Raw genomic sequence first — 55,467 nt, 5'->3', positions numbered from 1 at the left:
GCTTTCTTTATACATTAGAAACATGCAGCCAATCTGCATGTTTGTTCTGTTTGACTTATGCATTTTTGCGTCCCTATATGAATGCGCATTCATAAACGACTCACGTGGCCGCGCCTGATCTGGTGGCTGGCCCGAGAAAGGGCAGCGCGCCAATGGCGATGACACCAAGAGAGAACTTCAAAGCGGCGATGACCCGGAACAATCCGGAATGGGTGCCGCTGGACATGGGCAAGCACATCGGCTCGATCCACAAGACGCATTATGCAGAGCTAGCGCCGCATCTGAACGGCGTGGCGATGGAGAACGGCGGCGTGATCCTGGACCGGATGGCGCAGACCGTGGTGCCGGATGAGGCGCTGCTGGAGCATTTTAACGTCGATTTCCGCTGGCTGGTGCCGAATTGGGTGCAGGTCAGGGAACGTGACGACATGGCGGATGGCTATATCGACATGTGGGGCGTGCTTTATAAAGGGGCGGACGGCGACCACTATGCGGTGGACAGTCTGGCCAAGGCGCCTCTGGCGGATTGCGAGACAGCCGAGGATGTGCTGAACGCCGATTGCTGGCCGGATCCGGAAGACCCGGCGCAATTTGCCGGGCTGCGGGAGCGCGCCAAAGAGCTTTATGAGACCACGGGTTATGTGCTGGGGGCCGATGCGATCAAGGCGGGGCCGTTGATGTCGGCGCTGCAGATGCGCGGCTATCAGCAGTTTTTCATGGACCTTGTCATCAACCCCGAGCTGTCGGATGCGTTGATGGGCAAGATCACCGACACTCTGTGCCGCATGTGGACGCGGTTCATGGAGGAGGTGGGCGACTATGTGGATATTGCCTATGTCACGGACGATCTGGGCAGCCAGACCTCGTTGCTGATCTCGCCCAAGGTCTATCGCAAGCGGATCAAACCGTTTCACACGCAGTTGCATCAGCACATCAAGGAGGCGGGCAACTGCTATCTGATGATGCACACCGATGGCGCGGTTCTGCCGTTGATCGAAGACCTGATCGAGACGGGGGCGGATATTCTGAACCCGGTGCAGACCTCGACCTCGGGGATGGAGGATACCAGCGTCATCAAGGAAAAGTTCGGCGATCGGCTGGCCTTTCACGGCGCGATGGACGTGCAGCAGATGATGCCCGGCGCGACCCATGAGGAGCTGCGCTGGGAAGTGGCGCGGCGGATGAAGGATCTGGGGAGCGACGGTGGCTATATCATCGCACCCTGTCACAACATCGGCCATGACATCCCGGTGGAAAACACGCTGAAGTTCTTTGAGCTGGTGCGTGAAATGGGGCGCTATCCGTTGGATGTGAATGAGGCGCTGGAGCACAAAGCCTCGTATTTCGAACGGCTGGCGCGGGAGAGCGGGGAATGAGCCCGAATGCCCGGTTTCGCAAGGCGCTGACCCAGCGGGAACAGTTGGTGGGGTGTTTCATCAAGACGCCCCATCCGACGGTGATCGAGGTACTGGGAGATACCGATCTGGATTTCCTTGTGCTGGATGGTGAGCATTCGCCCTTTGACAAGGTGTCAATCAACCTGTGCCTGCTGGCGGCCAAGGCGGTGGGCATACCGGTTTTGATCCGCGTGCCGGATGACAATCCCGCCTTCATTCTGAACGTGCTGGATTGCGGGGCGGCGGGGGTCGTGGTGCCGCATGTGGTCAGCGTGGAACAGGCCGAGCGGTTGGCGCGGTCGATGCGCTATGTGCCCGGTGGGCGCGGAATTGCCGGGACCACGCGGGCCGGGGGGTATGGCGCGAAACCCCTGCCGCAGCATCGCGCGGAAGCAGATGCCGAGGTTTCGCTGATTTGCCAGATTGAGGACCGCGAAGGCGTCGAAAACGCCGACGCCATTGCCGCCGTGGATGGCGTTGATGCGCTGTTCGTGGGGCGGGCTGATCTGACGGTGTCCTATGGGCTGAGCGATTTCAACGACGCGGGCATTGCCGCCAAGGCTGCTGATGTTCTGGGCGCCAAGGGGGCCGCAACGGGCCTGTTCGTGGCCCCGTGCGAAGACATGGGACCATGGCGCGACAAGGGCGCGAGTTTCTACCTGAGCGGCTCTGACCATTCTTTTTTATTCGCGGGCGCCAAAGTGCTGGCCGCGCGCAAACCTGACTGAGGAGACAGCAAAATGTCCGATCTTCTGACCCCCGATTATGCCAAGAACATCCGCCTGATTGGGCATTCCGATCAGGGGGGCCGCGCCGACGGGATCCAGATCATGGTGTCCGGCGGCTATGCCTATGTCGGCCACGTGTTCAACAACGGCTTTTCCATCATCGACGTGCGGGACCCGAAGAACCCGCGCTTTGTGAAACACATGCCGCAACCCGAGGGCACATGGAGCCAGCATATCCAGACCCATGGCGATATCATGATCGTCAACAACATGTGCGACATGCTCAAGGTCGAAACCTCGGGCGCATTTGATCCGGGTGAGTATTACAAGGGGTCCGTGGCCGACAAGGTCGACTTTGCCGGGGAAAAGCCGTGGTCAGCGGGGATGCGGGTCTATGACATCTCGGACCGCGAGAACCCGCGCGAGATTGCGTTTCTGGATGTGCCGGGGCTGGGCGTGCACCGGACATTCTGGGATGGCGGCGATTGGGTTTACATCTCGGCGCTGCCTCCGGGGTTTTCAGACGACATTTTCATGATCGTGGACTTCAGGAATCCGGAAAAGCCGGAAGTGGTCTCGAAACTGTGGAAAGAGGGCATGAACACCGCTGCCGGTGAAAAACCGTGGTGGGATCCGAAGTATCGCTATGCGCTGCACCATGCGATCATCAAGGGTGATCTGGGCGCGGCAGCCTGGCGCGATGGGGGCATGTCGCTGATCGACGTGTCGGATCGCTACAATCCCAAATTCATCAGCCATGACAACCCGTGCCCGCCTTTTGCCGGGCATACACACAATACGCTGCCCTTGCTGGATCGCGGGTTGCTGTTCGTGGTCGAGGAATCACAAGCCGACAATTGCGAAGACGGGATCAAGCGCAACTGGGTCTATGACATCTCGGTGCCGGAGAACCCCGTGACGATTGCCACGACCCTGCCGCCGAACGAGGTGGATTACAAAAACAAGGGTGGCCAGTTCGGGCCGCATAACGTGCATGAGAACCGGTCCGAAGGGTTCCAGAGCGAAGAGTTGATGTTCGTGAGTTATCAGAATGCCGGTTTGCGGGTGTACGATATCTCGAACCCGTTCCGACCCGAAGAGGTCGCCGCCTGCGTGCCGCCTGCTCCGAAAAAGCTGATGGATTATCGCCCGAACCGGCCAGTGGTGGTGGATACAACGGACGTTTATGTCGACAAGCAGGGGCTGATTTACACCACCGACATGAACGCTGGTCTCTACATCATGGAAATGGACGGTCTGTGATGACGAGGCTGGTGATCGCGGGGAAAATTCACGCCGACGGCATGGCCCTGTTGCGGGCTGAGCCGGGGCTGGAGATCGAGGTTTTCGAAGATCCGGGCGCGGCGCTGCCGATGGAGAGCCTGTCGGCGGCGGATGCCTTGCTGATCCGCTATGGGGTCATCACGCCCGAGATGGCCGAAGAGATGCCCAAGCTGCGCGTTGTCTCGCGGCACGGGGTGGGCTGTGACAACCTGCCAACGGCGGACCTCGGCGCGCGGGGCGTGCCGGTGACGATCGTGGGGCCGGTGAATGCCGTCAGCGTGGCCGAACAGGTGCTGGCGATGATGATGGCGCTGACCAAGAAGATCATTCCGGCGGATGCGGCGGTGCGCGCAGGCAATTGGAATTATCGCAGCACTGTTGCCATGAGTGAATTAAAGGACAAAGCCCTGCTGTTGCTGGGGTTTGGCCGGATTGGCCGCGAGGTGGCGCAACGGGCCGCCGCCTTTGGCATGGCTGTGCAGGTGTTTGACCCCTTTGTGAGTGCTGATGCCGTGCGCGACGCTGGATACGAGCCGGTTGCGGATTGGCGGGCGGCGCTGGGTGCGGTGGATGCCCTGAGCCTGCATTTGCCTGCGACGCCTGACACCATGGGGCTGATCGGGGCCAATGAGCTGGCCGCGATGAAGCCGACGGCGATCCTGATCAATGCCGCGCGGGGTGGATTAGTGGACGAGGACGCTCTGGCCGGGGCGCTGCAAGGGCATCTGGCCCGAGGGGGGGCAGGGTTGGACTGTCTGCTGGCCGAGCCGCCGGATGTCAGCCATCCGCTGTTTTCCCTGCCAAATGTCGTGTTCAGCCCGCATTCCGCGGCGCTGAGTGCCGAGTCGACGCGCGCCATGGGGGTGGTGGCAGCACAGAACATTTTGGCGGGTCTGAAGGGTGAACTGGACCCGGGGCTGATCTTTAACGCCACGGCACTGACTGAGGCCGGGTATGCGTTATGAGATCCCCACCGAGGGGCGCATCCCGTTCCTCGACATGACGATCCCGATCCACTGGGAGAACCACGCAATACTGATGTTCGCGATCTGGTTTGTGCTGGTGCCCGCGGCGGTGGCTTTTTTGCGGTTTGGCAAGATCGCACCGCGGCTGTATGGCATCCCGCGCGGGACACCAAAACTGGGTTGGGCTGAATTGCCCTGGACCTTGCACAAATGGTCGCTTTATGGCGCGATTGGCCTGTCGCTTGCGGGCGCGGGCTTTGCCATGATCCTGAGCGGCGGGTTCTCTGGCACGCTGCATTCGTACTTTGGGGCGGCGACGATCACGTTGGGTGTCTTGCAAGGGGTTTCGGCGTGGTTTCGCGGTTCTCACGGGGGCCGCAAGGCGATGGACCGAGACCCCGAGGATCGCAGCACCTGGGGCGGGGACCACTTTGACATGGCGCCGCAGCGCTGGTGGTTTGAGGCCTGGCACAAGACGTCTGGATACTTTGCGCTGTTCTGTGCAGGTGGCGCAGTGGCCACCGGGCTGTCACACTTCTGGATGCCGGGAATAGCCGTTGCATTTGGGCTGATCATCCTAGGGGGGCTGATCGGCGCCGTTATTTTGCAGGGGCGGGGGCATCATCATGACACCTATGCCTCGGTCTACGGGTATCACCCCGAGAATCCTTTCAACAAACGCCGCTACAATAAGATGATCGAGGCGCAGGCCGAGAAGCCCTAGAGGCGCACGGTAAGGCCAAGCAACGTGTTGAGGGGCTGAAAACACCCGGTGTCGGTGACCTGAACGCCGGGGTTGTCGCGGTCGAAAACCCCAAGCAGGGCCTGCACCTTGGCGGGGTCCCAGATCTTTTGCTGACCGCAAAGGTCGCTGGCCTGAACCGAGATGCGTTTCAGGCGCGCGCCGGGGGCGGCCTGTCGTTGCAGGCGGTGGGCGTGGCGCCCAAGAGCAAAGAGTGTCTCGTTGCCCAGATCGCTTTGGATGTGGTGCGCGCCGTAGTCGCGATCCAGCCAGTCAAAAGCGTCTGTCTGAGCGTAGCCGAGGGTGACAAGATAGAGCGTGACCGTGCCGCCCTGATGCACCAATTGCACTAGCTCAGGGTCTGTGAGGTCAACGCGGCCCGCAATGCGCACGCAATCCTGAAGAGGCTCGGCGTGGGCCGGTTTCAGGACAATGACAGGGGCAGAGAGCGCGGAAATGCACGCCCGCGCCTGGGTCAGCCAGTCGCGCAGGCCCGCCGCGCGATTGCCGCCACGCGCCAGCAGTTTGGCGTATTGTTTCTGCCGTTCCAATCGCGGCAGAGCCGTCTCAAGCAGCCCTGCGGCCGGTACGTCATACCGGCGCGCCAATGGCTGAGAGAGATCAAGGCTCATGCGCGTGGCACCGGTCAGTTGGCCAGGCCAAGGGCCCGTTTGACGGCGCCAACCGCGCCGGGGGCGTCCTCGCCAAAGGCATCGGCACCAATCGCATCTGCGTAAGACTGCGTGATGACGGCCCCGCCAATGACCACTTTGACGTTTTTGCCGGCTTCTTTCAGGTGCTCTACAACCTTGACCATCTGCGGTTTTGTCGTGGTCAAAAGCGCGCTGAGGCAGATCACGGAGTTGCCGCGGTCGGCGGCGGCGGCAAAGTCTTCGTTGGCAACGTCGACGCCAAGGTCTTCGACCTCAAAGCCAGCGCCCTTGAGCATCATCACGACAAGGTTCTTGCCGATATCGTGCAAGTCACCTTTGACGCTGCCGATGCAGACCTTGGCGACGGGTTCGTGGTCGGTCTGGGCCAGAATGGGTTCGATGATGTCGATGCCGCCCTGCATGGCGCGCGCGGCGACCAGCATTTCGGGGACAAAGACTTCGCCCGCCGAGAATTGCTCGCCCACGTCCGCCATTGCGGGGATCATCGCGTCATTCAGGAGCTTGCCAAGGTCTTCGCCAGCGTCACGCGCCTTGGTCACAAGCTCAACAACGGTTTCACGGTCGCCATCACAGATGGCTTCGAACAGGTCGTCCTTTTCCTCTTCAGTCAGCATAGATGGGTTCCTTGTTGCCGATTCTATCATTAGTGAATGCGCATGCAATATTCATGAATGAAGCACCCAGGTCAAGCAAAGAGTCCGTGCTGTACACCTATTTCAGCGGCACCTGACCAGGATGAGCTTCTTTGAACGTGGCCGGGCGCCAAGTTGCACATCTTCTTTTCAAGGGACATCGGTTCCACTAGATTGCGCGAAATCAGTGCGATGAACGAGCAGGGCAGGAATGGCGAAACGGTCAATCACATCTTATGACGTGGCCAAGGCTGCGGGGGTGTCCCAATCTGCCGTCAGCCGTGCGTTTTCGCCCGGCGCTCCGATTTCAAAAAAGAAACGGCAGCTTATTCTGAACGTCGCCAAGGACCTTGGGTATCAACCCAATGCCATCGCGCGCAGCATGTCGACTGCCCGCAAGGATACGCATCAAAGATCCGGCATGGTCGGGGTCATTGTAACCCGGCTTCAAGATCCGTTTTTTGCTCAGACCATTGCCGATTTCAGTCGTCTAATTCAGGCGCAAGGCTGGCAAATGCTGCTGTTTACCGTAGACGGCGAAGGCGACGTGAACACGGCACTGAACACTTTGATGCAATACAAAATCGACGGAGTTGTGATCCTATCAGCGATCCTGAGTGAGCAGATGGCCAAGGTTTGCCGGGCGCAGGGTATTCCGGTAATGTTGTATAACCGCAGTGTTGAGGGGTTGGATGTCAACCATGTCCAAATCCACAACCACGATGGTGGCAGATTGGCTGCGGATTTCTTGGTTGAGGCCGGGCATCGACGTATTGCCTTCATTGGCGGTGAAGATGGTGATGCAACTTCAGCAGCGCGTGAAGCAGGATTCGTGGAGCGATTGGCCGAGGCCGGGTTATCGTTGTTTTCTCGTGAAAGTGGAAACTATACGTTCGAAGGCGGTGCAGAGGCAGCCCTGAGGCTATTTTCACGCTCCGAGCGCCCGGACGCCGTATTCTGTGCAAGCGACGTTATGGCATTGGGGGTAATGCATGCGGCGCGCACTGAAATGGGATTAGAAATCCCAGACGACTTTTCCCTGATTGGCTTTGATGACATTCCCGCAGCGGGATGGCCGGGGCATGGTTTGACGACTATTCGCCAACCGGTGGGACGTATGATTAGCGAAGCGGTGGAATGTCTGGTCAGCAACATGAGGGATACTTCGCTTGCACCGTCAAAGCAGAGGTTTGAGGGTCAATTAATATTACGAAAGACAGTAAAACGGGCACAGCCGGGCTGAAACACGACCGCTGCATTAATAGGCTCTATGCGCAGACGACCGGATGGGTTTAGACAGGCTGTAGTTGCGAACAGTGCCGCCACATGGCCGCTTTCGAACCTGTTGCGCCGCTTCTGGACGAGATGGGTGATACAGACAAAATGCGGATCATCGCGCCGATTGATACAACCGATTCAACAGAGGCTCAGGATCAAAAAGGTGTTTGAACATGATCCCCTCCTTTCATCGCAGTTCAATGAGAGGAGGACACGCGGGAGGAAGCAAAAAACGTGCCCCCCTCGCAATTGATGTCGGCATCACCGGTGACGTTTACAAAACACGATCCTTCACATCACCGTCGGCAGCACGCGATCCCGCAATGCGATCAGGATACCCGGGAAATGTGGCAAAATCTGGGCAGGGCTCATGCCCATACAGGTGTCGCCTCTGCAACAACTTGCGCCCGCGACCTTTCCAACCCTGTGGGATTGTGCTGAATTGCCAGCGGCACATGACATCCGAGGCAGCAGATGAGCGCAGCACATAACCCCCAAAAGGCCCTGGTCTATTGCGCTGACCTAAACGTACTGCCCTTTGCGCTGTTTTCTGCCCAAAACGCCGCGTTGCATGCGCCGGATCGGAACTATGATATCCTGATCTGCTCACTTGATCCCCTGGACATCCCCAAGGCCTTTCTGACGCTGGGCATCCGCAACCACGTGCTGGATTTACGAGATCAGATTGCGAGCCTCAACCTTGCCGAAAAATGGCTTCCGGAAACCGCCTTTCTGCGCATGTTCCTGTCACAGGAACTGGGGGACACCTACGATCGAATTCTGTACCTCGATTGCGACACCAATGTGGTGAATGAGGGCATTTTCCGCCTATTTAGTCTCGATTTTGCCCCGCATCCCGTGGCCGCAGTACGCGACGTGGCGCAATGGTACCGCCTCTCTCGCAGAGTAATGGATTTCAAGGCGCGCGGCATTTCGGGCCAGACCTGTTTCAACTCCGGCATGCAGCTGGTGGACACCGCGCGCTATCGCGAAATGGGATGCCTGGAAAAGATGCTTGCCGTGCACAAGGACCCACGCCCAACCGAACAAAATGACCAGTCGCTCTTCAACCTTGGCCTGATGGGTCACATTGCAGAGCTGCACCCGAACTGGAACTGGCAATGGACCCACAAAGAGCCCTATCTCTCGGCTCTGGCTTCACCCAATATTGTGCATTATGTCGGCTGGATCAAACCGTGGAGCGACCAGGTGTTTACCCGTACAAACTATTCCTATGAACTCTACAACCGCTATCGCCGCTTCATCGCGCGTCACTTCCCCGACCGGCTCGCGGACTTCTCCGCGCTCGACAAACCGCGCCGCAATTGGCTACGATCCGTCGGTCACATGAGCGTGCAAGTTGGCCCCGCACTGTCGCTCTATCGCAACCTCCGCCGCTTCAAATCGGAACTGGACGTGCTCAGATGACCCGCGCCTGGCAACGCATGCTCTCGGGGCGTCGGCTCGACCTCCTCGACCCGACCCCGATGGACATCGAGATCGAAGACATCGCGCATGGCCTGGCCTTCGTGGCGCGCTGGAACGGACAAACCCACGGAGATTTCGCCTATTCCGTCGCCGAACACTCGCTGCTGGTCGAAGACCTCTTCACGCGCCTCAATCCCGGTGTCGCTGCCAAATGGCGGCTGGCCGCCCTGTTGCACGATGCCCCGGAATACGTGATTGGCGACATGATCTCTCCCGTCAAATCCTCGGTCGGGCCGGGTTACGAGGCCCTGGACGAACGCCTTGCCGCCGCGATCCACATACGTTTTGGCCTGCCCGCCACCACACCCGCACCGATCAAGAAGCAGATCAAAAAGGCCGACCGCATCAGCGCCTGGATGGAGGCCGTGGAAATCGCCGGCTTTTCCGAGGCCGAGGCCAACAAGTTCTTCGGCAAACCCGACCGCGCCACGATCCGCGACCTGCACATCCGCCTGCGCCCGCCAGTCGAGGTCCGAAACGATTTCACCGCGCGACACGATGCGCTGCTGAAAGAGATCGAATGAGCCTGAGCATTCATTCTGGCGCTACGATGCATCTTGGCCCAGCCACCGACCTTTTGAACAAGATCATCGAAATCGGCGGCACCACGGCCCTCACCAGCCCCCTATCTCGCGGAGCCCTCGGTGACTGGCTGAATGCCAACCCAGAAAAATCGGCCTGGCATGTGGCTATTGCGGATGATGGCATGCTTCTCGGCTTCCAATGGATCGGCCCCTATCAACCCGGCCTCCCGCCCGAGGCCTGCGACATCGCCACCTTTGTCAAAGCCGGCCAAACCGGTCTTGGCGTCGGCTCGCGCCTGTTCGAGGCCACGAAGCAGGCCGCGCTTGATCTCGGGTACGACTGGATCAACGCCAACATCCGCGCCGACAACACCGGGGGGCTGATCTACTACCAAAGCCGCGGCTTTCGCGATTGGGACAGGATAGACGCCGCGATGCTTTCTGACGGCACCACCGTCAGCAAAATTCTGAAGCGCTATGATCTCAAGGACTGACCACACCCTTCGTATTGCCAAAAATACTCCCGCCGGAGGCACCGGCACTCTCAACCGGAGACTCCGGCTAAGGTTTTGTCAACACAGGTAAATCAATCGGGCACCGACAAAATACCGACGTTAAACCGACACGATACTGACGTGGGTTTTTGAGGGTTGCGGCCAGACCTTAACGCGGCGAGCGCTTGGCCAAAATCCGCTGCAAAGTCCGGCGATGCATGTTCAACCGCCGCGCCGTTTCCGACACGTTGCGATCACACAACTCATAGACTCGCTGGATGTGCTCCCAACGCACCCGATCCGCGCTCATCGGGTTTTCCGGTGGCGGTGGAAGTTCATCATCGGCGCTGAGCAGGGCATTCATGATGTCCTGCGCATCCGCAGGTTTTGACAGATAGTCCGTGGCCCCGATCTTGACCGCGGCAACCGCGGTGGCAATCGCACCGTACCCGGTCAGAACCACCACCCGGCAATCCTCGCGCTTTTCGCGCAGCACTTCGACAACATCCAATCCGTTGCCATCTTCGAGCCGCAGATCAACAACGGCATAGGCGGGTGTGCGTGCGGTTGCGATGGCTCTGCCAGCGGCGACGGATCCGGCGGTTTCAACCTCGAAACCGCGCTTTTCCATGGCCTTGGCCAGGCGTCGCAAAAAGGGCTCGTCGTCGTCCACCAAAAGCAGCGTCTTGTCCGGCCCTATTTCCTGCAAGTTGCTGTCTGCCATGGTTGTCCCTTTCGCGATTTCTTCAAGTTTTAGCTTGCGATGGCGGTAGGGTCAAACATCGTCAGGGCTTTATGTGTTTTCCATGAAACACTGAATGCGATCAGCCATTTGTTCTGGTGTTTCATCGCGCTTGAAGAAGTCGACAAATCCGGTCTCGGGGAACACCAGGTAGGAATAGGTCGAGTGATCCACCAGATAGTACTCGGGATCGCCGTCTTCCTGTTTCTTATAGTAGGTGCGGTAGGCTTGGCTCGCCGCTTTGACCTGCTCCGGCGTGCCGGTCAGACCCACCATGCGGGGGTGCATGACGTCGGTCCAGTCCTTGAGCACCTCCGGGGTGTCGCGGGCGGGGTCGATCGAGATAAAGACCGGCTGCACGGACAGGCCGCGCTCTTTCAGAACATCCACTGCCTCGGCATTGCGCGACGTGTCCATCGGGCAGACATCGGGACAGAAAGTATAGCCGAAATAGACAATCGACGGCTCGGTGAAGATGTCCTTGTCTGTCACTGCCTTGCCGTCTTCATCGACCAGCTCGAACGGTCCGCCAATAGCCGAAGCACCGCCGGCCACAGCCCCGGCACGACATTGCGCCAGCGGGTCATCTCCGCCGCGCGACATGTACCACATCCCGCCCAGCGCCCCGAAAGCGATGACTATAGCAATGATTGCGAAATTCCGGACCATATCGGCATCCACCCAAGGCTGTTGTTGCGTGATCTCTGTCCGACACCTAACAATTGTCAGCGGCAGGACAAGGGACAAAGACGCGCAGATGTCGGATTTTTCAGCAGAATTGATTTCAGGCCGGGGGCGCAGCAATTGGATTCGTCTGCGCACGATAATTCTTGTCCGTTGGATTGCAATTGTGGGCCAGGTCATTGCCCTGATCGTGGCACAGCAGGTCTTTCAGCTCGAGCTGGAGTACGGGCTTTGTTACCTCGCGGTCGGAATCTCGGTGATCGGCAACCTGATTTCGATGTTCGTTTTCCCCGAAAACAAGCTGCTTTCCGAAAGCGAGAACGCTTTCATGATTCTGTTCGACCTGTTGCAGCTGTCTTTCCTCCTGTTCCTGACAGGCGGGCTGCACAACCCGTTTTCGATCCTCGTTGTCGGACCGGTGACCATTTCGGCCTCGGTGCTTTCTGTGCGCTCGACTGCAATCCTTGCGGCAACAGCCATTGTTTTGGTCACGTTGATGCTGGAGTTTCACATGCCGCTGCGTATGGAGCAGCGGTTCATCCTGCGTATGCCCGACGTGTTCCTATACGGATCATGGGTCGCCATCGTCATCGCAATCCTGTTTTCGTCGGTGTACTCACGTCGAGTGGTTTCCGAGATGTCGTCCATGTCCGAAGCCCTGGCCGCCACGCAGATGGCACTGGCGCGGGAACAGAAACTGACGGATCTCGGCGGCGTTGTCGCGGCGGCAGCGCATGAACTGGGAACACCGCTGGCGACGATAAAGCTGACCAGTGCGGAACTGATGGACGAACTTGAAGATCGCAAGGATCTTTATGAAGACGCCGCGTTGATACGGGCACAAGCGGATCGCTGTCGCGAAATCCTTCGATCTATGGGGCGAGCAGGCAAGGATGATCTGCACCTGCGCACGGCGCCCTTGACGGCCGTGGTTGCCGAGGCTGCAGAGCCGCATTTGGATCGTGGCAAAGAGGTGCTGTTTGAAATTGCTGCCGGGCAGGATGCGGCGGATCGCCCGCCAACCATCATGCGACGCCCCGAAGTGATTCACGGACTTCGAAACCTGATCCAGAATGCTGTCGATTTTTCGCGGAGCAGCGTTTGGATAGAATCCTCGTGGTCAGATGAGGCCATTGTTTTGCGGATCATGGATGACGGGCGGGGATACCCCTCTCATTTGATTGGCCGCATTGGGGACCCTTTTGTGCGCAAGCGTCGCAGTGAACGCGATCGCAAACAACGGCCGGGATACGAAGGCATGGGGCTGGGGCTGTTCATCGCCAAGACTCTTTTGGAACGCAGTGGCGCCGAGCTGAGTTTTGCCAATGGCTCGGACGGCAGTCCGCAAAGCACTGATGGGCCCAGACCATCGGGCGCCATCGTGGAAGTTTCCTGGCCCAGAGAAGAAATAGCGCTTGCTCCGGATACGGCACTTGGGCCTCTGGGTTTAAATCCTCAATTTCCGACCTGAACCGAAAGGACCGCAAAGATCGTTAACGGACCGTTAACACTCTCGCCCAAGAATAGCGGGGGTCAAGAATTGAAGGATGCCGTTTCATGGTCATTGCACAGTATGTGCTCATCGCATGTCTAAGCCTTGTTTTGGCAGGTGGATTGATCTGGGTTACAGATCGGATATCAAGAAAACCCGCACAGCAATCTGAGATTTGGCTTTCTGAGCCCGCGTCGGTTCTGCTGTATCAGTCGGGCGTTCTGTTGGACGCAAACAGTGCCGGACGTGCCTTGTTGCGGGCCAAAGGTGACAGTAAAGGCGACTGGAGCTTTGTTTCCGAATACCTATCCAAGAGGTTTCCGGGCTTCCCTTCGTTTCAAGTCAATGTTGAGTCGGAAGAGTCCAAGACATTTTCGGCAGGCGATCCCGACGATGGATCCATTGTCGTGCTGGAACAGTGGGATGACATGGCGCGCATCACCCTGCAGCACATCGGCGTTCAAGAGACACCATCAAGCGCTGGAACCACGCGGATCAATCCGGTTCTGGACGACGCCCCGTACCCGATCTGGCAAAGTGACGAGTCGGGTCAGGTCACCTGGGCCAATTCGGCCTATCTGGATTTGGCCACACGTATGGACCTCGCAATTGAAGAATCCGCGCTTCCCCGGGTGTTTGAAACTTATCCCGGCCCGAACCTTCCCAAGCCAACGCGAACTGCGGTGACAAATTCCGACAGAACCCAAAGCTATTGGTTTGACGTGTCCAGCATCAAGCGCGCCGGACAGTACACGCACTATGCCACCGATGCGAATGCCATCGTAAACGCAGAAATCGCCCAGCGAAATTTTGTGCAAACCCTGACAAAAACCTTTGCTCAGCTGTCGATTGGGTTGGCAATCTTTGATCGCAATCGCCAGCTTGCCCTGTTCAATCCCGCGCTGATTGACCTGACGGCTTTGCCTGCAGATTTCCTGTCCTCCAGACCCAATCTGATGACATTTTTTGATCGGATGCGAGAGAACCGGATGATGCCAGAGCCACGCAACTATGCCTCGTGGCGCGAACATCTGGCTGAGGTGGTCGTTGCTGCCTCTGATGACAGGTATACTGAAACGTGGTCGTTGCCTTCGGGCGTGACCTATCGTGTTGTCGGTCGGCCACATCCCGACGGTGCGACCGCGTTTTTGTTTGAGGACATTAGTGCCGAGGTTTCGCTGGCCCGTCGCTTTCGGGCCGATCTGGAGCTTGGCTTTTCTGCTTTGGATACTGTTCGCGAGGGTGTCGCGGTATTTTCGCCCTCGGGCAAACTTGGGTTTTGCAACGCCGTGTTTCGCGACTTGTGGGATATTGAACCCGAACTCAGCATCACGGAATACACCCTTCAGGAAGCACTGCATCACTGGCGGACTCACAGCGAAAAGAGCGATCTTTGGGAGCGGCTGCGCCATCACGTTCTGGATCTGAATCCACGTGAGAACTGGGAACGGGACCTGTTGCTGGTCTCTGGTAAGAGGATAACGGTTCGGGTTGTTTCGCTGAACGGGGGCTTCACCTCGATATTGTTTGCGGAATCTGAGGCGAAAAAAGACTCTCAAGACACGTTGGAAATGATGGCGGGCTAGTGGCTTCCGGCTTGCAGGGCGTGATGGGCGGTGTAATCTCTGCCCATGGTCGCAAATCAGCTAGATCTTATCCTGTCTTCTTCCGAAGAAACCGCAGCACTTGCCCAGCGCCTGGCGCCGCACCTGGCGGCTGGGGATGTTCTGTTATTGGAAGGGGATATTGGCGCCGGTAAGACCCACTTTGTCCGCAGCCTGATCCAGTCGCTTTTGGTGGTGCCCGAGGATGTGCCCTCACCAACCTTTACTCTTGTTCAGGTTTATGAGGCAGCTGGGTTTGATATCTGGCACGTCGATCTTTATCGCCTGACGTCGCCCGATGACGTAGTTGAACTCGGGCTTGTCGAAGCATTCGATGATGCACTGTGTCTGGTGGAATGGCCCGATCGGCTGGCGGAACTGGCCCCTGAAGAGGCGTTGACCCTGCGCCTGACAATGACCGACCAACCGGGGGTACGTCATCTGACCCTCAGCGCCACATCCTCGCGGTGGACCGCACTGTTGAGTGACCTTGCCAATGACTAGGCGCGCTCATGAAATTGATCTGTTTCTGGCTGGGTCGGGCTGGCACGACGCCAAGAAGCACGCTTTGGCCGGAGACGCCTCAAACAGGCGCTATCTGCGGCTTTCAAAAGGTGCACAATCGGCTGTTTTGATGGACGCTCCGCCGTCGTTCGGCGAAGATGTGCGGCCCTTCGTGCGCATCGCCAACTGGCTACGACAGGCAGGGTTTTCTGCCCCAGAAATCTACTATGCGGACGAAGCTCAAGGGTTCTTGCTGCTAGAAGACCTGGGCGACGACCTGATCGCCCGCGTTGTCGAGGCTGACGATAGGCAAGAGCAAAGCCTCTACGGCATCGCAACAGATGTTCTGGCAGAGCTGCATGCGACGCCTGCTCCTGATTTGATCCGTTATACACCCGACATGATGGCGGACATGATTGCGCCGGTCTTTGATTGGTACCTAATGGGGTGTGGACAGGACGGCACCGTTAAGAATGAGTTCATGGGCCGGTTTCGGGGTATTCTCGACAAGTACTGCAGCGAAACCGACGTCGTGATCCTGCGGGACTATCACGCCGAGAATCTGTTGTGGCTGCCGTCGCGCACAGGGGTCGCCGGGGTTGGTCTGCTTGATTTTCAGGACGCGCTTTTGGGTCACCGCGCTTATGATCTGGTTTCTTTGTTGCACGACATTCGCCGTGACGTGTCGCAAGAAACCGAGCAGAACATGATACGCCGGTACCTTGATCGGACAGGGCTGGAGCAAACCTCGTTTGAAGCCGCCTTCCATGCGCTGGGCGTGCAAAGGAACCTGCGTATCATGGGGGTCTTTACGCGGCTTTGTTTGTATGCCGGAAAGCCACACTACATCGACTACTTGCCGCGTGTTTGGCGATTGATCCTGCGCGAGCTTGAACATCCGGCGCTTGATTCAATCCGGCAAATGGCCCTGGATCATTTGCCGGAACCCACACCCGCCCTCATCAGGAAACTCAAGAACCAATGTGCGACGATCCCAACGCCATAATGATGTTTGCGGCCGGGTTTGGCACGCGCATGGGCGCATTGACCAAGGACCGGCCCAAACCGCTGATCGAGGTCGCGGGCAAAACGCTGCTTGACCACTCTCTGGATCTTGCACGCGAGATCTCGCCCAATGCAATCGTCGTGAACACCCATTACTTCGCTGACCAGATTGCCGCCCATCTGTCGGGAACCGAGGCGGTGCTGTCTAACGAAAGCCCTGATGTTCTGGAAACCGGCGGCGGCCTCAGGCATGCACTGCCTTTGCTGGGCAGGGGGCCGGTTTTTACCACCAACACAGATGCCATCTGGAAGGGTCCAAACCCTTTTTCCATGCTTCGTGACGCATGGCAGCCGGACGAGATGGACGCACTTTTGCTATGCATTCCGCGCGATCATGCCATTGGACACAAGGGAAATGGCGACTTTCTGATTGATAATGATAATCGCCTAACTCGCGGCCCCGGAGTCATTTACAGCGGTGTTCAAATTCTGCGCACCGAGCGGCTGGAACACATCCAGGACGGGGCCTTTTCGCTGAATCTTGTGTGGACAGAGATGGCAAAAGACAGGCGGCTTTTTGGCCTGTCATACCCAGGTAAATGGTGTGATGTGGGTACTCCTGACGGCATTGATCTTGCCGAAGATATGCTAGAGGACCGCGATGTTTGAGCCGTGGCCCACCCCTCGGGTTTTTGCCTTGCCGCCCGGCGTTGATTTCCCCAAAGCGCTGGTCGCTGGGCTGATCTCGCGTACCAAAGGTTGCCCCCCTGATGCCCTGGCCCGCGCGCAGCTGATCGTGAACACCAGCCGGATGGAGCGCCGCGTGCGCAGCTTGTTTGACGCGGGCCCCGCGAGGTTGCTGCCCCACATCTCTCTGTTGTCAAACCTAGGCGCACAACACGTTGCTGCCACCGTGCCGCCAGCCATTTCGCCGCTGCGCAAACGGTTCGAGCTGACGCAGCTCATTGCTCGTCTGCTTGATCAGCAACCGGATCTGGCCGCGCGTGCAACGCTTTTTGATCTGGCTGACAGTCTGGCAACCCTGATGGATGAAATGGCAGGTGAAGGCGTGTCTCCGGACGCGATCGACGCCCTGGATGTGTCAGATCAATCCGGACATTGGGAACGCGCCAAGACGTTTTTTTCAATTGCCCGGCATTTTCTGGAGGACGTTGATGAGCGCCCCGATGCGGAAACCCGTCAGCGCCGGGTTGTCGAGACCCTGTCCGAAACGTGGCGGACAAATCCTCCTCAGCATCCCATCATCCTCGCCGGGTCCACCGGGTCGCGCGGCACAACGCTGATGTTGATGAAGGCCGTCGCGCGTTTGCCGCAAGGCGCCATCATCCTGCCGGGGTTTGACACCAACATGCCGCGCGGGACCTGGGACACCTTGGGCGATGCGCTCACCGCCGAAGACCATCCGCAATTTCGGTTCCAAAAGCTCATGGACTCGCTTGGGATCACTCCGGATGACATCCAACTCTGGACCGATGACCAACCCCCGAGCACCGAACGCAATGCGCTGGTGTCACTTGCCCTGCGTCCCGCACCTGTCACGGATCAATGGCTGAGCGAGGGGCCAAAGCTGGCAAACCTGACAGGCGCGACCCGTGGAGTGACGTTGATCGAGGCGCAATCGATGAGGGAAGAGGCGCTGGCCATCGCGCTGCGCTTGCGCAAGGCGGTCGAAGATGGCCAAACGGCTGCGCTGATCACGCCGGATCGCATGTTGACGCGTCAAGTCACAGCCGCTCTGGACCGTTGGAGAATTGTGCCAGACGACAGTGCGGGGACGCCTTTGCAGTTGAGCCCGCCGGGTCGGTTTCTGTTGCATGTCGCGGCGCTGTTTCATCGCAAGCTGACAGCCGAGATGCTGCTGACCCTTTTGAAACATCCTTTGTGCCACAGCGGGATTGACCGCAACGCGCACCTGTTAAACACCCGAGAACTCGAACTCATGATGCGCCGCAAGGGGATGACGTATCCCGAGCCAGAGGCCATGAAGGCGTGGGGTAAGTCGCAAGAAAAAGTGCCCACCGAATGGGTCGAGTGGGTCATCAGGCACTTTTTTGGAAAGCGTTTGGATGGGAAGACATCTCTTTCAAGACAACTGGATACGCATATAGCGTTGGCAGAAACACTTGCCGCCGGGCCCTCTGATGGAACTGGCGGTCTTTGGGACGAGGCCGCAGGACGCAAGGCCGCCGAAGTCGTTGCAGATTTGCGGCTGAATGCCAGTTATGCCGGGGATATGACCGCCGTCGACTATGCCGATCTGATCGGGGCTGTGCTTGCCCGAAACGAGGTGCGCGACCGGGATCAGGGCCATCCCGGTGTCTTGATCTGGGGCACATTGGAGGCACGGGTTCAAGGCGCTGATCTGGTGATCCTGGGCGGTCTCAACGAAGGCAGCTGGCCCGAAGCGCCCGCGCCTGACCCCTGGCTTAACCGGAAAATGCGACATGACGCCGGTTTGCTTTTGCCAGAGCGTCGTATCGGCCTGTCTGCGCATGACTTTCAACAGGCCGTCGCAGCGCCCGAAGTCTGGGTGACCCGGTCAGTCCGGTCTGATGAGGCCGAAACGGTGCCCTCTCGCTGGATAAACAGGTTGATGAACCTGCTCGACGGCCTACCAGCGCAGGGCGGCAATCAGGCATTGGCAGACATGCGCGCGCGTGGGGGCGAATGGCTGAACCTCGTCAGGGCGGTCGAACATGTGGAGCCGGTCACTCCCAACACCCGGCCATCGCCGCGCCCGCCGGAAAATGCGCGGCTGTCCCGGCTTTCGGTGACCCAGGTTAAACGTCTGATCCGGGATCCATACGCAGTCTATGCCCGGGAAATCCTTCGTCTCAAACCTCTCGACAGCCTGATGAAAACGCCGGATGCCTTGTTGCGCGGTATCGCCGTGCACGATGTCTTGGAACAGTTCATTCAGGATGTCGAGGCAGACGAACGCAATTTGAACAGAGATCATCTTTTGTCTGTGTCAGAGACTATTCTTGCCCAAAAGGTGCCTTGGCCCACGGCACGTGCGTTGTGGGCAGCGCGTCTTGATCGTACCGCTGAACATTTCATCTCCGGAGAGCAGAAACGCCGCGAGAACGCAAAGCCGACAGCTTTTGAGCGTGAGGCGAGCATCACAATTCCTGACCTCGGGTTTCAGCTCGTTGGGAAAGCCGACCGGATCGACAGGACCGAGACAGGCGCGCTGGTGATCTATGATTACAAGACCGGAAACCCACCTTCGAAAGACGAACAGACCTACTTTGACAAGCAATTGTTGCTAGAAGCCGCGATGGCAGAGAAGGGCGGATTTCGCGATATCGACCCGGCAGACGTGGTCGCAGCGATCTATATCGGGTTGGGGGCTTCGCCCAGAGATGTCGCAGCCCCGCTTGAGGAAACACCCGCCGGTCAGGTTTGGGCCGAATTCCTTCAGCTGATTGCCCATTACGCCGATACCTCGCACGGGTTCACCGCGCGGCGCGCCATGCAAAGCGATCGGGACGTGGGGGACTATGATCAGCTCGCCAGATTTGGTGAATGGGATGTCACGGATGCCCCAATCCCGGAGGATCTGACATGATCTTGCGGGATGACGCCTCGGAACGGCAGGTTCAGGCCGCGCGACCCAAGGAAAGCACATGGCTGTCAGCAAATGCGGGATCGGGCAAAACGCGCGTGCTGACAGACCGCGTTGCGCGGTTGTTGCTGGAAGGGGTGCTGCCCCAGCATATCCTCTGCCTGACCTACACCAAGGCCGCTGCCAGCGAGATGCAGAACCGGCTGTTCAAACGGCTTGGCGCCTGGGCGATGAAGGGCGATCCCGAATTGCGGCAGGAGCTGGCGGCGCTTGGGGTCGATCAGAACCTTGATCCCGAACTCTTGCGAAATGCCCGCACGCTCTTTGCACGGGCGATTGAAACGCCCGGTGGGTTGAAGATCCAGACAATCCACTCGTTTTGTTCATCCTTGCTGCGGCGCTTTCCGCTGGAAGCCGGGGTTTCTCCGCTTTTTGCCGAAATGGAGGACCGGGCGTCAGCGCTGCTGCGCGACGACATTGTCACGGACATGGCAGAGGGCGAGGATGCCCCGCTGATCAAGCAACTCGCGTCGCAATTCACGGGCGAAAACCTCGAAGATCTGACCGCCGAAGTCGTACGGAATCGCGAGCTGTTTGAAAACAGCCGCTCGGCGCGGCAGATGCTGGAACAGCTCGGGCAATCTCCGGACCTGACCGAAGCCGCACTCGAGGCCCAGGTGTTCCTGGGTGGTGAAGACGTATTGATTGCCAGCCTTGTCACCGCTTTGCGGGATGGAGGGGTCAATGACAAAAAGGCGGCCGAAAAGCTTTTCAGTATGTCAGAACTCGGATTCGGTTCGCTCGCCGAACTGGAAGAGGTTTTTCTGACGGGTGAAAAAGCAAAAGAGCCATTTTCAGCCAAGTTAGGGTCTATTCCTTCCAAGGCCGCACAAAAGAAACATCCCCATATTGCAGAGCAGATTGCGCCGCTCATGCTACGTGTGCAAGACGCCCGCGAGGCACGGTTGGCGCTGATTGGGGCCCGCCGATCCGAGGTGCTATCCCACTTTGGGCACCGCTTTCTGCACCACTACGAAGCGCGCAAACAGCAACAGGGCTTGCTTGATTTTGATGACCTCATTCTCCGCGCCCGCGCCTTGTTGAACGACTCCGCCGTGGCGGAATGGGTTCTTTACAGGCTGGATGGTGGCATAGACCACATCCTTGTTGATGAGGCCCAGGACACCAGCCCGGCGCAGTGGCAGGTGATTGAGCGTCTTGCCCAGGAGTTCACCAGCGGTCAGGGCGCTCGCGGCGAGATTGATCGCACGATTTTTGTTGTCGGCGACAAAAAGCAATCAATCTACAGCTTTCAAGGGGCTGATCCGGCCGAGTTTGATCGTATGCAAGCAGAGTTTGCCCAGCGACTTGAACCGACGGGCAGGCCACTCAACCAGCTTGAGTTGGAATATTCCTTTCGGTCGTCTGCCGCGATCCTGCGGTTGGTTGATGAGACCCTCAAAGGCGCAATGAAAACGGGCGTTCAGCCAGGCTCTGAACACAAGGCCTTTCACGAAGACATGCCGGGCCGGGTGGACCTCTGGCCGCTGGTAGAAGCTGCGACAAAACCAGAGAAAGACGCCTGGTACAAACCGGTTGATCGTCTGGGCGAGACGCATCACACGGTTGTCCTGGCAAATCGTGTTGCTGACGAAATTGCGCGCCTTATCACTGAAAAACAGACTATTCCGGCGGAAAAAGACCCAAGTGGGGTCTTTTCTCAGCGTCCGGTGCGCGCCGGGGATTTTCTGGTTCTGGTGCAGCGTCGTTCGGATTTGTTTCACGAGATCATTCGGGCCTGCAAGGCGCGGAACCTTCCTATTGCCGGGGCGGATCGGCTCAAGGTCGGGGCCGAGCTGGCCGTGCGGGACCTTGGCGCGCTCCTGTCGTTTCTCGCAACGCCCGAGGACAGCCTGTCCTTGGCGACGGTTCTGCGGTCCCCCTTGTTTGGGTGGAATGAACAGCAACTTTTTGACCTGGCCCACCGACGGCAGTCTCCTTTGTTGTGGCACGCTTTGCGAGAACGCAAGGCAGAGTTCCCCACCACCATGGCCGTCATTGCGGACCTCATGGCGCAGTCCGATTTTTTGCGGCCCTATGATTTGATTGAACGGGTTCTGACGCGCCATGACGGGCGGCGGCACCTGTTGGCGCGGCTGGGTAAAGAGGCCGAGGATGGCATCAACGCACTGCTGAGCCAGGCTTTGGCCTATGAACGCAGCGCGGTGCCCAGCCTGACCGGCTTTTTGATCTGGATGGAAACCGACGACCTAGAGATCAAGCGCCAGATGGACAGTGCGGGGGATCAGATCAGGGTCATGACGGTGCATGGGTCCAAGGGGCTCGAGGCGCCGATCGTGATCCTGCCCGATACGGGCCGCCGTCTGATCCGGAATGACAGCCAAATTGTCGAGCATGACGGCGAAGCCCTGTGGAGCATGCCGCCGGGGGCCAGCCCAAGCGCGCTAAAGGCGGCGCGCGAGGCGCGTGCGGACACGATACGGGCGGAACGCCAGCGGTTGCTCTACGTGGCGATGACGCGGGCCGAGAAATGGTTGATGGTCGCGGCGGCGGGTGATTTGGGCAAGGACGGACAAAGCTGGTACGACACCGTTCGCGATGGGCTGGTGCATTTGGGCGCCGAACAACACGACCTGCCGGGCGGGCAGGGGTTGCGATATTCGCTTGGGGATTGGTCCGGCCCCGTGAAGGATAGCGTTGCCTCGGCAGACAAAGAAACCGTTGAAGTTCAGGGGTTTATAACCGAAATTGCCGCGAAACCAGAGGCCAGAACCACGACGCTTAGCCCGTCTGATCTGGGCGGGGCCAAGGCGCTGCCCAGCGACACGGGGCGCGATGAGGAAACGGCAAAGCGGTATGGAAATCAGGTCCATGTGTTGTTGGAGCATTTGCCAAACCATCCCAGGTCGCAATGGCCCCAGATCACGCAGACCATGCTGTCGCCCCTTGGCGGTGGCCCACAAGAGCAGGCCGACGCCCTGGCCGAAGCAACCCGCGTTCTGGAGGCACCGGAGCTTGCGTTTCTGTTCGCGTCAGACACCCTGGCCGAGGTTTCCGTGACCGCGGACCTTGGGGCACATCGGATGCACGGGATCATTGATCGCCTTGTCATTTCCGAAGACCGTGTGATGATCGTGGACTTTAAAACCAACGCCGGAGTTCCCGGCACGCCAGAGAAAACACCTGACGGTTTGCTGCGCCAGATGGGGGCCTATGCCCATGCGATTTCAGAGGTTTACCCAGAGCATCGCATTGAAACCGCCATTCTCTGGACCAATACGGCGACGCTTATGGTGGTGCCACACGATCTTGTGACAAAAGCGCTGGCAGATACAGGATACCTTGACGTTCCCGGGGTCGCTTCATAGGTTCGCACGGAACAAACCACTCAAGACCCCCTTTCAGGAGACCCCCATTATGGCAACCGTTGCTGTCACTGATGCCACCTTTGACGCCGAAGTCAAAAACTCTGACGTTCCCGTCGTCGTCGATTTCTGGGCCGAATGGTGCGGCCCCTGTAAGCAGATTGGCCCGGCTCTGGAAGAGCTGTCGGCCGAGATGGAAGGCAAGGTAAAGATCGTCAAAGTCGACGTCGATTCCAACCCGAATTCGCCCGCCGCCATGGGCGTGCGCGGCATTCCGGCGCTGTTCATTTTCAAGGACGGTCAGGTTGTTTCGAACCGCGCAGGTGCGGCCCCGAAAGCGGCGCTGCAAAGCTGGATCGAAGACTCGATCTGATCGCAAATCACATGATTTGAACGAACGGGCGCCACTGCGGCGCCCGTTTTTTTGCGCGCGTCGCGAGCCGCCTGTAAATGCTTAACAAATCGCAAAAATGGGCAAAGTGACGATGTTGTACAACTTTTTTGAGGGCCTTTCTCCATGTTGTACAACTTGGTCATTCGGAGATTTCGCCGCAAAATGGATCAAACCGGCCAGCGAAGCACCGCCAGCCTGTTGCGGATTTTTTCCTCGGCCTCGGGGCGGCCTGCGTTGATCGACATGTGTTGCAGGAACCACCAGACATAGCCGGCATAGTCGGGGACAATATCCTGCACCCGGGCAAACGCCGCGTCCACACCCAGAGATGAGACGTTGCAGGCGATGTGGTGAAAGTCGATCTTGGCGAACAGAACGCAAGGCTTGCCAAAGAAGAAGCCTGAAAACGCCACGCCGGAATTCTGGGTCACGATATAGTCGCACCCGGCGAGCAGGGGCTCCATGTCGCCGATGCGAATTTCCAGCCGGTCAAAATCGTGGTCGAGTTTGTCGAGCGCCTGAATCTCGTCAGGCTCGTAATGCTCCTTGGGGTGGAGCGCGGCGATGATTGGCCTGTCGGGCACCTGTTCCAGCACGCGTTGCAGCATTCTGATCGGGCTGCACTCCTGAAACGACCGCCTTTCAAGCAGCTTGCCCTGCAGCGGCACATAAACAAAACCGTCACGGGTGACATTGCGCAACGCGTCGCCAAACAGGCGCTTTTGCCAGTAGCCGTAGAACCGGTTGATCTCAGCGCGGTTTACGTCGGGCAGATCGAACCGGGCGCGCGCGACATCCCAGTCCCAACGCTGATTGCCGTGTTCGATGTGCCAGAACGGGTAGAAATAGTTTCGCCGAATGGTCGCGCCACGCGGATTTAGCGGGTCCTGCATGTGAAACAGGCTGTAGCCCGGATCGTCAGGACGCGCGCGCGAGGGGTCCTGGAAATCAACGCCCATGCCAGCGGCGCGCACGACTGTTTCAATCTTGCCAATAAAGTTATGTTCGCCAGCTTCGGCGCTTTGGCGCAGGCCGTCGGGCAGGAAGAAGGTCACATGGGGTTCGGCGGTCATGATGTGACGCTATTGGGTTCGCGCCGATGCGACAACCCAAGGCTTGTACAGCGCGGCGTCGAGCCTCATATAGGGCGTCAGACAAACAGGAGGCCCCCATGGCAGACGATCACTTTCCCGGCTGGCACGGCACAACCATCATAGGCGTCAAGAAAGACGGCGAGGTCGTTGTTGCTGGGGATGGGCAGGTTTCCCTGGGTCAGACCGTCATCAAGGGCTCGGCGCGCAAGGTGCGGCGTCTGTCCCCCGGTGGATATGAGGTTGTGGCGGGATTTGCGGGATCGACCGCGGATGCCTTTACGCTGCTGGAGCGGTTGGAGGCCAAGCTGGAGGCGACTCCCGGACAGCTGGCGCGCGCGAGCGTGGAATTGGCCAAGGACTGGCGGACCGACAAGTACCTGCAAAAGCTCGAGGCGATGCTGATCGTGACGGATGGCACGGACATGTTCGTGATCACCGGGGCAGGGGATGTTCTGGAACCGGAACATGATGTGGCGGCGATCGGATCGGGCGGCAACTTTGCCCTCGCGGCGGCGCGCGCGATGATGGACAGCGACAAACCAGCCGAACAGGTGGCGCGCGACGCGATGGCGATTGCGGCGGACATCTGCGTTTACACCAATGGCAACCTGACAGTTGAGAAGATCTGAGAATGACTGACCTGACCCCCCGCGAAATCGTCTCGGAACTGGACCGTTTCATCATCGGCCAGAAGGATGCCAAACGTGCCGTGGCCGTGGCGCTGCGCAACCGCTGGCGGCGCAAGCAGTTGTCGGATGATCTGCGCGAAGAGGTGTATCCCAAGAACATCCTGATGATCGGCCCGACCGGTGTCGGCAAGACCGAGATCAGCCGTCGTCTGGCAAAGCTGGCTAAGGCGCCGTTTATCAAGGTTGAGGCGACGAAGTTTACCGAAGTGGGCTATGTCGGGCGCGATGTTGAGCAGATCGTGCGTGATCTGGTGGATAGCGCCATTGCCATGACCCGCGACATGATGCGCGATGAGGTCAAGGCCAACGCCCATGCTGCCGCCGAAGAGCGTGTGGTCGAAGCCATTGCCGGGCAGGACGCCCGCGAAGGCACACGCGAGATGTTCCGCAAAAAGCTGAAGTCCGGCGAGCTGGATGACACGGTGATTGAGCTGGACGTTGCCGATACTTCGAACCCGATGGGCGGCATGTTCGACATTCCGGGACAGCCCAGCGGCCAGATGGGCATGATGAATCTGGGTGATCTGTTTGGCAAGGCGATGGGCGGCCGCACGGTGAAGCGTCGCATGACGGTGGCGGAAAGCTACGAGGTTCTGATCTCGGAAGAGGCAGACAAGTTGCTGGATGACGAGACCGTGACTCGGGCCGCGCTGGAAGCGGTTGAGCAGAACGGGATCGTGTTTCTGGACGAGATCGACAAGGTCTGCGCGCGGCAGGAAACGCGCGGTGGCGATGTCAGTCGTGAAGGCGTGCAGCGGGATCTGCTGCCGTTGATCGAAGGCACAACCGTCAGCACCAAACATGGGCCGGTGAAAACCGACCATATTCTGTTCATTGCCTCCGGGGCGTTTCATATCGCCAAACCTTCGGACCTGTTGCCGGAACTTCAGGGGCGCTTGCCGATCCGTGTGGAGCTGCGCGCGCTGACGGAAGAGGACTTTGTCCGCATTCTGACCGAAACGGATAACGCGCTGACCCTGCAGTACACGGCGTTGATGGGCACAGAAGACGTCACCGTAACCTTTACCGAAGAGGGCATTGCCGCGCTGGCCAAGATTGCAGCAGATGTGAACCAAAGCATCGAGAACATCGGGGCACGCCGACTGTACACGATCATGGAGCGGGTGTTCGAAGAACTGAGCTTTACCGCACCGGATCAGTCTGGCCTGTCGGTGACGGTTGACGCCGCGTTTGTCGAGAAGAACCTGGGCGAATTGACCAGATCGACTGACCTCAGCCGATATGTTCTTTGATATTCATCGCCGTTTGCTTTTAAGTACGCCCTAGTTGGTATGTGCTTTGGCGGACGGTGAATGATGTTCAAAAGGCTGTTTTGGGTTTGTTTGTGTGTTTGCCTTGCCGCATGTGCTGACAGAACTCCGGCGCCCATTGTGCCGCTGCAACCGGACATTCAGCGCGACTCGCGGAGTTTGCTGGTCGCGACCAACCGCGAGCGGAACGAGCTTGGGTATTTCAGCGATGTGCGCGCGGAAGAGACGGCGTACCTGAGAACGGTTGTTGGCATCCCGCCGGGCCACAATCCGGGTGATGCGCCAAAATACAGCGACAATCCCAATCCCAAGAAACATTTTACCATCGCGGAAGAGCAGGAGCTGAAGGGTAAAGAGGCCTTTCTGCGAGAGCTGAAGGCCCAGCTGAGGGCATTGCCGCCGGAACAGCGCGAAGTCACGCTGTTTGTGCACGGGTACTTTAATGGCTACTCGGATTCGGTTTTCCGGGGCGCGCAGTTGTTCAGCGATTTCGACACGCCAGGGGTTGGCGTTGTCTTTTCCTGGCCCAGCGCAGGACGCCCGACCGGGTATACCTATGACCGCGAGAGTGTGCTGTTTGCGCGGGACTCGTTAGAGGAAGTCCTGAGAACCCTGTCGCAGGCCGGGGCGCGAAATGTCCTGATCATGGCGCATTCAATGGGTGGCCTGCTGACGATGGAGGCCCTGCGTCAGATCGAAATGACCAACCCGAACTGGGCACATCGCAATATTGCCAGTGTGCTTTTGATATCGCCCGATATCGCGGTGGATCTGTTCAAGGAACAGCTTGACCGCGTCGGGCGCCTGCCGAGCCAGTTCGTCGTCTTTACGTCGGGATCTGACAAGGCCTTGCGGCTTTCATCATTGATCAACTCTGGCACGGACCGGTTGGGGCTGGGGAACAGTTCTGCCGAGCTTTCCGAGTATCCGATCATCTTTGTCGATGTGACGGACTTTAATGACGACGCCAAGAACTCGCACTTTGTGGTTGCAGAGTCTCCGGCGCTGATTGCCCTGTTTAACGGGGCCGCAAACCATGAAGAGTTTGCCCAAGGTCGTTCGAGAACCGTGCTGGACACCATGACGGACCGGACCGTGCAGTTGAACAAATCTGTCATCTACCAGCTGGGTCCGGAAGAGGATCAGTCCGAGCTGCGTTAGTGGCGTCTGAGATAGACGTAATAGGCACCGGTTCCACCGTGTTTGAGGTGAGCTTCGGCGACTTGCAGGACCGCGCCGGACAGCGGCGGCATCGTCAACCATTGCGGCACCTGATGCTTTAGCACGCCCAGCCGCACGGGGATGGGCCCATCATCGCGTTTGGATTTGCCTTTGCCGGTGATGACAAGAACCAGACGTTTGCCTTCGGCATGAGACCGCAGGATGAACCCGGTGAGCGCCGGATGAGCCTGTGCCAGCGTCATGCCGTGCAGGTCAATCTTGCCCTCTGGCAGCATCTTGCCGCGCTTCATCTTGCCAAACTTCTTTTTGTCCATGCGCAGCGGGGTTTTGGCGACCCTCTCGGATATGCCGGGCAACACATCATGTCCGGGGGAGGACGGTTTGCCATTTGCGCCGATCTCAAAGCTGCCGATCCGGGGCTTGGCCACCTTGATCGGCTTGGGCTTGGGTTTGGGGACCTCGTTCAGGTGTTTCTCGAGGTGAAACCGTTGGGCGGTCTCGGCCACTTTGCGCCACAGGTCAATTTCGTCCGGAGTCAGTTTTCTGCGAGTCACAGCACGGCCTCGGGCAACATGGCATAGGCGCGCTGGATCGGGAGCAACACGATCATACGGCCGTTGTCTTTCAAACGGCCGGCGTCGCGGCCCGCCTGATCACCGGTTCCGAAAAAGATGTCGGCGCGCTGTGCGCCTTTGATGGCAGAGCCGGTGTCCTGGGCGATCATCAGACGCCGGAGCGGGTTTTCACCGTCTTTTTCAACCCAGACCGGCGCGCCAAGGGGCGTGAACTTGGGGTCGACGGCAATGCTGCGCATGGTGGTGATGGATCGGTTCATCGCGCCCAGTGGCCCCCTGTCGGCGGGCACGCGGCTGACCTCGCGAAAAAAGACATAGGAATCGTTGTGGCGCAGAAGCTCGGCGCCATCGACCGGATTGCGGCGGACCCAGTTCTTGATGACCTGCGCGCTGACCTGATGCGAGGAATAGACGCCACGGCGCACCAGCTCGACGCCAATGGACCGATAGGGGTGGCCGTTTGAGCCGCCGTAGCCGACGCGGAGATAGCTGCCATCAGGCAGTTTCACCCGGCCTGAACCCTGGATCTGCAGGAAAAACAGTTCAACCGAGTCATCCACCCAGGCGATTTCGAGCCCGCGCCCGTCCATCACGCCACTGGTTTCGATCTGACGACGGGACAGCCATTGCGACTGCGCCCGTGCCTCGGGGGGTGTGCGATACAAAGGGTATCGATACCGCGCAGTGGGGCGCAATGCGCCGTCAAGCTCCGGTTCAAAGTACCCAGTAAACAGGGGGTCATTTCCGTCCTCGATCAGAACCGGGCGAAACAGCAGTTCAAAGAACTGTTTCGGGTCGCTGAAATCTTCGGCGGCGGCGCATAACGATTGCCAATCCGGCGCGTCAAAATCCATGCAGGTGTTGCGAAACACGTCCAAAGCGGCGGCGTGATCGTCCACCGACCAGCCATCAAGGTCAGAGAAATCCAGAATGGTGTAGGTGGTTTCAGACATGGCAGGAGCGCTGGACAAAACCAGCCCAGCGCAAACAGCCGCCCGAAACCAACGGATCATTCGCCCGTCGCGACAAGCTGCCAGTTGGGATCGTCGGACCCCATGATGCGGGCAAAAGTCCAGACGTCCTTTTGCTTTTTGACGTGGCGCTCGTCGCCTTCGATGATGTCACCGGCGCGATCGCGCACGACATGGGTCAGCTCGCCGACAAAACGAATGGTGACTTCGCCTTCGCGGGTGTCCGGATCAAAGCTTGCGTCGTGCAGCGCCATTTCACGGACACCGACAAATTCGCTTTCGACGGTCAGGCCCTGGGCCTCGCGCGAGTCGACGACCTGGGAAAAGGCCTCGTAAACCTCTTCGGAGAGGAAGGGCAGGATGCTCGACATGTCGCCTTTTTCAAAGCTCATGAGGATCATCTCGTATGCGCCGCGCGCGCCCTGCAGGAATTCGCTGACGTGGAATGAGGGCTCGGCGGCCTTCATCGCGCCCAGCGCTTCGGCGGCTTCGCTGTCGGCGGGCACGTGATCGAGAATGTCGGCATCTGGCCCGCCCTCGATCACTTCGAGGTCGGGGCCACGTTTTTGCGGTTGAGCGACCTCGCGAGGCGGTTCAAAACCGTCGCGTGTTCCCAAGACATTTCTCAGTCGCAATATCAGGAAAACTGCGATTCCGGCCAGGACCAGAAGTTGAATGATAGGCGACGATTGCATTTGGACCTCGTAAAGGGGCATGGAAACAGACTTGTATCGCACTTATGTAAGTCACGGGCCGGGTCAAGTCCACCGGGCCAGCAAACCTTTGGAGAATGAAGTTATGTGGCTGTTTTTGGCCTTTCTTGGTGTCCCGCTGATCGAGATCGCGCTGTTTGTTCAGATCGGAGGGGTAATCGGCTTGTGGCCAACGCTGCTTGTCGTCGTCATTACCGCCGTCATTGGTACCTTTCTGGTGCGCACTCAGGGGCTGATGGCGCTGGGCAAGCTTCAGCGGTCTTTTGCCGAACTTGATGATCCAACGGAACCCTTGGCGCATGGCGCCATGATCCTGATTGCAGGCGCGCTATTGCTGACGCCGGGATTTTTTACAGACGCGGTGGGTTTTGCCCTTTTGATGCCGCCGGTGCGGGTTGGCGTGTTCAGATACCTGCGGTCGCGGGTTCGGGTTCAAAGCTTTTCGATGGGGGGCATGCACCAACACCAGCACCGCCCCGGACCACAATCTGACGTCATTGACGGAGAGTTCACCGAGGTCGATCCCGACAAGCGTCCGACACATCAGCCCTCGGGTTGGACTAAGCATTGAGGCCCCTGACGCAACCTGATAAAGCAGCCGGGACTTTTAGATTTCAGGAGAAACTCAATGGCTGAGAACGGCAACGGTGCGGCGCAAGCGCCCCAGATCCGCATGAACGTTTTGGCACAGTTCATTCGGGACATGTCATTCGAAAACATCCTTGCGCAGAAACGTGCGCAGGGCGAAGTGCAGCCCGATGTTCAGGTGCAGGTGAACCTTGACGCGCAAAAGCGCGACGTCGAGCATCAGTACGAAGTGGCGATCAAGCTGAACGTTGTTTCAAAGGCCAAGGAAACCGGCGCCGAGATGTTCATTTTCGAGCTGGAGTATGCCGGTGTGTTCCACATCGAAGGTGTGCCGGAAGATCAGCTGCATCCGTTCCTGTTGATCGAATGCCCGCGCCTGTTGTTCCCGTTCCTGCGCCGCATCGTATCGGACGTGACACGCGACGGTGGTTTCCCGCCGCTGAACCTGGAGAACATCGACTTTATGCAGCTGTACCGTCAGGAAGTTGCGCGTCGTCAGGCCGAGCAGCCTCAGGGCACCGCCTGAAGATAAGGAACACGTCGGCTTACGAGGTGTTCACCCAAGTTTGGCCCACAAGGCATCGTCGCCCATCTTGGCAACGAAGTTTTCGTGGGCCTTCTTTTCCTGATCCGACAGACGAGAGGGCAGAGGGGTCGCACGCGGTGCGGCGCGCCAGTCGCTGTCTTCGACAACACCGGCCTTTTTCTTGGTGTCCGCCGCCAGAACCAGACCCGGCTGTCGCCCGCCAATCAGTTCAAGATACACTTCGGCCAGAATTTCCGAGTCGAGCAGCGCGCCGTGCAGGGTGCGCGACGCATTGTCGATGCCAAAGCGGCGGCAAAGCGCATCCAGCGAAGCGGGAGAACCGGGAAATTTCTTGCGGGCGATGGCGAGGGTATCAAGCGCCTGTTCAAAGGGAATGGGCGCGAGACCCATCCATTTCAACTCGGCATTGATGAACTTCATATCAAAGGACGCGTTGTGGATCACCAACCGGGAATCGCCGACAAAATCGACAAATTCCTGGCCGATCTGCTTGAACACCGGCTTGTCCGAGAGAAACTCGTCCCCCAGCCCGTGCACCTCGAACGCCTCTTGCGGCATAGAGCGTTCGGGATTGATGTATTGGTGATAGGTGCGGCCCGTCGGCATGTGGTTCAGCAGTTCCACGCCGCCGATTTCGACAATGCGGTCCCCGGTGTTCGGATCGAGCCCGGTGGTTTCCGTATCCATCACGATTTCACGCATTGGCGAGTTTTTCCCTGATCTCTTGCACTATCTTGTCCACCTGCGTGCGGGCATGGTCAAGGGTGTCGGTGATCACAACATAGTCCGACCGCGCGCATTTCTCATCGTTGGGCATTTGCTTTGCCCGGATCTGAAGGAACTGTTCACGGGTCATGGTGCCGCGTTCCATCACGCGTTTTTCCTGAGTTTCAGGTGGAACAGAGACACAAACGACGGCATCAACCTCTCTGTGGCCATTGCCTTCGAACAGCAGCGGGATGTCGAAAACAAGGATGTCTGCGGTGGAATTTGCCGCAAATTCGGCGCGGTCCAGTGCTACGAGCGGATGCACGATCTGCTCTAGCGTTTTCAGAACGGCCGGATCCTGGCCGATCATCTCTTTCAGCTTGTCGCGCGAGACGGCGCCATCAACCACCGCGCCGGGCAGGGCGTCCGCAATCGGCGCGACGGCTGCGCCGCCCTTGGCATACATCCGGTGCACGGCGGCGTCCGCGTCCCACACGGCGCAGCCTGCGGCGGCAAAGAGTTTCGCCGTAGTGGATTTCCCCATGCCGATTGAGCCGGTCAGGCCAAGACGAAAGCTCATCGCAGGGCCGCCTGTCGGGTTGCATCATCCACGATGGGCCGCATGCCAAACCAGCGTTCAAAACCGGGGACCGCCTGATGCAAAAGCATACCGAGACCATCAACCGTGGTGCACCCCGCCTGTTCAGCCGCAGCAAGGAGATGTGTTTTCAGGGGGTTGTAGACGAGATCGGTGACAACAGCCCCGGCATTCAGCCCATCCAGCGGCACGCGAAGTTCCGGTTTGCCGGTCATTCCAAGAGAGGTCGTGTTCACGATGGTCGCGCCATTTTCAATGGCATTGCCCGCCTGCACCCAATCCACAACGGTCAGACGGGTGCCAAACTCTTCCCGCAGGGTTTCGGCGCGAACCCGTGTGCGGTTCGAGATCAGAATTTCGGGCACACCGGCATCCAGAAGAGAGGCAATCACGGCCCGCGCCGCGCCACCGGCCCCAAGCACAACGGCAGGACCGGACTCTGGCGTCCAATCGGGCGCGCCCTGACGTAGGTTTTCGATAAAGCCATAGCCGTCCGTGTTGTCGCCAATAATCTTGCCGTCATCGCGGATGATCAGCGTGTTCACCGCGCCGATCAGCGTGGCGCGATCCGTCACCTGATGCACCAGCTCCATGACTTTTTCTTTGTGGGGAATGGTGACGTTGGCCCCGACAAAGCCCATTTTCGGCAGCGCCTTGATCACCTTTTTCAGGTTCTCGGGCGCAACATCCATCGGAATGTAATGCCCCTTAAGGCCAAGGGTACGCAGCCAGTGACCGTGCACCTGGGGGGATTTCGAATGGGCAATCGGATGCCCGATCACACCCGCCAATGGGATTTTCGGTAATGTCATGACGCCAATTCTCCGCGCACCGTCAGGTAGTTGAGCAATTCGATGAGGGGCAGACCCAAAACGTTGAAATAGTCCCCGTCCACCCGACGGAACAGCCTTACGCCTTCTTCTTCGAGTTTGTAACCACCCACGGACCAACGAATGCTGTCCCAGTTGCGGGCAAGGTAGTCGTCGAGATAGGTCTCAGAGAAATCGCGCATCTGCAGGCGCACAACGCCAATGTGCCGCCAGACGAGCCGGTTTTCGTGAAACACAACAATGGCCGAAAGCAGCTGGTGCTTTTGCCCCCTGAGCGTTTGCAACTGCGCGCGGGCCTCATCCACATCGCGCGGTTTGCCGAACACGCGGCCCTCAAACTCGAGAACCTGATCGCATCCGATGACCAGCTTGTCGGGGTGTTTCATGGCAACCTTGCCGGCCTTGGCCTCGGCCAGGGCATCTGCGATGTCGCGGGCGGGGGCCTCTTCTGCTTCTAAAGCGCGGCGCAGCATCTCTTCGTCGACCCTGGCGGTGACAACATCAAAGCTGACCCCGGCATTTTTCAGCAAGGTCGCGCGAATTTCAGAACCGGAAGCCAAGATGATGTCATGCGCCATGTGGATAAATCCGTGGAGTTTGTGCTGCGAAGCCTGAGCTCTATTTCTGTGAAATTCCTGAGACCTTGGCAAGCCGTGGGAAACTGCCGTGTTTCACGCTGTTTCACGGATTTCGTCCCCTAGGGAGAAGGATAAAGCCGGAGTTGGAGAAAACTGAAGTATCCTGTGTTGTTCCAGTGTTTTCCTCAAACCATCCACAAGGTATATCAGTTTAAGAGATTGATAATGTTACTGATTTCTGAGAAATCCAAATTTGTTTGAAAACTGTATGCTCTGTTTTCCCCCTGTGGAAATCCAACGGGAAAACACAGTAATCCACAGGATCTGGCCTTACTACAAAAACATCATCCTTTCTCTTTCTATTATATTTATTTAAGGAGGGCCCAATCAGAGAGCGGAAAGATCATGTCCTATTTCCTGGCTGACATTTACCCATATGTTTTGGCGTTCCATATCATGGCCGTCCTGTCGTGGATGGCGGGGCTGTTCTATTTGCCCAGACTGTTTGTCTATCACGCTGAACGCGCAGAAGTTGGCGATCAGCTGGACGAGACATTGAAGATCATGGAGTTCAAGCTCCAGCGCTATATCATGTCGCCTGCCAGCATCGCGGCCTGGGCGGCTGGGCTGACGCTGGTGTTCACGCCGGGGGTGGTCGACTGGTCTGCGGTGTGGCCCTATACCAAGGGCGCCTGTATCATCGCTATGACGGTCTTTGACCACTGGCTGATGATCATGCGCAAGCGGTTTGCGCGGGGTGAGAACACGTTGCCCGGCCGTACCTATCGGATGATGAACGAAGTGCCGACGATCCTGATGATCGTGATCGTGCTGTCGGTGGTTGTTAAGTTCTGAGGTGTTTGACTCTGGGCGGTCAAATCCTTAGATAAGGGGCAACAGGCCCGTCCGGGCCATGTGTCTTCCAATTTCAAATCGAGAACCACGGCCCTGACCGGTCGTGATGGGATATTTTCTATGAGCATCGAAAAACTGGCTCTTGCCGAGCTGAAGGCTACGAGCCCCAAAGACCTGCTGGCCGTCGCTGAAGAGCTTGAGATCGAAAACGCCTCGACCATGCGCAAGGGCGAGATGATGTTCCAGATCCTGCGTGAACGCGCGGATGAAGGCTGGGAAGTCTCAGGCGATGGGGTTCTTGAGGTGTTGCAGGATGGCTTTGGTTTCCTGCGTTCGCCCGAGGCCAACTATTTGCCGGGTCCTGACGATATCTATGTCAGCCCCGAAATGATCCGTAAATACTCACTGCGGACTGGTGATACCATCGACGGTGTTATCAAGGCGCCTGAGGACAACGAGCGATATTTTGCGCTGCAGGATGTGGCGCACATCAACTTTGAGTCCCCGGAAAAGGCCAAGCACAAGATCGCCTTTGACAACCTGACGCCGTTGTATCCGGATGAGCGTCTGAAGATGGAAATCGAAGATCCGACCATCAAGGACAAATCCGCTCGTGTCATCGACCTGGTGGCGCCGATTGGCAAAGGTCAACGGTCGCTGATCGTGGCACCGCCGCGGACCGGTAAAACCGTGATCCTGCAGAACATTGCGCATTCGATCGAGGCCAACCACCCGGAATGCTATCTGATCGTTCTGTTGATCGACGAGCGCCCGGAAGAGGTGACCGACATGCAGCGTTCGGTGAAGGGCGAAGTTGTGTCTTCGACCTTTGACGAACCCGCGACGCGTCACGTTGCCGTGGCTGAAATGGTGATCGAAAAAGCCAAGCGTCTGGTCGAGCATAAACGAGATGTTGTTATCCTTCTCGACTCGATCACAAGACTTGGTAGGGCTTTCAACACCGTGGTGCCGTCCTCGGGTAAGGTTCTGACCGGTGGTGTGGATGCCAACGCCCTGCAACGCCCCAAGCGTTTCTTTGGTGCCGCACGGAATATCGAAGAAGGTGGGTCGCTGACCATCATCTCGACCGCGCTGATTGATACCGGCAGCCGCATGGACGAGGTGATCTTTGAAGAATTCAAAGGCACTGGTAACTCGGAAATCGTGCTGGATCGCAAGATCGCCGACAAACGCGTCTTCCCAGCCATCGACATTCTCAAGTCGGGCACACGGAAAGAAGACCTGCTTATCGACAAGATCGACCTGCAGAAGACCTTTGTTCTGCGGCGTATCCTCAACCCGATGGGTACGACGGATGCGGTCGAATTCCTGTTGTCGAAGTTGAAGCAGACCAAGACAAACTCGGAATTCTTTGACTCGATGAACACCTAAGGGTTTCGCGATGGCCTATGTGCCTGACACGATTTTTGCGCTGGCCACGGCCCCCGGTAAAGCGGGGGTCGCTGTCATTCGCGTGTCTGGTTCGCTGGTGGGCGCGGCGGGCGAGGTGCTGTTCGGAGCATTGCCAGAACCGCGCATCGCGACGCTGAAGGTTCTGAGGGATCATGAGGGGCGGCGGCTGGACCAGGCGTTGGTGCTGTATTTTCCTGAGAAAAACAGCTTTACCGGCGAAAGCGTGATTGAACTGCACCTGCATGGCTCGGTTGCGGTGGTCAACGCGGTGCTGCGGGTGTTGTCGGATATCGACGGTCTGCGGCTTGCCGCAGCCGGAGAGTTTACCCGACGCGCGCTGGAGAACGGGTGCCTGGATCTGGCGCAGGTCGAGGGGTTGGCTGACTTGATCGATGCCGAAACCGAGGCGCAGCGACGGCAGGCCCTGCGGGTGCTTTCTGGTGATTTGGGGGATCTCGCAGGAGGATGGCGGGACAAGCTGATCCGAGCTGCGGCCTTGCTAGAGGCAACCATCGATTTTGCTGACGAAGAGGTGCCGGTTGATGTGACGCCGGAGGTTCAGGAACTCTTGGCCCATGTGCGCACAGAGCTGGAGCGAGAGATCACAGGCGTTGAGACGGCAGAGCGCATTCGCACAGGGTTTGAGGTGGCTATCCTGGGCGCGCCGAATGTCGGAAAATCAACACTTCTCAATGCCTTGGCGGGGCGCGAGGCGGCGATAACGTCGGAGTATGCCGGCACGACCCGCGATGTGATCGAGGTTCGTATGGACCTGAATGGCCTGCCTGTGACCCTGCTAGATACGGCGGGACTGCGGGAAACCGAAGATCACGTCGAAGGTATCGGGATTGAGCGGGCAAAGCAGCGCGCCGATGCCGCGGATTTGCGTGTGTTCCTGATCGAAAAGGGGCAACACCCTGACTTTGACCCACGGCCGGGCGACATTGTGCGCGCCGCCAAGGGGGATATGCTGGAGGATGCGCAGGATGCCATTTCTGGCAAGACAGGGCAGGGTGTGGGTCAGCTGGTTCGCGACATCACTGAGCAGCTGTCGGATCAGGCGGCGCGCTCTGGTATCGCGACGCGGGAGCGGCACAGGGTGGCAATGAACCGTGCTTCGGACGGTTTGAATGCGACGCATGCTGTGCTTGCGCTGGGTCCGGATCACTACGAGATCGCGGCAGAAGAGCTGCGCAGCGCAATTCGGGCTTTGGATTCCATTGTCGGTCGCGTAGATGTCGAAAACCTTTTGGATGAAATCTTTTCGAGCTTTTGCATCGGCAAGTAAGGAGTGTTTCACGTGAAACATTTTGATGTCATCGTTGTCGGCGGCGGGCATGCCGGAGCGGACGCAGCGCACGCGGCGGCCAGGGCGGGTGCACGCACGGCCCTTGTAACGCTGAAGTCTTCGGGCATTGGTGTGATGTCTTGTAACCCGGCCATCGGAGGGTTGGGCAAAGGGCATCTGGTTCGAGAGATCGACGCGCTTGACGGCCTGATGGGGCGCGTTGCCGATCAGGCGGGGATTCAGTTCCGGCTGTTGAATCGGCGAAAAGGGCCCGCTGTACAGGGGCCTCGGGCGCAGGCGGATCGCAAAATCTACCGCGAAACCATGCAGGCCGAGATCCTGAATACACAGGGTTTGGAGGTCATTGAAGGCGAAGTCGCGGACTTTTGCATGGAGAAGGGTCAGGTTTGCGGGGTTGTTTTGGCGGATGGCTCCGAAATCAGGTCGGCTGCGGTTGTTCTGACCACGGGGACATTCCTGCGCGGGGTCATTCACATTGGAGATGTTTCGCACCCCGGCGGCCGTATGGGAGACGATCCGTCGATCAAGCTGGCGGAGCGCATTGACAGTTTTGACCTGCCTTTGGGGCGGCTAAAGACGGGCACACCTCCGAGGTTGAACGGCAAGACCATCAAGTGGGATATTTTGGGGTCTCAGCCGGGTGATGAGGAACCGGTGATGTTTTCATTCCTGAATACAGCTCCTTTTGCCCGGCAGATTGCCTGCGGCATTACCCATACGAACGAACGAACACACGAGATTATTCGCGAGAATCTGGGACGCTCGGCCATGTATGGTGGGCATATTGATGGCATTGGCCCGCGATATTGCCCGTCTATTGAGGACAAAATCGTTCGCTTTGCTGACAAAACCTCGCACCAGGTGTTTCTGGAGCCTGAGGGGCTGGAGGATGACACCGTCTATCCCAATGGCATTTCGACGTCCTTGCCCGTGGATGTCCAAGAGGATTACGTGCGGTCGATTGAGGGATTGGAGGATGTGGAAATCCTCCAGCCGGGGTATGCGATCGAATATGACTATATCGATCCAAGGGCTCTGGAGTCGTCTCTGGGAGTAAAAACTGTGCCCGGTCTGTATTTTGCCGGGCAGATCAATGGCACCACGGGCTACGAAGAGGCTGCGGCGCAGGGCCTTGTCGCTGGTCTGAACGCGGCGCGCTACGCCAGAAACGAGGCACCGCACCATTTTGGGCGCGCGGACAGCTACATCGGTGTCATGATTGATGATCTTGTCACCCGCGGCGTGACAGAGCCCTATCGCATGTTTACCTCGCGGGCGGAGTTCCGGCTTTCCTTGCGGGCTGATAATGCTGATCAGCGGCTTACCCCGGTTGGGGTTGATCTGGGACTTGTCGGAGAAGAGCGGCTTCGTGCGTTTTCAGAGAAATCCGAGCTGTTGGAACATGGCCGGACCCTGCTTGAAAATACCATTAGCACGCCCACCCAGCTCAAGGCTGCCGGGATAACGGTGAATCAAGATGGAAAGAAAAGAACGGGATTTCAGCTACTTGCCTTTCCAGATGTTGAATTTGATGACCTTCTTCCGCTTAATCCAGAGCTGGAAGAGGTTGCAGATGTGGCGCGCGAGCAGCTGACTAAGGACGCGCTATACGCCAACTATGTTGCGCGGCAGATGCGGGATGTCGAGGCGATGCAGCGCGACGCAAATCAACGAATTCCATCAGATTTCGACTATTCGGGCGTTAATGGTCTGTCGAATGAGCTAAAGGCAAAACTCGAGCAGGCCCGGCCGTCAAACCTGGATCAGGCTGGTCGGATAGACGGGATTACGCCTGCGGCGCTGACTCTTATCCTGGCGAAACTCCGCCGGGTCCGTCAGGAGAAATCGGCGTGACGCATACCGAGAGCGAAGTTCTTGCTGCTCTCAATGTTTCACGTGAAACATCTGAGCGCCTAAGGCTGTTGGTCGAGTTGCTCAAAAAGTGGAATCCCAGGATCAATCTGGTTTCCAAGACGACCCTGGATCAGGTTTGGAGCCGCCACATTCTAGATTCCGCGCAAATCCACGGTTTGGCCGAGCAGCCAGTCGGAAAGTGGGTGGATATAGGCAGTGGAGGTGGGTTTCCGGGGTTGGTTGTGGCGGTGCTGGCAGCCGAGATGGGATCTCCGACGTCCACAACCCTGATTGAAAGTGATCAGAGAAAATGCGCGTTTTTGCGTACAGTTTTGCGGGAAACGGGGGTTCCAGCAGAGGTCTTGGCCAAGAGGATTGAGGTCGCGGAACCTCAGAATGCCGATGTTTTGTCCGCGCGGGCGCTGGCGGACCTGGGACTGTTGTTTTCTTTTGCTGAGCGGCACCTGAAGGATGGCGGCACCATGCTGTTTCCCAAAGGCGTCACCTGGGAAAAAGAACTCAGGACCGCGCAGGAATCGTGGTCATTCACCCATGAGGTGATTACAAGTAAAACTGAGCCCAATTCCGTCATCCTCAAAGTCAAGGATCTCAGGCGTGTCTGACCCAACTCGTCCGAAAGGCCCAAAAATCATAGCTGTCGCCAACCAAAAGGGCGGCGTTGGCAAAACCACTACGGCGATTAACCTCGCGGCGGCGCTGGTCGAAGCAGGCTCGCGCGTTTTGGTTGTAGATCTCGATCCGCAGGGCAATGCCTCGACCGGGTTGGGGATTGATGTCGAAGATCGCGTGCTGACAACCTATGATCTTTTGCTGGATGACGCCGAGCTTGGCGATGTTATCCTTGCCACCGAGAAAGAGGGAATGTCGATCATTCCAGCGACGGTGGACCTCAGCTCAGCGGATATTGAGCTGATTTCAAACGAAAAACGCAGCTTTCTTTTGCATGATGCCCTGCGCCAGACCGCGATGGACGCCTATGGTTGGGACTATATCCTGATTGACTGTCCGCCATCGCTGAACCTGTTGACGGTCAATGCGATGATTGCGGCGCACTCGGTGCTAATTCCGCTGCAAAGTGAGTTTTTTGCGTTGGAGGGTCTGTCACAATTGATGCTGACAGTTCGCGAAGTGCGCCAGACCGCCAATCCCAACCTGCGGATCGAGGGGGTGGTTCTGACGATGTATGACGCTCGGAACAACCTTTCTCAGCAGGTTGAGCAGGATGCGCGCGACAATTTGGGTGATCTGGTGTTTGAAACCAAGATCCCGCGCAATGTGCGTGTGTCCGAGGCGCCATCTTATGCGTTGCCGGTTCTGGACTATGATCCTTTGTCCAAGGGCGCGGAAGCCTATCGCGCACTGGCGCGGGAAGTGCTTGCTAAACATATGAAAATTGCGGCGTAAGAGGAAAAACCATGGCAGCCAAGAAAACAAAGAACCGTGGTTTGGGCCGGGGGCTTTCGGCGCTTATGGCGGATGTTACCGAAGATCAGGTGCCGGCAAGCACGGAAGCGCCCCGCAATGCGGACCTGATGGTGCCGATCGAAAAGATCAAGCCAAATCCCGAGCAACCGCGGCGCGACTTTACTCAGGACCAACTTGAAGAGCTGGCCGCGTCTATTCGCGAAAAGGGTGTCATTCAGCCCCTGATCGTGCGGGCGCAGGCGGACGGTACTTATGAGATTGTCGCGGGTGAACGCCGGTGGCGTGCGTCGCAAATGGCGCAACTGCATGAGCTTCCGGTGGTTGTCAGAGAGTACAATGACACCGAAGTGCTGGAAATCGCGATCATCGAGAACATCCAGCGCGCCGATTTGAACCCGGTAGAAGAAGCTGCGGGTTATCGCGCGCTTATGGACAAATTCGGGCACACACAGGAGAAGCTGTCTGAAGCGTTGGGCAAAAGTCGGAGCCACATTGCAAACCTGATCCGGCTTTTGCAGTTGCCGGACGATGTGCAGAGCATGCTCAAGCAAGGCGACCTGACCGCCGGTCACGCGCGCGCACTGATTACATCAGAGGACCCGAGCGGCCTGGCGAAAAAGGTCGTGAAATCAGGTCTTTCCGTGCGCCAGACCGAGGCATTGGCGAAACGGCCCGTGTCTTCTGCGGCGCCTGCCAAGTCTGCCCCAAAACCCAAAAAGGATGCGGATACTGCAGCCCTGGAGGGCGATCTGTCTGCGAATCTTGGCATGAAGGTGATGATTGATCACAAGCCAGGTGGAGAAGCGGGTCAGGTGACGATCAAATACGCGTCTTTGGACCAACTGGATGAGATTTGCAGGATTTTGTCGGCTACCAGTTAGGTCGTGTCCAGATAAAGAGCAAAACACAGCCCAGAACGACGGCCTGAATGAGCAAGAGGGACGTTTTGAGCCCGATTGCCAGTGAAATTCCAAAAACCACGACAATAGAAAGCGTTGCGATGCGTTTGGCGCCGGGATTGATGGCGCCACGGGTTTGCCAATCCTCTATGGGTGGGCCCAGTTTCGGGTGAGATAGCAGCCAGTTATGAAGTCTTTCTGACGAACGGGCGAAAAAGAACGCGGCGAGCAAAAGGAATGGAACCGTTGGCAACAAGGGAAGCACGACGCCAATCAATGCCAGAGCAATGCAAACGAGTCCCAAAGTTGCCCAGATAAAGCGCATTCCTAGTCCCTCAAAAGTTCCGAAATGACCGAGTTCAAAACCATACGACCTTTGGGAAGAACCGCAAGCCTTTGATCTGAAATGGAAATTAAGCCAAGCTCACGCAGTGCATCAACTCTGTCATGCTCCAGGGTCTTTCCGGCCAGGGTCTGGTAACGAGTCAGATCAATTCCATCCGTCAAACGCAGGCCCATCAACAAGAATTCGGCAACCTCACCGTCGCGATCAATAGGCTCACGCAGGCTGTCGCCATTGCCTGCTTCGGCGCATTCCAGCCACTTGGTGGGGTTTCGCCAGGTCTCAACGGCGTGGCGGACACCGTTCAGGGTCATGCGGGCATGCGCGCCGGGGCCAATTCCGGCGTAATCCCCGTACCGCCAGTAAATCTGATTGTGTCGGGATTCAGAGCCTATTCCGGCGTAATTCGAGACTTCGTAGGGTAGAAAACCGGCTTTTGCACAGATGTCCTGGGTCTCTTCATACATATCCGCCGCGAGATCATCTTCGGGCAGACCGTGCAGTTTCCCGAGTGCGTAGCGGTCGCCAAAGGCGGTGCCGTCTTCGATTGTCAGCTGATAGAGCGAAAGATGATCCACGGCCATTTGCGTGGCTTCGGTCAATTCGTGCCGCCAATCTTCGATGGATTGATCCTGGCGCGCATAAATCAGGTCAAAGCTCACCCGGTCAAAGGTTTTCCGGGCGACGTCAAACGCCTGTTTGGCCTCGGACACGGAGTGAATGCGACCCAAACGCTGTAGATCGCGGTCATTCAGCGCCTGAATGCCCATCGAAATGCGATTCACACCGCCATCGCGATAGCCAACAAATCGGCCGGCCTCGACCGAACCGGGATTGGCCTCGAGCGTGACTTCCATGTCGTTGGCGGTGGGCCACAGCCTGCGCACACGGTCAAGAATGCCCGCGACAATGTCCGGATTCATAAGGCTGGGCGTGCCGCCGCCAAAAAAGACAGAGTTTAGAACACGGTTTGGGGTTTGTGCAGCGACGCGGTCAAGTTCGCTCAGATAGGCTCTGAACCAGCGGTTTTGGTCGATTTCTCGGGCCACATGACTGTTAAAGTCGCAATAGGGGCATTTGGCCTGACAAAAGGGCCAATGGATGTAGAGGCCAAAGCCCCCGTTTTGCCAGTCCTCAGCCAAAACAGCCTGCTACGAACTGTTTCAGGGCGCGGCCCCGATGGCTGATCTGGTTTTTCTCTGCCGGATCCATCTGGGCACAGGTGATGTCGTAGCCGTCGGGCTGAAACATCGGATCATAGCCAAAGCCATGCGCCCCGCGGATCGGCCAGACCAATTGGCCGGGCATGACGCCTTCGAAAACTTCGTCGTGTCCGTCTGGCCATGCAATGACCAGGGTGCAGCGAAACTGAGCAAGCCGGGGATCAGCAGCGTTAACGGCAGTCAGTTCGTCATTGGCGCGGGTCATCGCGCGTATGAAGTCGCGGCCATTGGGGGTTTCGGCCCAATCCGCCGTGTAGACGCCGGGCGCGCCACCAAGCGCGTCGATGGTGATACCGGAGTCATCGGCGAGCGCGGGCAAGCCGGTGGCGGTTGCGGCGGCATGTGCCTTGATCCGGGCGTTGCCGACAAAGGTGTTTTCGGTTTCTTCGGGCTCGGGCAGATCCATCTGGGCGGCTCCGACAACGCTCACGCCGTGGGGCGCGAGAATTTCGGTGATCTCAGCCAGTTTGCCTTGGTTGTGGGTGGCGACCAAAAGGCGGTCGCCATCAAATTTACGCGTCATGAGCAGGCGGCCTGTTGTGCGGTTACCAGTTCCTCGACACCCTGTTCGGCGAGGTCGATCAGCTGGTTCATCTGCACACGGGAATAGGTAGATCCCTCGGCGGACATCTGCACTTCGATCATTTGCTTGTTACCGAGCATGATGAAATTGCCGTCAACTCCGGCTTCGGAGTCTTCAGGATAGTCCAGATCCAGCACAGGCTGGCCAGCATAGATGCCGCAAGACACGGCGGCGACGGGTGAAATCAGGGGATCGGTCAGAACATCGCCCGCCTTCATCAGCTTGTTGACGGCCAAACGCAGGGCAACCCAGCCGCCGGTGATTGACGCGCAACGGGTGCCGCCATCTGCCTGGATGACATCGCAGTCCACCGTGATCTGACGCTCGCCCAGGGCAACGCGATCCACACCGGCGCGCAGAGAACGTCCGATAAGCCGTTGAATTTCAACAGTTCTTCCGCCCTGCTTGCCTGCTGCTGCCTCGCGACGCATCCGGCTGGTGGTGGAGCGGGGAAGCATACCGTATTCGGCGGTGACCCATCCCAACCCGGACCCCTTGATAAACGGAGGCACGCGGTCTTCGATGGTGGCGGTGCACAGAACATGGGTGTCGCCCATGCGGATCATGCAGGACCCTTCGGCGTGCTTGGTGATCCCGGTTTCAATCGAAACAGGACGCATTTCATTCAATTCTCTTCCCGAGGGACGCATGGCGGAAATCCTTTGTTGCTTGGCTTTGGGGATACAAGGGGGCAGGGGGCGGGTGCAACCCCGATTGACCTTTGCGCTGCGCTCACTTTAATGGCATCTGGATCACAAGGATTGCCATGTCTGAAAGCGCCCGCCTTCTTGAGGAAATGAACGACCGCTCTCGCGAGGTGTTCCGCCGCGTGGTCGAGAGCTATCTGGAAACCGGAGACCCGGTCGGTTCGCGAACATTGACCCGGACGCTGTCAGAGAGCGTCAGTGCTGCGACGATCCGGAACGTGATGCAGGATCTCGAGTTTCTTGGTCTGCTGGATTCACCTCATGTCAGCGCCGGACGTGTGCCAACCCAGATCGGGTTGCGGATGTTTGTGGACGGTCTGCTTGAGGTGTCGGATCTGGATGCCGGGGATCGCCAAAAGATTGACGCGACGCTGGGTGATAACTCGGCAGATGTAGGTGGGATGCTGGATCGCGTTGGATCGGCCTTGTCCGGTGTGACACATGGTGCTTCGCTTGTTTTGGCGCCGAAGCACGAGGCGCCGATCAAGCATATCGAGTTTGTCAGCCTCGCGCAGGATCGTGCGCTGGTGGTTTTGGTGTTTGCAGACGGTCACGTGGAAAACCGACTGTTTACTCCGCCGCCCGGACAGACCCCCAGCTCAATGAGAGAGGCGGCAAATTTCCTGAATGCGGTGATTGAGGGCCGGACCCTGTCCGAGGTGCACACCGTTATTCGCGAAGAGATCAAGCGACGGCGTCAGGAGATCGACTCGTTGGCGCGGGACCTGGTGGAAAGTGGCATCGCGCTGTGGGCTGATGCGGGCGATCAACATGAACGTTTGATTGTGCGCGGCAGGTCGAATCTGTTGGGGACTGACGAGGAAGAAGAGGACCTGGAGCGCATCAGGACCCTGTTTGATGACCTTGAACGCAAGCGGGACATCGCAGAATTCCTGGAATTGGCCGAGGAAGGCGATGGCGTGCGCATTTTTATTGGCTCAGAGAACAAACTTTTTTCACTTTCGGGTTCCTCTTTGGTGGTTTCCCCATATATGAACGCGGATCGTAAGATTGTGGGTGCTGTCGGGGTCATCGGACCCAAGCGCCTGAACTATGGACGGATCGTGCCGATTGTGGATTACACGGCACAACTGGTCGGGAAGCTGATTTCAGACCGGGGTTAGAGGTTGAGACATGGCAGAGCCGAAAGAAAACGAATTTCTGGACGATATCGCAGAAGCCGAGGCAGAAGAGTTTGCCCAATCGCTGGATGAACTGGCCGATGAGGCGGTTGAGCTGGATGAGCTGCGCGCCGAGCGGGATGATTACAAAGACAAGTTCATGCGCGCCCTGGCTGACGCGGAAAACTCGCGCAAGCGGGGCGAAAAAGCACGTCGCGATGCCGAGCAATATGGCGGATCAAAACTGGCCCGCGATATGCTGCCGGTGTACGACAACATGAAGCGTGCAGTCGAGACGATCACCGACGAACAGAGAGAGGCGTCTGCCGCTCTGATCGAAGGGATCGAACTCACGATGCGCGGTCTGCTTGGAACCTTTAACAAGCATGGTATCGAAGTGATTGCGCCCGAAGTTGGCGACAAATTCGACCCGCAGGTGCATGAAGCGATGTTCGAAGCTCCTGTCCCCGGTACGAAATCAGGTGAGATCATCCAGGTATCGGCCGAGGGGTTCATGCTGCATGATCGCCTGTTGCGCCCGGCACAGGTCGGTGTGTCTTCAAACCCGGGCTAAACAGACCTGCGGCAAAATGTTAGAAAGCTCCCGACACTCTCGGGAGCTTTTGTTTTGCGCATCTTACGTTTCGTCGTTTTGGCTTTGATCTTTCCGGTGTTTTACAGCGCCTCTGCCCAACAGTATCCGACGTATACTGAGCTGTTTGTAAATGATTTTGCAGAGCTGTTACCGGCAGAAGACGAAGACCGCATTCGCGGTAAGCTCGTGGAGCTGCGCGAGAAGAAGGGTATTGAGTTTACGGTCGTGACCATTCACTCGATGAGTGATTTTGGCCATTCGGCGGACATCGAACCTTTTGCAACCGGGCTGTTTAACCATTGGGGCGTTGGCAACGCCGAGCGCAATGATGGCGTGATGATGTTGATCGCCGTGGATGATCGGCGCATGCGGATTGAGGTTGGGTCAGGCTATGGGGCCTCAAAAAATGTTCCCATGGGCAACATCATCGACACGATCATTACGCCGCGCTTTAAAAAGGACGATTTTGTCGGTGGGATTGAGCATGGCGTGGATGCGGTTATCAAGGACATCACCGGCAGCTGGCCGGGAGAGTATGACGCCAACGTTGCGCAAAAAATTGGTGGCACGCTCAAGCGGCTTCTGGATTGGGTGGGGAATTGGATTTATGCGCTGTTGGCCCCGGTCGCCGCGCTGGCGGTGCGCGCCTTACGCAGGTGGCAGCGCAACAAGCCCCGTTTGTGTCCCAGCGATGGATCCCAGATGACACGGCTGAACGAAGAATGGGATGACAAGCATCTCCAAAAGGGCGAGATCACCGAAGAACGGCTAAAGAGCGTGGATTATGATGTCTGGGTTTGCGGCAAATGCGATCACGTCACGGTCGAAGGGTATAAATCCTGGTTTTCACCCTATGGCGCGTGCCGATCCTGTGGGTATCGAACCGTCGAAGGGGACACAACGATACTTCAGTCCGCCACAACCAGCTCAACCGGTCTGAAACGCATTGATTACCACTGCCACAATTGCGGAGATCGTTGGTCAGCCACACGAACGATCCCCAAGAAATCATCCAGCTCATCCTCGTCTGGGTCCTCCTTTGGAGGAGGCTCATCCAGCGGCGGCGGCGCCAGCGGAAGCTGGTGATCAGATTGCGGTCAGAACCACGCCAATGATCGTGCAGCCTCCGGTCGCGAAGCCTCCGTCGATCAGGATCAATTTGCGGCTCCGATCGGCAAAAACATAGTTTGTCGCCAGCCAGGGTGTCACGAGAAACAGACCAACGCCAAATCCGCTCACAAGACCTGCGCCAATTGTGTCAATGCCGCTGAGGGAAAAGATGTGGCGCATCATCCCGGCAACGATGATGGCGCAAACCAAAGCGACGATATAGGGCGTAGGCCCGGCGTTCGGCGGCCGTCCATTGTCATCGGCCTCAATCCCGGCGGCGGCCATCCATTTGCTGGCCAGCGTCATGTACCAGACGGCACCAAATACATAAGATGCCAGTCCGGCCCCGATCACGATCAGATAATCCATGTGTCCCTCCTGTCCTAGTTTTCAGTACTATGCACAGGAAGATCGGATTTGCCTACAGCCCACCCAGCGCGCAGATGATGTTCCATTCATCCGCGGTGACCGGTTGCACGGACAGGCGCGAGTTCTTGACGAGCACCATGTCAGCCAACCTTGGGTCCGATTTGATCTGATCCAATGACACAGGCGTGGGAACCGTTTCGACGGCCTTGATGTCCACGCATTCCCAGCGGTCGTCGTCTGTGGTGGAATCCGGATGCGCCAGGGCGATTACCTCGATAATGCCAACAACGGATTTTTCTTTCATCGAGTGATAGAAGAATCCACGATCGCCGATTTCCATGTCGCGCATAAAGTTGCGCGCCTGGTAGTTGCGCACCCCATCCCATTCTTCACCGGCATCACCTTTGTCCAGTTGGTTTTGCCAGCTCCAGGTGTTGGGTTCGGATTTGAACAGCCAATAGCGCATCACCCCAGAACCTTGTTCCAGGCAATCAATTCCACGCTCTGAAACAGATCGGCCTTTTTGTAGGGATCGTTTGCGGCCCAGGCTTTGGCCTCGGTCATGTCCATGTTCAGGATAATGAGTGAGCCGCACATCTCGCCGTTTTCATCCAGAAATGGCCCGGCCATTTCGACAGCATCGGTCGATTTCAGATAGGCTACGTGGGCATCCCGGTTGGCCTTGCGGATGTCCAGTGCGCCTGGTTTGTCTTTGGCGATCAGGGCGATTTTCATGTCATTCCTCCTTGGGTGGGCGGGAGAGTAACATCTCCATGGCCTGTGAGATTTTCAGATCGTGGTCGATCAGGCCGACAACAGCGTCCGTGATCGGCATGTCGATATTCATGTGACGTGCACGCCCCTGAACCGCCCTCGCAGTGGCGGCGCCCTCGACCGTGATGGAGGCGTCAAAAGCGTCATTTCGACCCAAACTCAGCCCAAAACGGTAGTTTCTGGACTGATCCGAGGTGCACGTCAGGGTAAGATCGCCAAATCCGGACAGCCCTGCAAGCGTTTCGGGATTGGCGCCAAGCGCCTGGGCCATGCGCTGCATTTCGGCGTAGCCGCGTGTCATGAGGGCAGCACGTGCGCTTTCACCAAGACCCGCGCCCATCGCAGCACCACAGGCAATTGCCATGACGTTTTTCAGGGCCCCGCCCAGCTCTGCGCCGATCGTGTCAGTGGTTCGGTAGATCCGGATGTTGGGCGTCGTCAACCGGGTCTGAAGCGCGCGACCGGCGGCCTCACTCTCGATGGCAAGGGTCAGGGCGGTTGGCAGACCGCGGGCAATATCGGCAGCAAAGCTGGGACCGGTAAGAATGGCCGGCGTCGCCTCGGGATCACAATCACGGATCACCGCAACGGGACCGAGTTCGGTTGCAAGCTCAACACCTTTGCAACAGGCGACGAGGAGCCTGCCATTCAGTTCGGAAGCCGTTTCCAAAAGCCCGCGCATACGCTGCATGGGCACGGCGATGAGCATGATGTCAGCCAGAGCGCGCGACATGCTGGACGTCACGGTGACGGTGTCGGGTAGGGTGACCCCGGGCAGGCGGGGGACGTTCATGCGCGCGGATTGCATTGCCGCCGCGTGGTCCGGATTGCGTGCCCACAGGGTAATGTCGGCCCCGGAGCGGGCCAGGGAAATGGCCAATGCGGTGCCAAACGCGCCCGCGCCCAAGACGCTGATGCTCATGCCTTGGCCCCCTTTTTGCCACTGCCCAACATGGCGGGGGCAGCTTTGTCCAGGGGCCAGCGCGGACGCGCTGCAAGGGTCATGTCGTCTCGGGCGCCGGTCTGAAATCTCTCGAGTCCGGCATAGGCGATCATGGCTGCATTGTCGGTGCAAAGGGACAGCGGAGGCGCGGTGAACGTGACATCGAGTTCTGCACAAACAGTCTCTAACCTTGCCCGAATGGCCGTATTTGCGGCAACACCGCCTGCAACGGCAAGCATGGGTGCTGATGGGTTTTCGTCCAGATAAAGTGCCAGCGCCCGACGCGTTTTTTCGGCCAGAACGTCGACAATAGCGGCCTGAAACCCGGCGCAAAGATCTGCGCGATCTTGCTCTGTCAGGCCTGACTTTTCGGCGATCACCGCATCGCGGGCCCGCAAGAGTGCGGTTTTGAGGCCGGAAAAGGACATGTCACAGTCAGGCCGATCCAGAAGGGGACGTGGAAAACGAAACCTGGTGGCATCGCCGCGTTCGGCGGCGGCCTGTACCGCCGGGCCGCCTGGTTGAGCCAGTCCCAAAAGCCGCGCGGTCTTGTCAAAAGCTTCACCGGGCGCATCGTCGATTGTGCCGCCAAGCCGCGAAAAATCTTCGGCCCCCCGCACGATCAGAAACTGACAATGCCCGCCCGAGACAAGCAGCATCAGGTAGGGATAGGCCACCTGGTCCGTCAACCGAGGAGTCAGCGCATGCCCGGCAAGGTGATTGACGCCAACCAATGGCACGCCAAGACCTGCCGACAGACCCTTGGCGCACATCACGCCAGACAGAACCCCGCCAATGAGGCCGGGGCCGGCGGTGACAGCCACGGCGTCGATGTCCTTGAGGGTCAGGTTGGAGGTTGCCAGGGCCTCTTCCACGCAGATGTCGAGTTTTTCGGCGTGGGCGCGCGCGGCAATTTCCGGCACAACGCCGCCAAATGCGGCATGCAGGTCCGATTGGCCATGCACGATTGACGCCAGAATTTCGGGCGCAGCACCCCGGCGTTGGCGCACGATGGCTGCGGCTGTGTCGTCGCAGCTGCTTTCCAGTCCGAGAATGGTTAGGTCCTGTGTCATGCCCATCGCCGTTGCGTGTCTGGTCAATGGCAGGTAACACCGAAAGGTGCCCGGGAACAATGCTGGCCGTGCCTATGACACGTGAAAACCCCATCGTTTTGCTGACGCGGCCATTGGCTGCCTCTGAAAGGTTTGCGAAAGACCTGCAAGGGCTGGACGTGCGTGTTGTGATCTCGCCGGTTCAATCCATCGAGGCGATGGACTTTGATGTGCCACATGCGCTCAAAGGTGCCATATTCACCTCTCGCAACGGGGTGCGGGCGGTTGAGGGCAAACCCATCCCGTGTTGGTGTGTTGGTGATGTGACCATGCAGGCCGCCATTGAAAAGGGGTGGCAGGCATGTTCTGCCAGCGGTGATGCCGAAGCACTGTTCCGGCGGATTCTGGCCGACCGCCCAGAGGGTCCTCTGGTCCACTTTCGCGGGGCCTATGCGCGCGGAAACCTGGCAACGAGATTGCAGGCCGAAGGGATCGATGTGCAAGAAGTGGTTGCCTATCGGCAGGTTAGCGAAATGCTGAACCATGATGCAAAAAGCGCTTTGAATAGGGAAAACCCGATTATTCTTCCCCTTTTTTCCCCCAGAAGCGCGGCGCAGGTTGTTCAACAGGGACCGTTTCCGGCGCCGATTTGCGTGGTTGCGATGAGCGATGCAGTGGCGGGCGAAGCAACAGCTTTGAGCCCAAGCCAGCTGGTCATTGCCGATGCGCCCAATGCGGCGTCGATGGTTGCGGCGATAAAGCAGATGGCAAAAGGCTTATGAACCATTGAGCATAATTGAAACTCTTCATAGGTTTGTTGTGTGCATTTGCAGAATGAATTTGGATTCGAAAGGGTGACAGCGGGTGGCTAGGTCAAAAACAACCGACAAACCGGACGACACACAGGTAGATGACACGGTTCTGCCAGAAGACAATGCAGAGGCCGAAGCCAATGATGTGACTGCCGAGGTTGAGGAGGCTTCGGAGAAGCCAGATGGTCCCGAAGATGTCCCCCAGGATGAGGCCGTCGAATTGGAGAACCCGGAAGAAGAAGCCCTGACCCAGGATCCGGAAGACGCTGCGGCCGAGACAGAAGAGGCGCCCCAACCAGAACCCGAAGCCCAACAGAAGCATCGGTCAGGTGCGACTCCTATGATATTGGGCGGTGTGGTTGCCGCAGCGATTGGGTTTGGGGCCGCCAGTTATCTGGGGTCTCAGGGTATCCTGTTTGGCCAGCAATCCAGCGAGCAGATTGCCGAGCTGACCCGCAAGCTGGAAGATCAGCAGGATCTCTTGAAACTGCTGCAATCAAACCAGGACAAAATTGCCGAAACCGCAAACCAGGCAAACGCAGGTGTTGCAGGTGTTGATGAGGCAAACGCCCGTCTGGCCGCGCTTTCCGAAAGGCTGGAGGCGCTGGGCACCAAGACGCAAACCCTTGAGGGGCGGATTGTCGAGGCTGAAAAACGCCCGATGACCGAAGGGGCGTCGTCTGCAGCAATTGAAGCCTATGAGCGTGAAGTTGAACAGCTGCGGGCCATGGTTGCCGACCAACTGAAAGAAGCCGAAAGCCTCAAGCAAACCTCGGCGCGCACTGCTCAGGAAACAATGGCGCAGGCCGCATTGACCCGCGTGGTGTCGGCAGTCGATTCCGGCGCGCCCTATCGTCGGGCGCTGACCGAGCTTGCCAGCGTGTCAGGTGTTGCGATCCCAGCAGCGCTTTCGCAGCACGCCGATGACGGGGTGCCCACCAACATCGCGTTGGTTGAGGCATTCCCGGATTACGCGCGCGCGGCGCTGGCAGATGCAAGAAAACAGGAAGGTGACGGCGGCAACAGGATTTCACATTTCCTGAAATCACAACTTGGCGCACGCTCGACTGAGCCAAAAGAAGGCGCTGACGCGGATGCCGTTCTGTCCCGGGCTGAGGCTGCATTGCGCGAAGGGCGGCTGGCTGCGGCGCTTGATGAAGTGTCGATGCTGCCAGAGACCTCGCAGGCGCTGATGGCGGATTGGCGCGCGATGGCGGAAACCAGGCTCGCGGCGACGCAGGCTGTCGAACAATTGGCCCAAGGCCTAAATTCCAACTGAAGGGTCATTCATGCTTTGGTCATTGATTAAAATTCTGCTTTTTGTCGCCGCGATTGCCGGGCTGACCTATGGCGCAGGCTATCTGATGGAGAGCGAAGGTGGCGTGATGGTCACCGTTGCCGGGGTTGAATACACGTTTGGGCCGCTTCAGACGGTGATTGCTCTGATCTCGTTGGTCGTTTTGGTCTGGCTGGCGCTCAAGCTGGTCGCGCTTTTGGTGGCTGTTCTCAAGTTTCTGAACGGCGATGAAACCGCGTTGAGCCGGTATTTTGACCGGAATCGAGAGAAAAAAGGCTATCAGGCCTTGTCCGAAGGATTGATGGCCCTGGCGTCCGGTGAGGGGCGCGCGGCGATGGACAAGGCGCGCAAGGCTGAAAAGTTTCTGAAGAAGCCCGAGTTGACGAACCTGCTGACGGCGCAGGCTGCGGAAATGTCCGGTGACAAACGCAAGGCGACCGAAGTCTACAAGCAATTGCTCGGAGATGACGCAACCCGGTTCGTTGGGGTGCGTGGCCTGATGCGTCAGAAGCTGGAAGAAGGTCAAACCGAAACCGCGCTGAAACTGGCGGAAACGGCCTTTGCGCTCAAGCCTCGGCATGAAGAAACCCAGGATGTTCTGCTGAAACTGCAGGCTGAAACCGGTGACTGGACCGGTGCACGCACGACGCTGAATGCCAAGCTGCGCACAGGCAGTTTGCCCCGTGACGTGCACCGCCGCCGCGACGCGGTTCTGGCGTTGTCGGAAGCCAATGACATTCTGGATGAGTCCAAGCCGATCGAGGCGCGTGAGGCCGCGATTGAGGCGAACCGCCTGTCCCCCGATCTGATTCCTGCAGCTGTGATGGCGGCACGCGGGTATCTTGACCAAGATAAGAAGCGCTACGCGACAAGAGTTCTGAAAAAGGCATGGGAGGCGCATCCGCACCCGGACCTTGCAGCGGCTTTTGCACAGATCGAGCCCGAGGAAACGGCACAAGCGAGGATCAAGCGGTTCCGCACGCTGACCAAGAGCACACAGGATCACGCCGAGACAAAAATGGTTATGGCCGAGCTGCAGATCGCGGCAGAAGATTTCCCCGAGGCACGGCGCGCACTGGGCGACCTGTTCGAAGCCGAGCCGACGGCGCGGTCTCTTACCATCATGGCGGCCATTGAACGGGGCGAAGGGTCCTCGGATGCGGTTGTGAAAGGATGGCTTGCCAAAGCGCTCACGGCCCCGCGTGGGGCGCAGTGGGTCTGCGACAATTGCCACAACATTCACGCTGATTGGACGCCGGTCTGTGACAATTGCCAGAGCTTTGACACTCTGAGCTGGACGGCCCCGCCAGAAGCCGAGATTTCAAGCCCCACGGGTGTTGAAATGCTGCCGCTGATCGTTGGTGCGCTAGAGGACAAAAGCGACGAAGACGAGGTCGAAGACGCAATTGACGCCGAGTTGGTTGAGGAGCCGGAAGAGGTTGCTATTGATGATGCCGTGCAAGCGCGCCATGCGGAAAAGTAGCGCTCTTTAGATCGGCCGCTGAACCTGAGTATGATTGAAGGCTGGCTGGCGGCAAACGTGCGGTTTGGCGACCCCGGCAGTTTTCCGAGAAAACCCAGAAAATCGTTCACAAACAACGATGTCACTGGGACACAGCGGGCATGAACGGGGCTATACGGTTCAATAGGTTACAGCACTGTATGGGACACAGTAGTTCAGGTCACCAACCGCAAGTCACTTTTTAAAATTTGGACTCGGAAAATATTCTGATAACTCTGGAAATCGGCGTACTTCAGCCTTCAAGTTTATTGGCTGGCAATGCTCAAGATCCGAATTGAAGCGTAAACCGCTAACTCCGGGTTCCAGATCCCCCCTAACAGCTGGAATTTCAGTTAGGTCAAAAACTAACAGCGAGTTAACAGCCGTCTCAAAGTCAAACCTTCTCATGGGCATTTCGGAGTCGAGGTTTCCAATTGTTTCTGAAATCACAGATCTTAGTTTAAATGTACTTTCTAGATCCCCCGCTAACTGGTTTTCGAGTAACTCCTGAAGATCCAGTAGGGATGACCCCCTACTACTTTCATCCAGTAAAATTGAAGCGACGAAACCTTTTTGATCTATGGGAAAGTTGCACTGTTCATACGAAAACTCATGTCGTCGCTGTCTAAGAGTTGTTGCCTTGACTTCAATCCTTAAGTCAGGTGTCCAAAAGTCGAACTTATCGCTCTCGCTATTTCGCCAGGCCGATACAGCAGACGCAGGGTTGCTTGCGCAGAATATGTAAATCAGCTCTCCGAACAGTCCAATGTCGGAACTTCTTGGTGGAAGAAGCAATTTTCGGAATAGGTTTGCTAATCTAATTATGGACTTTTTGAGAAAAGATTCATTTGGTTGATCCCCAACATAGTCAATCAAGCTCCCGCAGACGGAAAAGAAAATGCGCCTGTCCTCAGTTCGGTTGGAGGTCAGCCGTATCACAGTGAATTCGTTAGTTTCGCTCTTACCTGATGCTCTTTCGACAACGCACTTGATCTGGAATTGAATTTCCAAGTTTTGCAGCATTATCGAAGGGGGCTTTTTGCTTTGTTTAAACAGCGTCGTAACCAACAAACAAACATTCCCACAATCATCCGTGCCAATCGCCCACGAGGGCAAGTCAACTCGTATTTCAGCGGCAAGAATTGAGCCGACTCCGGGCTGGCTTGTTGCGTTCGTCAGTTCACTGAACGAGTTCGCTATATCGTCTGTGGTCGTCATGAGCCTTCTTGCGAATAGTATTGGTGTTGTCACCTTAACAGCGCTACCAAGGAGAAATCCTGATACCTGTATTTCAAGCTGCCCGTGTGACGG

The 55,467-nt window shown here is 57.9% G+C and carries 58 protein-coding genes; 36 read left to right on the top strand and 22 right to left on the bottom strand.

Annotation, left to right across the window (positions count from 1 at the left end):
• The first annotated feature begins 152 nt into the window (after positions 1–152).
• From EK369_RS20490 to EK369_RS20470, 5 genes are read left to right on the top strand one after another with little or no spacing between them, the layout of a single operon-like run.
• Positions 153–1,376 (top strand): uroporphyrinogen decarboxylase family protein, encoded by a 1,224-nt coding sequence (locus tag EK369_RS20490; protein WP_127116143.1) that lies wholly within the window; start codon positions 153–155, stop codon positions 1,374–1,376.
• Positions 1,373–2,125, top strand: a complete 753-nt coding sequence (locus tag EK369_RS20485) for an HpcH/HpaI aldolase family protein (protein WP_127116142.1) — start codon at positions 1,373–1,375, stop codon at positions 2,123–2,125. The genes EK369_RS20490 and EK369_RS20485 overlap by 4 nt, the downstream gene beginning before the upstream one ends.
• Positions 2,126–2,137: 12 nt before the next feature.
• Positions 2,138–3,388, top strand: a complete 1,251-nt coding sequence (locus EK369_RS20480; RefSeq protein ID WP_127116141.1) for an LVIVD repeat-containing protein — start codon at positions 2,138–2,140, stop codon at positions 3,386–3,388.
• Positions 3,388–4,374: a hydroxyacid dehydrogenase gene (locus EK369_RS20475; protein WP_127116140.1), complete on the top strand. Its 987-nt coding sequence runs from the start codon at positions 3,388–3,390 to the stop codon at positions 4,372–4,374. Before EK369_RS20480 ends, EK369_RS20475 begins: the two co-directional genes overlap by 1 nt.
• Positions 4,364–5,098, top strand: coding sequence for a cytochrome b family protein (locus EK369_RS20470; protein ID WP_127116139.1), 735 nt, complete (start codon positions 4,364–4,366; stop codon positions 5,096–5,098). The genes EK369_RS20475 and EK369_RS20470 overlap by 11 nt, the downstream gene beginning before the upstream one ends.
• On the opposite strand, the gene EK369_RS20465 is transcribed toward EK369_RS20470, so the two are convergent.
• Together EK369_RS20465 and EK369_RS20460 are read right to left on the bottom strand one after the other, a co-directional pair.
• Positions 5,095–5,748, bottom strand: a complete 654-nt coding sequence (locus tag EK369_RS20465) for a hypothetical protein (RefSeq protein ID WP_127116138.1) — start codon at positions 5,746–5,748, stop codon at positions 5,095–5,097. The two genes, EK369_RS20470 and EK369_RS20465, sit on opposite strands and share 4 nt — an antisense overlap.
• 14 nt (positions 5,749–5,762) lie before the next feature.
• On the bottom strand, positions 5,763–6,404 hold the full coding sequence (locus tag EK369_RS20460) for a cobalamin B12-binding domain-containing protein (protein WP_127116137.1): 642 nt from the start codon (positions 6,402–6,404) through the stop codon (positions 5,763–5,765).
• A gap of 229 nt (positions 6,405–6,633) precedes the next feature.
• Here EK369_RS20460 and EK369_RS20455 point away from each other — a divergent pair, with 229 nt between their 5' ends.
• From EK369_RS20455 to EK369_RS20440, 5 genes are all read left to right on the top strand, one after another.
• On the top strand, positions 6,634–7,665 hold the full coding sequence (locus EK369_RS20455) for a LacI family DNA-binding transcriptional regulator (RefSeq protein ID WP_127116136.1): 1,032 nt from the start codon (positions 6,634–6,636) through the stop codon (positions 7,663–7,665).
• A gap of 83 nt (positions 7,666–7,748) precedes the next feature.
• Positions 7,749–7,871 carry a hypothetical protein gene (locus EK369_RS22330; protein WP_268920625.1) on the top strand — a complete coding sequence of 41 codons (123 nt, stop codon included), beginning with the start codon at positions 7,749–7,751 and terminating at the stop codon, positions 7,869–7,871.
• A gap of 303 nt (positions 7,872–8,174) precedes the next feature.
• Positions 8,175–9,128 carry a glycosyltransferase family 8 protein gene (locus EK369_RS20450; RefSeq protein ID WP_127116135.1) on the top strand — a complete coding sequence of 318 codons (954 nt, stop codon included), beginning with the start codon at positions 8,175–8,177 and terminating at the stop codon, positions 9,126–9,128.
• The gene (locus EK369_RS20445; protein ID WP_127116134.1) at positions 9,125–9,712 is read left to right on the top strand and encodes an HD domain-containing protein; all 588 of its coding nucleotides are present in this window, start codon (positions 9,125–9,127) and stop codon (positions 9,710–9,712) included. Before EK369_RS20450 ends, EK369_RS20445 begins: the two co-directional genes overlap by 4 nt.
• Entirely contained in the window at positions 9,709–10,206 is a 498-nt protein-coding gene (locus EK369_RS20440) for a GNAT family N-acetyltransferase (RefSeq protein ID WP_235871499.1), read from the top strand. Before EK369_RS20445 ends, EK369_RS20440 begins: the two co-directional genes overlap by 4 nt.
• Positions 10,207–10,375: 169 nt before the next feature.
• Here EK369_RS20440 and EK369_RS20435 read toward each other — a convergent pair whose 3' ends face one another.
• Both EK369_RS20435 and EK369_RS20430 read right to left on the bottom strand, forming a co-directional pair.
• Entirely contained in the window at positions 10,376–10,930 is a 555-nt protein-coding gene (locus EK369_RS20435; protein ID WP_127116133.1) for an ActR/PrrA/RegA family redox response regulator transcription factor, read from the bottom strand.
• A 69-nt stretch (positions 10,931–10,999) separates the two neighbouring features.
• Positions 11,000–11,617, bottom strand: coding sequence for an SCO family protein (locus tag EK369_RS20430; RefSeq protein WP_127116132.1), 618 nt, complete (start codon positions 11,615–11,617; stop codon positions 11,000–11,002).
• An 88-nt stretch (positions 11,618–11,705) separates the two neighbouring features.
• On the opposite strand from EK369_RS20430, the gene regB reads away from it, so the two are divergent.
• The 8 genes from regB to trxA all read left to right on the top strand — a co-directional run bounded on the left by regB (position 11,706) and on the right by trxA (position 23,585).
• Positions 11,706–13,103: a sensor histidine kinase RegB gene (gene regB / locus EK369_RS20425; protein WP_127116131.1), complete on the top strand. Its 1,398-nt coding sequence runs from the start codon at positions 11,706–11,708 to the stop codon at positions 13,101–13,103.
• Positions 13,104–13,189: 86 nt separating this feature from the next.
• Positions 13,190–14,710 (top strand): PAS-domain containing protein, encoded by a 1,521-nt coding sequence (locus EK369_RS20420; protein WP_127116130.1) that lies wholly within the window; start codon positions 13,190–13,192, stop codon positions 14,708–14,710.
• 45 nt (positions 14,711–14,755) lie between these two features.
• Positions 14,756–15,232, top strand: coding sequence for a tRNA (adenosine(37)-N6)-threonylcarbamoyltransferase complex ATPase subunit type 1 TsaE (tsaE, locus tag EK369_RS20415; protein ID WP_127116129.1), 477 nt, complete (start codon positions 14,756–14,758; stop codon positions 15,230–15,232).
• Entirely contained in the window at positions 15,225–16,238 is a 1,014-nt protein-coding gene (locus tag EK369_RS20410) for an aminoglycoside phosphotransferase family protein (protein WP_127116128.1), read from the top strand. Before tsaE ends, EK369_RS20410 begins: the two co-directional genes overlap by 8 nt.
• Entirely contained in the window at positions 16,214–16,906 is a 693-nt protein-coding gene (locus EK369_RS20405; RefSeq protein WP_127116127.1) for a nucleotidyltransferase family protein, read from the top strand. The genes EK369_RS20410 and EK369_RS20405 overlap by 25 nt, the downstream gene beginning before the upstream one ends.
• Entirely contained in the window at positions 16,899–19,829 is a 2,931-nt protein-coding gene (gene addB / locus EK369_RS20400) for a double-strand break repair protein AddB (protein ID WP_127116126.1), read from the top strand. The genes EK369_RS20405 and addB overlap by 8 nt, the downstream gene beginning before the upstream one ends.
• A complete protein-coding gene (gene addA, locus EK369_RS20395) occupies positions 19,826–23,215 on the top strand; it encodes a double-strand break repair helicase AddA (RefSeq protein ID WP_127116125.1) in 3,390 nt (1,129 codons plus the stop codon). The genes addB and addA overlap by 4 nt, the downstream gene beginning before the upstream one ends.
• 49 nt (positions 23,216–23,264) lie before the next feature.
• The gene (trxA, locus tag EK369_RS20390) at positions 23,265–23,585 is read left to right on the top strand and encodes a thioredoxin (RefSeq protein WP_127116124.1); all 321 of its coding nucleotides are present in this window, start codon (positions 23,265–23,267) and stop codon (positions 23,583–23,585) included.
• A gap of 188 nt (positions 23,586–23,773) precedes the next feature.
• Here the strand turns inward: trxA and EK369_RS20385 are convergent, their stop codons facing one another.
• On the bottom strand, positions 23,774–24,679 hold the full coding sequence (locus EK369_RS20385; RefSeq protein WP_127116123.1) for a hypothetical protein: 906 nt from the start codon (positions 24,677–24,679) through the stop codon (positions 23,774–23,776).
• Positions 24,680–24,777: 98 nt separating this feature from the next.
• Here EK369_RS20385 and hslV point away from each other — a divergent pair, with 98 nt between their 5' ends.
• From hslV to EK369_RS20370, 3 genes are all read left to right on the top strand, one after another.
• Complete coding sequence (hslV, locus tag EK369_RS20380; protein WP_127116122.1) at positions 24,778–25,329, top strand: ATP-dependent protease subunit HslV; 552 nt, start codon at positions 24,778–24,780, stop codon at positions 25,327–25,329.
• A 2-nt stretch (positions 25,330–25,331) separates the two neighbouring features.
• Positions 25,332–26,642 carry an ATP-dependent protease ATPase subunit HslU gene (hslU, locus tag EK369_RS20375; RefSeq protein WP_127116121.1) on the top strand — a complete coding sequence of 437 codons (1,311 nt, stop codon included), beginning with the start codon at positions 25,332–25,334 and terminating at the stop codon, positions 26,640–26,642.
• 138 nt (positions 26,643–26,780) lie between these two features.
• Positions 26,781–27,821, top strand: coding sequence for an alpha/beta hydrolase (locus tag EK369_RS20370; RefSeq protein ID WP_164727063.1), 1,041 nt, complete (start codon positions 26,781–26,783; stop codon positions 27,819–27,821).
• Here EK369_RS20370 and EK369_RS20365 read toward each other — a convergent pair.
• From EK369_RS20365 to EK369_RS20355, 3 genes are read right to left on the bottom strand one after another with little or no spacing between them, the layout of a single operon-like run.
• Complete coding sequence (locus EK369_RS20365; protein WP_127116119.1) at positions 27,818–28,396, bottom strand: Smr/MutS family protein; 579 nt, start codon at positions 28,394–28,396, stop codon at positions 27,818–27,820. The genes EK369_RS20370 and EK369_RS20365 overlap by 4 nt on opposite strands.
• The gene (gene mltA, locus EK369_RS20360; RefSeq protein ID WP_127116118.1) at positions 28,393–29,430 is read right to left on the bottom strand and encodes a murein transglycosylase A; all 1,038 of its coding nucleotides are present in this window, start codon (positions 29,428–29,430) and stop codon (positions 28,393–28,395) included. Before mltA ends, EK369_RS20365 begins: the two co-directional genes overlap by 4 nt.
• Complete coding sequence (locus tag EK369_RS20355) at positions 29,427–30,083, bottom strand: Tim44/TimA family putative adaptor protein (protein ID WP_127116117.1); 657 nt, start codon at positions 30,081–30,083, stop codon at positions 29,427–29,429. The genes mltA and EK369_RS20355 overlap by 4 nt, the downstream gene beginning before the upstream one ends.
• 103 nt (positions 30,084–30,186) lie before the next feature.
• On the opposite strand from EK369_RS20355, the gene EK369_RS20350 reads away from it, so the two are divergent.
• Positions 30,187–30,672: an FxsA family protein gene (locus EK369_RS20350; protein WP_127116116.1), complete on the top strand. Its 486-nt coding sequence runs from the start codon at positions 30,187–30,189 to the stop codon at positions 30,670–30,672.
• Between the two features lie 57 nt (positions 30,673–30,729).
• The gene (gene secB, locus EK369_RS20345; protein ID WP_127116115.1) at positions 30,730–31,215 is read left to right on the top strand and encodes a protein-export chaperone SecB; all 486 of its coding nucleotides are present in this window, start codon (positions 30,730–30,732) and stop codon (positions 31,213–31,215) included.
• Between the two features lie 30 nt (positions 31,216–31,245).
• Here secB and dnaQ read toward each other — a convergent pair whose 3' ends face one another.
• The 4 genes from dnaQ to EK369_RS20325 are packed head-to-tail and all read right to left on the bottom strand — an operon-like array spanning position 31,246 to position 33,950.
• Positions 31,246–31,938 (bottom strand): DNA polymerase III subunit epsilon, encoded by a 693-nt coding sequence (dnaQ, locus tag EK369_RS20340; protein ID WP_127116114.1) that lies wholly within the window; start codon positions 31,936–31,938, stop codon positions 31,246–31,248.
• A complete protein-coding gene (gene coaE / locus EK369_RS20335) occupies positions 31,931–32,524 on the bottom strand; it encodes a dephospho-CoA kinase (RefSeq protein ID WP_127116113.1) in 594 nt (197 codons plus the stop codon). The genes dnaQ and coaE overlap by 8 nt, the downstream gene beginning before the upstream one ends.
• Positions 32,521–33,354, bottom strand: a complete 834-nt coding sequence (locus EK369_RS20330) for a shikimate dehydrogenase (RefSeq protein ID WP_127116112.1) — start codon at positions 33,352–33,354, stop codon at positions 32,521–32,523. The genes coaE and EK369_RS20330 overlap by 4 nt, the downstream gene beginning before the upstream one ends.
• Positions 33,351–33,950 (bottom strand): Maf family protein, encoded by a 600-nt coding sequence (locus EK369_RS20325; protein ID WP_127116111.1) that lies wholly within the window; start codon positions 33,948–33,950, stop codon positions 33,351–33,353. Before EK369_RS20325 ends, EK369_RS20330 begins: the two co-directional genes overlap by 4 nt.
• A 405-nt stretch (positions 33,951–34,355) precedes the next feature.
• Between EK369_RS20325 and EK369_RS20320 the strand changes: the two genes are divergently transcribed.
• The 7 genes from EK369_RS20320 (at position 34,356) to EK369_RS20290 (ending at position 41,708) form a co-directional block, all read left to right on the top strand.
• Positions 34,356–34,805, top strand: coding sequence for a CopD family protein (locus EK369_RS20320; RefSeq protein ID WP_127116110.1), 450 nt, complete (start codon positions 34,356–34,358; stop codon positions 34,803–34,805).
• 120 nt (positions 34,806–34,925) lie between these two features.
• Positions 34,926–36,197, top strand: a complete 1,272-nt coding sequence (rho, locus tag EK369_RS20315; RefSeq protein ID WP_127116109.1) for a transcription termination factor Rho — start codon at positions 34,926–34,928, stop codon at positions 36,195–36,197.
• Positions 36,198–36,207: 10 nt separating this feature from the next.
• Positions 36,208–37,506 carry a tRNA uridine-5-carboxymethylaminomethyl(34) synthesis GTPase MnmE gene (mnmE, locus tag EK369_RS20310; protein WP_127116108.1) on the top strand — a complete coding sequence of 433 codons (1,299 nt, stop codon included), beginning with the start codon at positions 36,208–36,210 and terminating at the stop codon, positions 37,504–37,506.
• Between the two features lie 12 nt (positions 37,507–37,518).
• Positions 37,519–39,381, top strand: a complete 1,863-nt coding sequence (gene mnmG, locus EK369_RS20305) for a tRNA uridine-5-carboxymethylaminomethyl(34) synthesis enzyme MnmG (RefSeq protein WP_127116107.1) — start codon at positions 37,519–37,521, stop codon at positions 39,379–39,381.
• Positions 39,378–40,004 (top strand): 16S rRNA (guanine(527)-N(7))-methyltransferase RsmG, encoded by a 627-nt coding sequence (gene rsmG, locus EK369_RS20300; RefSeq protein ID WP_127116106.1) that lies wholly within the window; start codon positions 39,378–39,380, stop codon positions 40,002–40,004. Before mnmG ends, rsmG begins: the two co-directional genes overlap by 4 nt.
• A complete protein-coding gene (locus tag EK369_RS20295; RefSeq protein WP_127116105.1) occupies positions 39,997–40,806 on the top strand; it encodes a ParA family protein in 810 nt (269 codons plus the stop codon). The genes rsmG and EK369_RS20295 overlap by 8 nt, the downstream gene beginning before the upstream one ends.
• An 11-nt stretch (positions 40,807–40,817) precedes the next feature.
• The gene (locus EK369_RS20290) at positions 40,818–41,708 is read left to right on the top strand and encodes a ParB/RepB/Spo0J family partition protein (RefSeq protein ID WP_127116104.1); all 891 of its coding nucleotides are present in this window, start codon (positions 40,818–40,820) and stop codon (positions 41,706–41,708) included.
• On the opposite strand, the gene EK369_RS20285 is transcribed toward EK369_RS20290, so the two are convergent.
• From EK369_RS20285 to rph, 4 genes are read right to left on the bottom strand one after another with little or no spacing between them, the layout of a single operon-like run.
• Positions 41,698–42,051: a YbaN family protein gene (locus EK369_RS20285; RefSeq protein ID WP_127116103.1), complete on the bottom strand. Its 354-nt coding sequence runs from the start codon at positions 42,049–42,051 to the stop codon at positions 41,698–41,700. The genes EK369_RS20290 and EK369_RS20285 overlap by 11 nt on opposite strands.
• A 2-nt stretch (positions 42,052–42,053) precedes the next feature.
• Positions 42,054–43,211 (bottom strand): radical SAM family heme chaperone HemW, encoded by a 1,158-nt coding sequence (gene hemW, locus EK369_RS20280; protein WP_127116102.1) that lies wholly within the window; start codon positions 43,209–43,211, stop codon positions 42,054–42,056.
• Positions 43,204–43,815, bottom strand: a complete 612-nt coding sequence (gene rdgB / locus EK369_RS20275; RefSeq protein WP_127116101.1) for an RdgB/HAM1 family non-canonical purine NTP pyrophosphatase — start codon at positions 43,813–43,815, stop codon at positions 43,204–43,206. Before rdgB ends, hemW begins: the two co-directional genes overlap by 8 nt.
• Positions 43,812–44,525: a ribonuclease PH gene (rph, locus tag EK369_RS20270; RefSeq protein WP_127116100.1), complete on the bottom strand. Its 714-nt coding sequence runs from the start codon at positions 44,523–44,525 to the stop codon at positions 43,812–43,814. The genes rdgB and rph overlap by 4 nt, the downstream gene beginning before the upstream one ends.
• 116 nt (positions 44,526–44,641) lie before the next feature.
• On the opposite strand from rph, the gene hrcA reads away from it, so the two are divergent.
• Genes hrcA through EK369_RS20255 form a run of 3 tightly spaced genes read left to right on the top strand, consistent with a single transcriptional unit; the run spans position 44,642 to position 47,384 of the window.
• The gene (hrcA, locus tag EK369_RS20265; protein WP_127116099.1) at positions 44,642–45,706 is read left to right on the top strand and encodes a heat-inducible transcriptional repressor HrcA; all 1,065 of its coding nucleotides are present in this window, start codon (positions 44,642–44,644) and stop codon (positions 45,704–45,706) included.
• Between the two features lie 10 nt (positions 45,707–45,716).
• Positions 45,717–46,277: a nucleotide exchange factor GrpE gene (locus EK369_RS20260; protein ID WP_127116098.1), complete on the top strand. Its 561-nt coding sequence runs from the start codon at positions 45,717–45,719 to the stop codon at positions 46,275–46,277.
• Between the two features lie 54 nt (positions 46,278–46,331).
• Positions 46,332–47,384 carry a TPM domain-containing protein gene (locus EK369_RS20255; RefSeq protein WP_164727062.1) on the top strand — a complete coding sequence of 351 codons (1,053 nt, stop codon included), beginning with the start codon at positions 46,332–46,334 and terminating at the stop codon, positions 47,382–47,384.
• Here the strand turns inward: EK369_RS20255 and EK369_RS20250 are convergent, their stop codons facing one another.
• From EK369_RS20250 to tsaD, 5 genes are read right to left on the bottom strand one after another with little or no spacing between them, the layout of a single operon-like run.
• Positions 47,385–47,777, bottom strand: a complete 393-nt coding sequence (locus EK369_RS20250; protein WP_127116097.1) for a DUF1761 domain-containing protein — start codon at positions 47,775–47,777, stop codon at positions 47,385–47,387.
• 52 nt (positions 47,778–47,829) lie between these two features.
• Positions 47,830–48,243 carry an EVE domain-containing protein gene (locus EK369_RS20245; protein ID WP_127116096.1) on the bottom strand — a complete coding sequence of 138 codons (414 nt, stop codon included), beginning with the start codon at positions 48,241–48,243 and terminating at the stop codon, positions 47,830–47,832.
• Entirely contained in the window at positions 48,243–48,512 is a 270-nt protein-coding gene (locus EK369_RS20240) for a YciI family protein (protein ID WP_127116095.1), read from the bottom strand. The genes EK369_RS20245 and EK369_RS20240 overlap by 1 nt, the downstream gene beginning before the upstream one ends.
• Before the next feature lies 1 nt (position 48,513).
• On the bottom strand, positions 48,514–49,473 hold the full coding sequence (locus EK369_RS20235; protein ID WP_127116094.1) for an NAD(P)H-dependent glycerol-3-phosphate dehydrogenase: 960 nt from the start codon (positions 49,471–49,473) through the stop codon (positions 48,514–48,516).
• Positions 49,470–50,567: a tRNA (adenosine(37)-N6)-threonylcarbamoyltransferase complex transferase subunit TsaD gene (gene tsaD / locus EK369_RS20230; RefSeq protein ID WP_127116093.1), complete on the bottom strand. Its 1,098-nt coding sequence runs from the start codon at positions 50,565–50,567 to the stop codon at positions 49,470–49,472. The genes EK369_RS20235 and tsaD overlap by 4 nt, the downstream gene beginning before the upstream one ends.
• 74 nt (positions 50,568–50,641) lie before the next feature.
• Here tsaD and EK369_RS20225 point away from each other — a divergent pair, with 74 nt between their 5' ends.
• The 3 genes from EK369_RS20225 to EK369_RS20215 all read left to right on the top strand — a co-directional run bounded on the left by EK369_RS20225 (position 50,642) and on the right by EK369_RS20215 (position 54,138).
• The gene (locus EK369_RS20225) at positions 50,642–51,328 is read left to right on the top strand and encodes a uroporphyrinogen-III synthase (protein ID WP_164727061.1); all 687 of its coding nucleotides are present in this window, start codon (positions 50,642–50,644) and stop codon (positions 51,326–51,328) included.
• Positions 51,329–51,410: 82 nt separating this feature from the next.
• Positions 51,411–52,637, top strand: coding sequence for a hypothetical protein (locus tag EK369_RS20220; RefSeq protein WP_127116091.1), 1,227 nt, complete (start codon positions 51,411–51,413; stop codon positions 52,635–52,637).
• A 10-nt stretch (positions 52,638–52,647) separates the two neighbouring features.
• Positions 52,648–54,138 (top strand): heme biosynthesis protein HemY, encoded by a 1,491-nt coding sequence (locus EK369_RS20215; protein WP_127116090.1) that lies wholly within the window; start codon positions 52,648–52,650, stop codon positions 54,136–54,138.
• Positions 54,139–54,351: 213 nt separating this feature from the next.
• Here EK369_RS20215 and EK369_RS20210 read toward each other — a convergent pair.
• On the bottom strand, positions 54,352–55,467 hold a 1,116-nt coding region (locus EK369_RS20210), incomplete at its 5' end, for a PD-(D/E)XK motif protein (RefSeq protein ID WP_127116089.1).

Origin of the sequence: Shimia sediminis, assembly GCF_003990645.1 — a bacterium.
In the GTDB taxonomy this organism is placed as follows: domain Bacteria; phylum Pseudomonadota; class Alphaproteobacteria; order Rhodobacterales; family Rhodobacteraceae; genus Shimia; species Shimia sediminis.
The sequence above is the reverse complement of the archived record's forward strand: the minus strand, read 5'-3'. Positions and strand labels throughout refer to the sequence as shown.

Coding starts and splice junctions, on each gene's coding strand:
- mnmE (WP_127116108.1), top strand. CDS start 36,208: ATGGCCTATGTGCCTGACACGATTTTTGCGCTGGCCACGGCCCCCGGT.
- EK369_RS20235 (WP_127116094.1), bottom strand. CDS start 49,473: ATGAGCATCAGCGTCTTGGGCGCGGGCGCGTTTGGCACCGCATTGGCC.
- EK369_RS20260 (WP_127116098.1), top strand. CDS start 45,717: ATGGCAGAGCCGAAAGAAAACGAATTTCTGGACGATATCGCAGAAGCC.
- EK369_RS20240 (WP_127116095.1), bottom strand. CDS start 48,512: ATGAAAATCGCCCTGATCGCCAAAGACAAACCAGGCGCACTGGACATC.
- addA (WP_127116125.1), top strand. CDS start 19,826: ATGATCTTGCGGGATGACGCCTCGGAACGGCAGGTTCAGGCCGCGCGA.
- trxA (WP_127116124.1), top strand. CDS start 23,265: ATGGCAACCGTTGCTGTCACTGATGCCACCTTTGACGCCGAAGTCAAA.
- EK369_RS20430 (WP_127116132.1), bottom strand. CDS start 11,617: ATGGTCCGGAATTTCGCAATCATTGCTATAGTCATCGCTTTCGGGGCG.
- EK369_RS20460 (WP_127116137.1), bottom strand. CDS start 6,404: ATGCTGACTGAAGAGGAAAAGGACGACCTGTTCGAAGCCATCTGTGAT.
- hrcA (WP_127116099.1), top strand. CDS start 44,642: ATGTCTGAAAGCGCCCGCCTTCTTGAGGAAATGAACGACCGCTCTCGC.
- EK369_RS20470 (WP_127116139.1), top strand. CDS start 4,364: ATGCGTTATGAGATCCCCACCGAGGGGCGCATCCCGTTCCTCGACATG.
- EK369_RS20330 (WP_127116112.1), bottom strand. CDS start 33,354: ATGACATTACCGAAAATCCCATTGGCGGGTGTGATCGGGCATCCGATT.
- secB (WP_127116115.1), top strand. CDS start 30,730: ATGGCTGAGAACGGCAACGGTGCGGCGCAAGCGCCCCAGATCCGCATG.
- EK369_RS20215 (WP_127116090.1), top strand. CDS start 52,648: ATGCTTTGGTCATTGATTAAAATTCTGCTTTTTGTCGCCGCGATTGCC.
- EK369_RS20325 (WP_127116111.1), bottom strand. CDS start 33,950: ATGGCGCATGACATCATCTTGGCTTCCGGTTCTGAAATTCGCGCGACC.
- EK369_RS20410 (WP_127116128.1), top strand. CDS start 15,225: ATGACTAGGCGCGCTCATGAAATTGATCTGTTTCTGGCTGGGTCGGGC.
- tsaD (WP_127116093.1), bottom strand. CDS start 50,567: ATGACACAGGACCTAACCATTCTCGGACTGGAAAGCAGCTGCGACGAC.
- EK369_RS20435 (WP_127116133.1), bottom strand. CDS start 10,930: ATGGCAGACAGCAACTTGCAGGAAATAGGGCCGGACAAGACGCTGCTT.
- hslU (WP_127116121.1), top strand. CDS start 25,332: ATGACTGACCTGACCCCCCGCGAAATCGTCTCGGAACTGGACCGTTTC.
- EK369_RS20245 (WP_127116096.1), bottom strand. CDS start 48,243: ATGCGCTATTGGCTGTTCAAATCCGAACCCAACACCTGGAGCTGGCAA.
- EK369_RS20480 (WP_127116141.1), top strand. CDS start 2,138: ATGTCCGATCTTCTGACCCCCGATTATGCCAAGAACATCCGCCTGATT.
- regB (WP_127116131.1), top strand. CDS start 11,706: ATGTCGGATTTTTCAGCAGAATTGATTTCAGGCCGGGGGCGCAGCAAT.
- mltA (WP_127116118.1), bottom strand. CDS start 29,430: ATGATCCGTTGGTTTCGGGCGGCTGTTTGCGCTGGGCTGGTTTTGTCC.
- addB (WP_127116126.1), top strand. CDS start 16,899: ATGTTTGAGCCGTGGCCCACCCCTCGGGTTTTTGCCTTGCCGCCCGGC.
- EK369_RS20350 (WP_127116116.1), top strand. CDS start 30,187: ATGTGGCTGTTTTTGGCCTTTCTTGGTGTCCCGCTGATCGAGATCGCG.
- EK369_RS20290 (WP_127116104.1), top strand. CDS start 40,818: ATGGCAGCCAAGAAAACAAAGAACCGTGGTTTGGGCCGGGGGCTTTCG.
- EK369_RS20450 (WP_127116135.1), top strand. CDS start 8,175: ATGAGCGCAGCACATAACCCCCAAAAGGCCCTGGTCTATTGCGCTGAC.
- EK369_RS20465 (WP_127116138.1), bottom strand. CDS start 5,748: ATGAGCCTTGATCTCTCTCAGCCATTGGCGCGCCGGTATGACGTACCG.
- EK369_RS20285 (WP_127116103.1), bottom strand. CDS start 42,051: ATGCGCTTTATCTGGGCAACTTTGGGACTCGTTTGCATTGCTCTGGCA.
- hslV (WP_127116122.1), top strand. CDS start 24,778: ATGGCAGACGATCACTTTCCCGGCTGGCACGGCACAACCATCATAGGC.
- EK369_RS20225 (WP_164727061.1), top strand. CDS start 50,642: ATGACACGTGAAAACCCCATCGTTTTGCTGACGCGGCCATTGGCTGCC.
- EK369_RS20355 (WP_127116117.1), bottom strand. CDS start 30,083: ATGCAATCGTCGCCTATCATTCAACTTCTGGTCCTGGCCGGAATCGCA.
- EK369_RS20490 (WP_127116143.1), top strand. CDS start 153: ATGGCGATGACACCAAGAGAGAACTTCAAAGCGGCGATGACCCGGAAC.
- EK369_RS22330 (WP_268920625.1), top strand. CDS start 7,749: ATGGCCGCTTTCGAACCTGTTGCGCCGCTTCTGGACGAGATGGGTGAT.
- EK369_RS20445 (WP_127116134.1), top strand. CDS start 9,125: ATGACCCGCGCCTGGCAACGCATGCTCTCGGGGCGTCGGCTCGACCTC.
- EK369_RS20485 (WP_127116142.1), top strand. CDS start 1,373: ATGAGCCCGAATGCCCGGTTTCGCAAGGCGCTGACCCAGCGGGAACAG.
- rdgB (WP_127116101.1), bottom strand. CDS start 43,815: ATGACGCGTAAATTTGATGGCGACCGCCTTTTGGTCGCCACCCACAAC.
- EK369_RS20475 (WP_127116140.1), top strand. CDS start 3,388: ATGACGAGGCTGGTGATCGCGGGGAAAATTCACGCCGACGGCATGGCC.
- EK369_RS20455 (WP_127116136.1), top strand. CDS start 6,634: ATGGCGAAACGGTCAATCACATCTTATGACGTGGCCAAGGCTGCGGGG.
- rph (WP_127116100.1), bottom strand. CDS start 44,525: ATGCGTCCCTCGGGAAGAGAATTGAATGAAATGCGTCCTGTTTCGATT.
- EK369_RS20420 (WP_127116130.1), top strand. CDS start 13,190: ATGGTCATTGCACAGTATGTGCTCATCGCATGTCTAAGCCTTGTTTTG.
- coaE (WP_127116113.1), bottom strand. CDS start 32,524: ATGAGCTTTCGTCTTGGCCTGACCGGCTCAATCGGCATGGGGAAATCC.
- EK369_RS20385 (WP_127116123.1), bottom strand. CDS start 24,679: ATGACCGCCGAACCCCATGTGACCTTCTTCCTGCCCGACGGCCTGCGC.
- rho (WP_127116109.1), top strand. CDS start 34,926: ATGAGCATCGAAAAACTGGCTCTTGCCGAGCTGAAGGCTACGAGCCCC.
- EK369_RS20320 (WP_127116110.1), top strand. CDS start 34,356: ATGTCCTATTTCCTGGCTGACATTTACCCATATGTTTTGGCGTTCCAT.
- EK369_RS20405 (WP_127116127.1), top strand. CDS start 16,214: ATGTGCGACGATCCCAACGCCATAATGATGTTTGCGGCCGGGTTTGGC.
- dnaQ (WP_127116114.1), bottom strand. CDS start 31,938: ATGCGTGAAATCGTGATGGATACGGAAACCACCGGGCTCGATCCGAAC.
- tsaE (WP_127116129.1), top strand. CDS start 14,756: ATGGTCGCAAATCAGCTAGATCTTATCCTGTCTTCTTCCGAAGAAACC.
- EK369_RS20440 (WP_235871499.1), top strand. CDS start 9,709: ATGAGCCTGAGCATTCATTCTGGCGCTACGATGCATCTTGGCCCAGCC.
- EK369_RS20250 (WP_127116097.1), bottom strand. CDS start 47,777: ATGGATTATCTGATCGTGATCGGGGCCGGACTGGCATCTTATGTATTT.